Annotated in this window: 47 protein-coding genes and 1 other RNA gene (2 of these 48 cut by a window edge); 14 read left to right on the forward strand and 34 right to left on the reverse strand. The window is 56.3% G+C overall.

Annotation, left to right across the window (positions count from 1 at the left end):
* The 3 genes in view from KSY55_RS07015 to KSY55_RS07025 are tightly spaced (at most 29 nt apart) and all read right to left on the reverse strand, a layout consistent with a single transcriptional unit that may run on beyond the window.
* Nucleotides 1-1,015: the beginning of a DEAD/DEAH box helicase gene (locus tag KSY55_RS07015; protein ID WP_217749636.1), read on the reverse strand. 3,599 nt of this gene lie to the left of the window's left edge; the window shows 1,015 of its 4,614 coding nt (coding positions 1-1,015); it begins with the start codon at nt 1,013-1,015; its stop codon lies beyond the left edge, outside the window.
* Nucleotides 1,016-1,044: 29 nt separating this feature from the next.
* Complete coding sequence (locus KSY55_RS07020) at nt 1,045-1,260, reverse strand: helix-turn-helix transcriptional regulator (protein WP_004220392.1); 216 nt, start codon at nt 1,258-1,260, stop codon at nt 1,045-1,047.
* 1 nt (nt 1,261) lies between these two features.
* The gene (locus KSY55_RS07025; RefSeq protein WP_022245125.1) at nt 1,262-1,795 is read right to left on the reverse strand and encodes a DUF2975 domain-containing protein; all 534 of its coding nucleotides are present in this window, start codon (nt 1,793-1,795) and stop codon (nt 1,262-1,264) included.
* 306 nt (nt 1,796-2,101) lie between these two features.
* Between KSY55_RS07025 and KSY55_RS07030 the strand changes: the two genes are divergently transcribed.
* Nucleotides 2,102-3,439, forward strand: a complete 1,338-nt coding sequence (locus KSY55_RS07030; RefSeq protein ID WP_034881085.1) for a DUF4153 domain-containing protein — start codon at nt 2,102-2,104, stop codon at nt 3,437-3,439.
* On the opposite strand, the gene KSY55_RS07035 is transcribed toward KSY55_RS07030, so the two are convergent.
* From KSY55_RS07035 to KSY55_RS07050, 4 genes are all read right to left on the reverse strand, one after another.
* Complete coding sequence (locus KSY55_RS07035; RefSeq protein ID WP_034881083.1) at nt 3,424-4,629, reverse strand: sugar MFS transporter; 1,206 nt, start codon at nt 4,627-4,629, stop codon at nt 3,424-3,426. The two genes, KSY55_RS07030 and KSY55_RS07035, sit on opposite strands and share 16 nt — an antisense overlap.
* Nucleotides 4,630-4,835: 206 nt before the next feature.
* Nucleotides 4,836-7,136, reverse strand: coding sequence for a type IIA DNA topoisomerase subunit B (locus KSY55_RS07040; protein ID WP_055063607.1), 2,301 nt, complete (start codon nt 7,134-7,136; stop codon nt 4,836-4,838).
* Between the two features lie 115 nt (nt 7,137-7,251).
* Nucleotides 7,252-8,628 (reverse strand): RNA polymerase sigma factor, encoded by a 1,377-nt coding sequence (locus KSY55_RS07045; RefSeq protein ID WP_217749635.1) that lies wholly within the window; start codon nt 8,626-8,628, stop codon nt 7,252-7,254.
* A gap of 161 nt (nt 8,629-8,789) precedes the next feature.
* Entirely contained in the window at nt 8,790-9,446 is a 657-nt protein-coding gene (locus KSY55_RS07050) for a hypothetical protein (RefSeq protein ID WP_022245128.1), read from the reverse strand.
* 206 nt (nt 9,447-9,652) lie between these two features.
* On the opposite strand from KSY55_RS07050, the gene KSY55_RS07055 reads away from it, so the two are divergent.
* Both KSY55_RS07055 and KSY55_RS07060 read left to right on the forward strand, forming a co-directional pair.
* Nucleotides 9,653-10,747, forward strand: coding sequence for a polyprenyl synthetase family protein (locus KSY55_RS07055; RefSeq protein WP_217749634.1), 1,095 nt, complete (start codon nt 9,653-9,655; stop codon nt 10,745-10,747).
* Between the two features lie 141 nt (nt 10,748-10,888).
* Complete coding sequence (locus tag KSY55_RS07060) at nt 10,889-13,099, forward strand: Stk1 family PASTA domain-containing Ser/Thr kinase (RefSeq protein WP_022245130.1); 2,211 nt, start codon at nt 10,889-10,891, stop codon at nt 13,097-13,099.
* 94 nt (nt 13,100-13,193) lie between these two features.
* Here KSY55_RS07060 and KSY55_RS07065 read toward each other — a convergent pair whose 3' ends face one another.
* A complete protein-coding gene (locus KSY55_RS07065; protein ID WP_055063489.1) occupies nt 13,194-13,898 on the reverse strand; it encodes a 1-acyl-sn-glycerol-3-phosphate acyltransferase in 705 nt (234 codons plus the stop codon).
* 51 nt (nt 13,899-13,949) lie between these two features.
* Here KSY55_RS07065 and KSY55_RS07070 point away from each other — a divergent pair, with 51 nt between their 5' ends.
* Nucleotides 13,950-14,522, forward strand: a complete 573-nt coding sequence (locus KSY55_RS07070) for a GlsB/YeaQ/YmgE family stress response membrane protein (RefSeq protein ID WP_065439824.1) — start codon at nt 13,950-13,952, stop codon at nt 14,520-14,522.
* A gap of 149 nt (nt 14,523-14,671) precedes the next feature.
* Here the strand turns inward: KSY55_RS07070 and trpD are convergent, their stop codons facing one another.
* The 3 genes from trpD to raiA form a co-directional block, all read right to left on the reverse strand.
* Nucleotides 14,672-15,724: an anthranilate phosphoribosyltransferase gene (gene trpD / locus KSY55_RS07075; protein WP_004220435.1), complete on the reverse strand. Its 1,053-nt coding sequence runs from the start codon at nt 15,722-15,724 to the stop codon at nt 14,672-14,674.
* A 259-nt stretch (nt 15,725-15,983) separates the two neighbouring features.
* Nucleotides 15,984-18,860, reverse strand: coding sequence for a preprotein translocase subunit SecA (secA, locus tag KSY55_RS07080; protein WP_117501709.1), 2,877 nt, complete (start codon nt 18,858-18,860; stop codon nt 15,984-15,986).
* A gap of 212 nt (nt 18,861-19,072) precedes the next feature.
* Nucleotides 19,073-19,732 carry a ribosome-associated translation inhibitor RaiA gene (raiA, locus tag KSY55_RS07085; protein WP_004220442.1) on the reverse strand — a complete coding sequence of 220 codons (660 nt, stop codon included), beginning with the start codon at nt 19,730-19,732 and terminating at the stop codon, nt 19,073-19,075.
* Between the two features lie 177 nt (nt 19,733-19,909).
* On the opposite strand from raiA, the gene rnpB reads away from it, so the two are divergent.
* Nucleotides 19,910-20,272: RNase P RNA component class A (gene rnpB / locus KSY55_RS07090), an RNA gene on the forward strand.
* Nucleotides 20,273-20,345: 73 nt separating this feature from the next.
* Here rnpB and KSY55_RS07095 read toward each other — a convergent pair.
* From KSY55_RS07095 to miaB, 9 genes are all read right to left on the reverse strand, one after another.
* Nucleotides 20,346-21,026 (reverse strand): regulatory protein RecX, encoded by a 681-nt coding sequence (locus KSY55_RS07095; RefSeq protein WP_117754559.1) that lies wholly within the window; start codon nt 21,024-21,026, stop codon nt 20,346-20,348.
* A gap of 3 nt (nt 21,027-21,029) precedes the next feature.
* Nucleotides 21,030-22,214, reverse strand: coding sequence for a recombinase RecA (gene recA / locus KSY55_RS07100; RefSeq protein WP_004220446.1), 1,185 nt, complete (start codon nt 22,212-22,214; stop codon nt 21,030-21,032).
* 255 nt (nt 22,215-22,469) lie between these two features.
* A complete protein-coding gene (locus tag KSY55_RS07105; RefSeq protein ID WP_004220448.1) occupies nt 22,470-22,733 on the reverse strand; it encodes a DUF3046 domain-containing protein in 264 nt (87 codons plus the stop codon).
* Nucleotides 22,734-22,790: 57 nt separating this feature from the next.
* Nucleotides 22,791-23,303, reverse strand: coding sequence for a helix-turn-helix domain-containing protein (locus KSY55_RS07110; protein ID WP_004220462.1), 513 nt, complete (start codon nt 23,301-23,303; stop codon nt 22,791-22,793).
* Between the two features lie 60 nt (nt 23,304-23,363).
* Nucleotides 23,364-23,930 carry a CinA family protein gene (locus KSY55_RS07115; protein ID WP_022245136.1) on the reverse strand — a complete coding sequence of 189 codons (567 nt, stop codon included), beginning with the start codon at nt 23,928-23,930 and terminating at the stop codon, nt 23,364-23,366.
* 7 nt (nt 23,931-23,937) lie between these two features.
* Complete coding sequence (gene pgsA / locus KSY55_RS07120) at nt 23,938-24,618, reverse strand: CDP-diacylglycerol--glycerol-3-phosphate 3-phosphatidyltransferase (RefSeq protein ID WP_034881071.1); 681 nt, start codon at nt 24,616-24,618, stop codon at nt 23,938-23,940.
* Between the two features lie 67 nt (nt 24,619-24,685).
* Nucleotides 24,686-27,484 carry a DNA translocase FtsK gene (locus KSY55_RS07125; protein WP_065435173.1) on the reverse strand — a complete coding sequence of 933 codons (2,799 nt, stop codon included), beginning with the start codon at nt 27,482-27,484 and terminating at the stop codon, nt 24,686-24,688.
* Between the two features lie 197 nt (nt 27,485-27,681).
* Nucleotides 27,682-28,665 carry a tRNA (adenosine(37)-N6)-dimethylallyltransferase MiaA gene (gene miaA, locus KSY55_RS07130; protein ID WP_217749649.1) on the reverse strand — a complete coding sequence of 328 codons (984 nt, stop codon included), beginning with the start codon at nt 28,663-28,665 and terminating at the stop codon, nt 27,682-27,684.
* 46 nt (nt 28,666-28,711) lie between these two features.
* Complete coding sequence (gene miaB / locus KSY55_RS07135) at nt 28,712-30,166, reverse strand: tRNA (N6-isopentenyl adenosine(37)-C2)-methylthiotransferase MiaB (protein ID WP_055063491.1); 1,455 nt, start codon at nt 30,164-30,166, stop codon at nt 28,712-28,714.
* A 144-nt stretch (nt 30,167-30,310) separates the two neighbouring features.
* Here miaB and KSY55_RS07140 point away from each other — a divergent pair, with 144 nt between their 5' ends.
* Nucleotides 30,311-31,039 carry a GTP pyrophosphokinase family protein gene (locus tag KSY55_RS07140; RefSeq protein ID WP_033524063.1) on the forward strand — a complete coding sequence of 243 codons (729 nt, stop codon included), beginning with the start codon at nt 30,311-30,313 and terminating at the stop codon, nt 31,037-31,039.
* Here KSY55_RS07140 and KSY55_RS07145 read toward each other — a convergent pair.
* The 3 genes from KSY55_RS07145 to KSY55_RS07155 all read right to left on the reverse strand — a co-directional run bounded on the left by KSY55_RS07145 (nt 31,026) and on the right by KSY55_RS07155 (nt 33,995).
* Nucleotides 31,026-32,021: a DMT family transporter gene (locus KSY55_RS07145; protein ID WP_055063492.1), complete on the reverse strand. Its 996-nt coding sequence runs from the start codon at nt 32,019-32,021 to the stop codon at nt 31,026-31,028. The genes KSY55_RS07140 and KSY55_RS07145 overlap by 14 nt on opposite strands.
* A gap of 217 nt (nt 32,022-32,238) precedes the next feature.
* On the reverse strand, nt 32,239-33,072 hold the full coding sequence (locus KSY55_RS07150; RefSeq protein ID WP_004220475.1) for a Bax inhibitor-1/YccA family protein: 834 nt from the start codon (nt 33,070-33,072) through the stop codon (nt 32,239-32,241).
* A gap of 155 nt (nt 33,073-33,227) precedes the next feature.
* Nucleotides 33,228-33,995 (reverse strand): DUF5067 domain-containing protein, encoded by a 768-nt coding sequence (locus KSY55_RS07155; protein ID WP_065435171.1) that lies wholly within the window; start codon nt 33,993-33,995, stop codon nt 33,228-33,230.
* Nucleotides 33,996-34,226: 231 nt separating this feature from the next.
* On the opposite strand from KSY55_RS07155, the gene KSY55_RS07160 reads away from it, so the two are divergent.
* From KSY55_RS07160 to KSY55_RS07170, 3 genes are read left to right on the forward strand one after another with little or no spacing between them, the layout of a single operon-like run.
* Nucleotides 34,227-35,567 carry a sensor histidine kinase gene (locus KSY55_RS07160; RefSeq protein ID WP_033524064.1) on the forward strand — a complete coding sequence of 447 codons (1,341 nt, stop codon included), beginning with the start codon at nt 34,227-34,229 and terminating at the stop codon, nt 35,565-35,567.
* Nucleotides 35,555-36,256 (forward strand): response regulator transcription factor, encoded by a 702-nt coding sequence (locus KSY55_RS07165; protein WP_004220482.1) that lies wholly within the window; start codon nt 35,555-35,557, stop codon nt 36,254-36,256. The genes KSY55_RS07160 and KSY55_RS07165 overlap by 13 nt, the downstream gene beginning before the upstream one ends.
* 51 nt (nt 36,257-36,307) lie before the next feature.
* Nucleotides 36,308-38,419 (forward strand): DUF262 domain-containing protein, encoded by a 2,112-nt coding sequence (locus KSY55_RS07170; protein WP_022245139.1) that lies wholly within the window; start codon nt 36,308-36,310, stop codon nt 38,417-38,419.
* Between the two features lie 44 nt (nt 38,420-38,463).
* On the opposite strand, the gene KSY55_RS07175 is transcribed toward KSY55_RS07170, so the two are convergent.
* Entirely contained in the window at nt 38,464-39,123 is a 660-nt protein-coding gene (locus KSY55_RS07175; RefSeq protein WP_033524130.1) for a response regulator transcription factor, read from the reverse strand.
* Nucleotides 39,123-40,472 carry a sensor histidine kinase gene (locus KSY55_RS07180; protein ID WP_065447275.1) on the reverse strand — a complete coding sequence of 450 codons (1,350 nt, stop codon included), beginning with the start codon at nt 40,470-40,472 and terminating at the stop codon, nt 39,123-39,125. Before KSY55_RS07180 ends, KSY55_RS07175 begins: the two co-directional genes overlap by 1 nt.
* A gap of 233 nt (nt 40,473-40,705) precedes the next feature.
* Between KSY55_RS07180 and KSY55_RS07185 the strand changes: the two genes are divergently transcribed.
* From KSY55_RS07185 to KSY55_RS07195, 3 genes are read left to right on the forward strand one after another with little or no spacing between them, the layout of a single operon-like run.
* On the forward strand, nt 40,706-41,704 hold the full coding sequence (locus KSY55_RS07185) for an ABC transporter ATP-binding protein (protein ID WP_004220489.1): 999 nt from the start codon (nt 40,706-40,708) through the stop codon (nt 41,702-41,704).
* Nucleotides 41,705-41,733: 29 nt separating this feature from the next.
* Nucleotides 41,734-42,993 (forward strand): ABC transporter permease, encoded by a 1,260-nt coding sequence (locus KSY55_RS07190; protein ID WP_117750082.1) that lies wholly within the window; start codon nt 41,734-41,736, stop codon nt 42,991-42,993.
* The gene (locus KSY55_RS07195) at nt 42,980-44,266 is read left to right on the forward strand and encodes an ABC transporter permease (protein WP_065435161.1); all 1,287 of its coding nucleotides are present in this window, start codon (nt 42,980-42,982) and stop codon (nt 44,264-44,266) included. The genes KSY55_RS07190 and KSY55_RS07195 overlap by 14 nt, the downstream gene beginning before the upstream one ends.
* Nucleotides 44,267-44,318: 52 nt before the next feature.
* On the opposite strand, the gene KSY55_RS07200 is transcribed toward KSY55_RS07195, so the two are convergent.
* Nucleotides 44,319-45,368, reverse strand: coding sequence for an AraC family transcriptional regulator (locus KSY55_RS07200; RefSeq protein WP_226555654.1), 1,050 nt, complete (start codon nt 45,366-45,368; stop codon nt 44,319-44,321).
* 156 nt (nt 45,369-45,524) lie between these two features.
* On the opposite strand from KSY55_RS07200, the gene KSY55_RS07205 reads away from it, so the two are divergent.
* Complete coding sequence (locus KSY55_RS07205) at nt 45,525-46,172, forward strand: sugar O-acetyltransferase (RefSeq protein WP_034881062.1); 648 nt, start codon at nt 45,525-45,527, stop codon at nt 46,170-46,172.
* Nucleotides 46,173-46,289: 117 nt separating this feature from the next.
* A complete protein-coding gene (locus tag KSY55_RS07210; RefSeq protein WP_217749633.1) occupies nt 46,290-47,669 on the forward strand; it encodes an MATE family efflux transporter in 1,380 nt (459 codons plus the stop codon).
* 88 nt (nt 47,670-47,757) lie between these two features.
* Here KSY55_RS07210 and acnA read toward each other — a convergent pair whose 3' ends face one another.
* The 8 genes from acnA to KSY55_RS07250 form a co-directional block, all read right to left on the reverse strand.
* Nucleotides 47,758-50,460: an aconitate hydratase AcnA gene (gene acnA, locus KSY55_RS07215; protein ID WP_065437441.1), complete on the reverse strand. Its 2,703-nt coding sequence runs from the start codon at nt 50,458-50,460 to the stop codon at nt 47,758-47,760.
* Nucleotides 50,461-50,529: 69 nt separating this feature from the next.
* The gene (locus tag KSY55_RS07220) at nt 50,530-53,016 is read right to left on the reverse strand and encodes an HAD-IC family P-type ATPase (protein ID WP_033524066.1); all 2,487 of its coding nucleotides are present in this window, start codon (nt 53,014-53,016) and stop codon (nt 50,530-50,532) included.
* Between the two features lie 136 nt (nt 53,017-53,152).
* Complete coding sequence (locus KSY55_RS07225; RefSeq protein WP_226558525.1) at nt 53,153-53,701, reverse strand: sugar ABC transporter substrate-binding protein; 549 nt, start codon at nt 53,699-53,701, stop codon at nt 53,153-53,155.
* Nucleotides 53,702-53,736: 35 nt separating this feature from the next.
* Nucleotides 53,737-55,002, reverse strand: a complete 1,266-nt coding sequence (locus KSY55_RS07230; protein ID WP_118765449.1) for a class I SAM-dependent RNA methyltransferase — start codon at nt 55,000-55,002, stop codon at nt 53,737-53,739.
* Entirely contained in the window at nt 55,002-55,748 is a 747-nt protein-coding gene (locus KSY55_RS07235; RefSeq protein WP_004220512.1) for a DUF3159 domain-containing protein, read from the reverse strand. Before KSY55_RS07235 ends, KSY55_RS07230 begins: the two co-directional genes overlap by 1 nt.
* A 26-nt stretch (nt 55,749-55,774) precedes the next feature.
* Nucleotides 55,775-56,605: a DUF3710 domain-containing protein gene (locus KSY55_RS07240; RefSeq protein WP_022245426.1), complete on the reverse strand. Its 831-nt coding sequence runs from the start codon at nt 56,603-56,605 to the stop codon at nt 55,775-55,777.
* A gap of 117 nt (nt 56,606-56,722) precedes the next feature.
* Nucleotides 56,723-57,583 carry an exodeoxyribonuclease III gene (locus KSY55_RS07245; protein WP_004220515.1) on the reverse strand — a complete coding sequence of 287 codons (861 nt, stop codon included), beginning with the start codon at nt 57,581-57,583 and terminating at the stop codon, nt 56,723-56,725.
* 80 nt (nt 57,584-57,663) lie between these two features.
* Nucleotides 57,664-57,671: the final stretch of an ABC transporter ATP-binding protein gene (locus tag KSY55_RS07250; protein WP_004220518.1), read on the reverse strand. The gene runs 2,002 nt beyond the window's last position; only the last 8 of its 2,010 coding nucleotides appear in the window; its start codon lies beyond the right edge, outside the window — the gene reads right to left on this strand; it ends in the stop codon at nt 57,664-57,666.

Genomic DNA, 57,671 nt, shown 5'->3' on the forward strand with positions numbered 1-57,671 from the left:
CCAAGTCACGGTGCTCACTCAGATCAGTTGCCACCGTGCCCTGTTTCGACTCCGCATACATGTCGTTGAGCCGTGCGGTGAGCTTCTCCGCCAGTCCACGCGAGTTGACAAATATCAATGTGGTTCGGTGCCGCAACACCTCGTCGAGAATGGACCGTTCAATGACCGGCCATACCGAACCGCCTGTAGCGCTGGTGTCGAGCATATTGCGCAATGGTTCCACGGCTTTTAAATCCATGGCCGGAACAGCGCCGGGGTTCACCACCGTTACCGGTTGCGAACCACCGAGAAACCGTGCTACTTCCTCAACGGGATTAACGGTTGCCGAAAGCCCTATGCGTTGCACTGGATGCCCAATCAACTTATCAAGGCGTTCGAGGCTGACAGCGAGGTGCGCGCCGCGTTTTGTACCTGCGACCGCATGAATCTCGTCGACGATCACCGTCTCCACGCTCGTCAATATGCTGTTCGCCTTGGAGGTGAGCAGCAGGAATAGTGATTCCGGCGTGGTGACGAGAATATCCGGCGGATGGCTGACGATTCTTCGACGTTGTTCAGGTGTGGAGTCGCCGCTGCGCATGGCCACTTCGACATCGGGGATGGGCAGCTCCATCGCCTCATACTGCTGGGAAATTCCCTGCAATGGCAGTTCAAGGTTCTTCGCCACATCAGCGCCAAGCGCCTTCAGAGGCGAAATGTATAGCACTTTGACGCCACGCTTCGTTTTCTTGCGGGAGCCTTTCCCTGCAGCTTTTTGTTCCGCATGGCTCTTGGCTGCCGCGATTTCGCCATGAACATCCACTCCTGCGGAACGCGTCCCGCCCGCCATAAGCCGGTCAAGAGCCGAAAGGAACGCACAAAGGGTTTTACCCGACCCTGTGGGCGCCACAACGAGCACGTTCTCGCCGGAATGGATGGCCGGCCACACCTGCTGCTGGACTTCAGTGGGCCGACTGAACGCATGTTTGAACCATGCCTTGGTCGGCTCTGAAAACAGGTTCAAACATTCGTACATACGTTCGATGATCGCATTACCGCAAGACGTTATTCATCTTCGTCGGCAACCCATTCGAGCACATCTCCCGGTTGACAACATAACGTCTCGCATATGGTATCAAGCGTGGAAAACCGTATCGCCTTGGCCCGCCCGTTCTTCAACACCGAAACATTGACCGGCGTTATGCCTATAGCCTCCGCCAGCTCATTGACGCTCATCTTCCTTTTGGCGAGCATCACATCAAGGTTCACACGAATGGCCATATCAGATCACCGCCGCCAGTTCATCACGCTGTTCGATGGCCTGCATCAACAGCGAGCGCATCACCACCATCAACAGTTCGAACGCCGCGATCAGTAGAAGCGCCGCCACTCCGACCGCCAGCACGACGTATGGAAACATTTGCCCGTCAACCCCCATCGCAGCCATCAGAAAGCGTGAAGGCGACAACCAGATTTGACCGACCATCACGGCGAGCACCAGCATGCCTTCAATCCCCGCATATACGAGAATGTGATTCACCCAACGCATGGCCTTGCCGGAAAAGACATCACGTTTTTCAACCAAGGTCAGCAATCTCCACAGCGGCACCAACGCGAACTCGAAGCAAGCGACAATCAGCACTGCGGCAACCGCATACAGCCAATGCATCGAGTCAGCGTCGGCATACTTGGAAGCAACGCCAGCGGATGCCGCAATCGCACTGAACTGCAGTCCGAGGCAGCATATTGCAATTATCACAATCAGCACACGCAATACGCCAATCACCATGGAACGTTTCGCTGCGGAATTCGGCATGATATCCGTCTCCTTCAATCCAATAAACCTGAATATCGATAATAATCTATCGATATTCGATATGCAAATCTTGTGAAAGTATGTTAATCGATATTTTTCTATCGTTTTTCGATATGTACGATGACGTCCAACATATCTCAGAAAGGAATCATTATCATGCCGGAACCAGCCAACACTTCCCCATCGCAGACTTCGCAATCCCAACAATCATCGCCATTACCAGAAGCACAAGAAACCCAAGAAACACCAAAAACACAAGGGAGCCAGCCAACACATGAACCATCCGCGCATCAGGAGGAACAACCTTTGGCGAAACCCAAAATCACGCGGGAAGAAATAGCGCAACGCCCCCTCAACAAACGCGCGGTCATCACCATTGGCGCTGCATTTCTCATCACTTTCGCATTCGACCGTCTGATCTGCAGCATACCTCCGACATGGCTTATCGGATATGAACTGCCGGTTTTCTGGATCATCTGTGCTCTTACCGTAACCGCGCTGCACTGGAAAACCGCACGAAAACAAGTTCTTGTTTGGCTTGTTTTGGGAAGCATCGTCGCCATTGGCGTGTGGAATACACTCGCTCAGTCGACCTGGTGCTATTCGAGAAATGACGAGTACGCGCTCACCACGCAATTCGTTCAACCGGCGTTGCTTATGCTGCACTGTCAGCTGGTCAACGGGCGTTATGATGTTCGCCGTCCACTTCAGGTTGCCTGGAATTGGCTTACCGGCTGGTTGCAGCAGCCGTTTATTCACATTCGCGATTTTGCGGAACCGTTTTCCGTCATATTCGCAAGATTTGCAGTCGCGTCGAAGCAACGTTCGAAAGTGCGCGAAATCGGCATTGCGCTACTGATTTCCACTCCATTGCTTCTGACGATCGTACCATTGCTCATCGGAGCCGATCAAATAGTTCAATATGAAGTGCTGAACGTTTTCAGTGATTTCAACCCGATGACGATCACTCTGCACATCATGTTCATCGTGTTGCCGTGGCCTTTGCTGTTCTCACTGCTTATTGGACTCGACGATGAACCCACTTCCACGCCTCCGGAGCAACGATTCTCCCTCAGCTCGGTAACTGCGTTCGTGGTATTGGCCGTGACTTTGACTGTGTACATGCTGTTTTGCATCGTACAGATCCGGTTCCTGTTCGCAGGATTGTTCACCGATGGTTCGATCGCACTGCCAGACGGATTGACCTATAGCGAATACGCACGCGGCGGATTCTTTCAACTGCTGGCAGTCACGGCCATTAATGTGACGCTATTTGGTTTGGCGATCGCACTCGCGCCACGTACGCGCATGCTCAACGCGGCACTGGTAGCATTGCTGGCGTTAACCGCCGTCATTCTAGCTTCGGCGGCGCTTCGGTTAGGACTGTACATCAACGCATACGGTTTGACTTGGCTGCGGTACCTTTCGGCGTCATTTATCGCCCTGCTTGCGATCGCGATTCTGCTATGCCTTATTCGCCTGAAAATACGACAACTGCCATTGGCTGCAACCATGACCGCACTGCTTATCGTATGGTACGTGGCGCTCGGCTTCAGCAACCCGAACCATATATGCGAAATCTACAATGCGGCTCATGGTATCGCAATGGCAATGGCGACAACACCGTATCAGTCGATGGTCTGACCAGCGCACTTTTTACGCAGGCTCTCGTGCATGATCACCATCAGCACCAGGAAAGCCAACATGTACAGAGGGAACCACAGCACACTGATATGCTGTGCGATCAAGCCGAATACCGGCGGCATGCACATCGAGCCGACGTATGCGCATGCCATTTGCATGCCGACGATCGCCTGCGATTTGTCTTCGCCGAAATATGCCGGCGTGGAATGAATGACGCACGGGTAGATCGGTGCGCAGCCAAGACCGACAATCATCAGTCCCATAATGGTGCCGATATTGCGAGGCAGCGGCAGCAACATGATGACGATACCGGTCAGCACCAGCGCCTGCCCCAGGCGAATCATGGCCGGATCATTAAACTTCATGGTCAGGAAACCACTCGCCAAGCGACCCACGGTGATGCCGATGCAGAACAGGCTGGCCCACATAGCCGCCGTGGTCTTATCGATGCCCTTGCCAAGCGCCATGTAGCTACTAGCCCACAGCATGGCCGTCTGCTCCAATGCGCAATAGCAGAAGAACATCACCAGGATTTCTTTGGCGCCACGAATGGCGAGCACACCTCGCACACCAAGCGGTTTGCGAGTTTCATCATTGGCCGTTCCGTCGGATTCGCCGGAAACTTCGCCCGTCTTTACCTCGGAACGCTTCTTCCACAGTGGCAGACTGAAAATAAGAATGGCGGTGAGCACAACCTGCAGTATGGAGATATAACGGTAGCCCCACGACCATCCTTGGCCGGCGCCCAAGGCGAATCCCATGATGTATGGGCCAGTCAACGCGCCAATGCCCCACATGGCGTGAAGCCAGCTCATGTGACGGCTCTCGTAGTGGATCGCCACATAGTTGTTGAGGGCCGCGTCAACGCCGCCCGCACCCAAGCCGTACGGAATGGCAAGCAGAATCAGCACCCAATAGTTAGGAGCAACGGAAAAGCCGAACAATGCCAACGCCGTCAACGCCACGGAAACCGCAGTGACCTTGCCCGCACCAAAACGCAAGGTCATACGATCGGAAAGCAACGCGGAAACAATGGTGCCAGCGGAAATCGTCATGGAAATGCCGCCAGCCCACGAAATGGGAGCACCCAAATCGACACTCATCGTCGGCCATGCGGCACCCAGTACCGCATCCGGCAGGCCAAGGCTGATGAACGCCACATAAATCACCGCAAGCAAAAGATTAACCACGCCCTACTCCTTCTTGATCGGTAGCCGCAGAAGACAATATCCGCCATTATTGTAAGCACATATAGCTACCAATCGGTAACTACTTGATTGCACTATCTACCGTAGAATCTTCAACCTTTACCACACGGAATCGCATACCATCTTCACTAAAAAATACCCTCCGAAACGTCTTGACGTAGCGGAAGGCGAGCTGACGACAACCTCGATCAGGTATCGATCTTCGAACGGTCGAAATCGTCGGCATTCTCAACGATGAACGCTTTACGCGGCGGCACGTCATCGCCCATCAGCAGACTGAAAATCTGACTGGCCTGTTCGGCGTCTTCCATACGGATACGACGCAGCATACGTGTGCGTGGATCCATAGTGGTGTCGGCCAGCTGGTCGGCGTCCATTTCACCCAGACCCTTATAGCGCTGAATGTCCTCGTTATAGCTGATGTGCTTCTTATCAAGATCAGCCAATTTGCCGGCCAGCTCATCGTCGGAATACGTGTAGATATACTCCCCCTTGTGAGCTCCGGTCAAGGCGATGCGGTGCAGCGGAGGCACGGCCGCATACACGTGACCGTACTCGATGAGCGGCCGCATGTAACGGTAGAACAAGGTGAGCAGCAGAATGCGGATGTGCGCGCCATCGACATCTGCATCGGTCATCATAATGACCTTGTTGTAACGTGCTTGCTCGATGTCGAAGCTCGCTCCGGAGCCAGCGCCGACCACCTGAATGATCGCCGCGCATTCCTTGTTCGACAGCATCTGCGACAACGACGCCTTCTGCACGTTGAGAATTTTACCTCGAATCGGCAGCAACGCCTGGAAACCGGAATTACGCGCGGCTTTGGCGGTGCCAAGTGCGGAATCGCCCTCCACGATGAACAGTTCGGCCACATCGTCATTGCCTGGCTGGCAATCAGACAGTTTCGGTGGCATGGATGCCGATTCGAGCGCGTTCTTGCGTCGCGTCACCTCTTTGGTCTTACGTGCTTGGATGCGGGCGTGCATTTCGCCGACGATCTTTTCAAGCACGCGGCCGGACTGTTCCTTATAGCCACGTTTGGAGCCGGTGATCATCTCGCCGAACTGCCTGTCGGTCATTTTGCTGACGATCGGCTTGACCTGCGCGGTGCCGAGCACATCCTTGGTCTGACCTTGGAACTGTGGTTCGGCGATACGCACAGTGACGACGGCAACCAGACCTGCCAGAATATCGTCACGTTCGACTTTCATGTTGGAATCTTTGAGATTCACTTTGAGCTTACGTGCATTGTCTTCGATGGCTTTGCGAATCTGCTTGGTCAGGCCCAACAGATAGCCATCCACATGGGTTCCACCGCCCGGGGTTTCCACCACATTGACGAAGCTGCGCATGGTGGTGTCGTATCCGTTGGTCCACCGCATGGCGATATCGACGGCACAATTTCTCGTAACCTTCTGCGCGTGCAGTTCACCGCCATCGCCTACGGCTTGGGTTTCCTCAACATAGGTGTCTTCGCCAGTGATACGCCAAATAGCGGAAACCGCTTCGCCTTTGGACAGGTAATCCACGAAATCCTTCACACCGCCGGTATGGCAGAATTCCTCGATACGGGAGTGGGTATACTTCGATCCCTGAGGTTGTGCCGCAACATCGGCTTCCTCGATCTGCTCCGCAGCTTCCTCGTGCCCGGCAGCGTCATGTTCAGATTCATCGCTTTCGGCAATTTCCTGCGGTTCATCACCTGCAGCATTTGCAATATCGTCGACTTCCAGCATTTCGTCGACTGATTCATCGCCGGTTTCCGGAATATTCTCATCGATAACAGTGATTTTCAAACCCGGCACCAGGAAGCTGGTCTGCCTGACGCGATCAATCAGCTGCTCGTAGCTGAATTCCGCGGTGTCGTTGAAAATCTCCGGATCAGCCCAATAACGAATGCGAGTTCCCGTGGTCTTCGGACTGACCTTGCCAATGATTTCAAGCTCAGTCGGACGGTTTTTACGCGTGCGTTTGAATGGCGCATCCGGAGATGGGTGCTCCGGATCAGCATCGGTATACACACCAGGATGACCCTGATGGAATGACATATGATGCGTCTTGCCGTCACGATCCACTTCCACGTCAAGACGGGAGCTCAACGCGTTCACCACTGACGAGCCCACGCCATGCAAACCGCCCGAGGCTCCGTACGAAGAGTTACCGAATTTCGCGCCGGCATGCAATTTGGTCAACACCACTTCCACACCGGTAAGTTTGGTTTTCGGCTCGATGTCAACAGGGATACCGCGGCCGTTATCGGCCACTTCCACGGAACCGTCGCTGTGCAACGTCACAACGATATGATTGCAGACTCCCGCAAGAGCCTCATCGACGGAATTATCGATGATCTCCCACAGGCAGTGCATCAGACCTTGGCTATCGGTGGTGCCGATATACATGCCCGGGCGCTTGCGCACCGCGTCAAGACCTTCAAGCACGGTAAGACTACCTGCGCCGTAATTGTCCTTGTCTTTCGCCATTTTCCTCATTCTGACTTGCAGTTTTGCTTCGGTTTTCATCCATAAGAACGTCTTGTAGACGTAAGAAGTCGAGAAATTCGATATTCTTACCGAATTTCTCGACTTCATTCACCTCTTGTTTCAATCACTGATCAAGGAAGTCACGCAGCGTCTGCGAGCGAGACGGGTGACGCAACTTCGACATGGTCTTCGACTCGATCTGGCGAATACGCTCACGGGTAACGCCATACACGCGGCCAATGTCGTCGAGCGTCTTGGGCTGGCCATCTTCCAAGCCATAACGCATCTTGATCACGCCAGCCTCACGCGGAGACAACGTTTCAAGCACCTGCCTGAACTGCTCCTGCAACAGCGAGAAGGCAACCGCGTCGGACGGCGCGATGGCGTCGGTGTCTTCGATCAGATCGCCGAACTCGGAATCGCCATCCTCACCCAACGGCGTATGCAAGGAAATCGGCTCACGGCCGTACTTCTGCACTTCCTGCACCTTCTCGACAGGCATGTCGAGCTCGCGTGCAAGCTCATCCGGCGTGGGTTCGCGGCCAAGATCCTGCAGCATCTGACGCTGCACACGAGACAGCTTGTTGATCACTTCGACCATGTGCACCGGCACGCGAATGGTACGCGCCTGGTCAGCCATGGCTCGGGTGATGGCCTGACGAATCCACCACGTGGCATAGGTGGAGAACTTAAAGCCCTTCTTCCAGTCGAACTTCTCGACGGCGCGAATCAAACCGAGGTTGCCTTCCTGAATCAAATCCAAGAACAGCATGCCACGGCCGGTGTAACGCTTAGCCAACGAAACCACAAGTCGCAGATTGGCTTCCAGCAGGTGGTCCTTGGCACGCCTGCCATCGTTCGCAGCCCACTTGAGCTCACGCTTGCGTTTGAAGTCCATCTGGTCGGATTCGGTGTCCAGCAGGTGCTGGGCATACAGACCGGCTTCGATACGCTCGGACAGATCGACTTCCTGTTCCGCATTCAGCAGGCTCACACGACCGATCTGCTTCAGGTAATCCTTGACCGGATCAGCAGTCGCACCCGCCGCAATCACACGACGCTTCGGATTGCCGGATGGGGTCAGATTCTCATCATCATCGTCATCACGCACCACGAAAGCGCCCTTTTCCTTAGGCTCTTCCGGCTTTTTGCGTTCTTCCTCATCCTCGTCGTCATCATCTTCAGGTTCGGATTCCTCGTCGTCGTCGAGGTCATCCTCGTCATCCGAATCGACGTCATCGAGATCGGCGTCGAAATCGTCAAGATCGGCGTCGTCTACCTGAGCGTCCTCATCGTCAAGTGCATCATCCTCGAGCGGCTCCTCCTTCTTGGCAGGGGCGCTCTTCTTCGCGGTAGTCTTGCGAGGGGTCTTCGTTGCGGTGTTTTTCTTCGCCGCACTCTTCTTCGTGGAGGCCTTGCGCGTGGCGGCTTTCTTCGTGGAGGTGGTCTTTTCGGTCAGATCAGCCTGTTCCATGCTTGCCGTCGTTTCCTTGGTGGCCAAACTTATCCTCCTATTGATCCTGCCTCGAAGCGTATACCATATGGACCCACTTCTGGCAAGGGCAAATCGTCAACTATGTGAGTAAACCATCTTGCAAGGACGATTATTCCCGCATAATGAGGCCTTCACGCGCAAGTCACGCCACTTTACGGCGTGTTGCCTTATGTTTCCGACGTCCAGGCAGGACCAATACGTCGTTCAACCGCCGAGCATACAATCGCCGCCAGCGAACATTGATCATCTATCGCGAGCGCGCTGATGGCTGATGCCATGGCTCCTTCCTGGCCCATCCACCACATGATGTAGCTGATCACGGCGAACGGCTGCGCCCGATATGTCTTCGGAATCATATCGATAATGTCGAACAGCATGTTGATCGCCTGATCGCAACGTTTCATATCGGGTCTGGCTAGGGGATCACGGAATGAATCGCTGAGCAGCTGTTCCAGACGCTGCGCATTACGAGACAGCTTGGGTCTTTCGGCGAAACTCATGAGAAAGTCTCGGTCGGCGTATCGTTCGTCAACGATGGCGGAAATGAGAAATACGTCACGAATGGACAGCATCCGATTGATGCCCACCGTAGTCCGCATGATCATATTCCGGTCAAGACCGCATTCGGCATGGAATTCGCCTTCCGAATGGGAAACGCTCTCGTCCGATGCCTGCGCAAGCGCGTCCATCCATATGAAAAGCGGTTCACGAATGAACGAACGCACTGTTTCGCCCACGCCGTCGGATCTGCAATCCCTTTCGAATCGGCTGATGGCTTCTTCCATTTCAGTCCCGGTGATGCGTCCGGTTTTGTTGGTTGTCATTATTCTGCCCTCCTTGGCATGGTCTATCGGCTTCCTCGCTCGCCGCTTATATGGCACTATGCCCGATGAGCCGATGCGATGCCGCTTTTTTCGAGGCCTGTGGTCGGAGGATGGCTTCTTCGGCGTTTCGCAAAATGATTTCGGTACCGCAACTATTGCAATCATTGAGATTTGGTCTTGTCGAATGCCTGTGGATAACTGTTGGTATGACTAGCTCCTCCGATTTGGAACAGATTGAATCACGCATTGTTTCGTTGGTGAAGGATTTCGCATTCCTTCATGCGGACGATTCGGTTGCCTCCTCTTGCAGGCCTATTGCCGACATGGTCGCCAAGCAGGCGGTCACGTCAAGTGAGGGTGGCAAGCGGCTTCGCGCCTTGCTGACGTTGGATTCGTTCCGCGCATTCGCTTCGGAGGATGTGCGAGAACGTGATTTCGACGCGCTTCTCGATTTAGCGTGCGCGGTGGAAGTGTTCCAGACCGGTGCGCTGGTGCATGATGACATCATCGATGATTCCGATCTGCGCCGTGGCAAGCCGTCTGCGCATCGCGCATTCTCCACTGGTACGCATAGCGAGGCCATCGGCCATGGCTTGGGCATCATGCTCGGCGACATGTTGGCCACGGCAAGCGTGGACATCGCGGACAAGGCAGCTCCCAAGCTCACTCATGGTTCCGATGTGGTCGCGGCATTGCTCAACATGCACCGCGAGGTCGAAGTCGGTCAAGTACTCGATTTGGCCGTAGAGCTCAATCCGTTGGACGATCCAGACGAACTGGTGGAAGCTTCATTGAACGTATTCCGCTGGAAAACCGCCAGCTACACCACCATTGCCCCACTGGAATTCGGCATGCTTGCCGCGGGTATAGGCAAAGACGATGCGAGGAAGCAGGCATTGGCAGTCGGCTTGCCTCTTGGATTGGCCTTCCAGCTTGCAGACGATCTTCTGGATGTTGTCGGTTCGAGCAGCAATACGGGCAAGCCCGTTGGAGGAGATATCCGCGAAGGCAAGCGCACGGTGCTTCTAGCCGACGCCATCAACGCGGCGAACGACACGCAGCGGCGAGAGCTCATCGACTTGTGGGAGGCCGATTCGCGTTCCGAAACTCAAGTAAAACGCGCCATTGAACTATTTGAGCAAACAGGAGCCATCGAACGTTCCCGCGGTAGAATCGCGGATTTGTGGAATGAATCGAAAACAGCTATCGAAACATTGAGCCTTTCCGAATACCACAAGTCACTGCTCATCGAGGCCTGCTCACGTTTCGTGCCAAGTATTCACGTCCAAACACGCGCGTGACACGCGACCTGCGTGTTTTCCAACCAACATCCGGACAGGACGCGCGTTCGTTGCACAATCCGCAAACCTCTGCTTGTAGACTACAAGTGGGAACACGTTCGAACGTGAGTTGTTTTGAAGAAGGAACCGTAGCGATCAACCATGAGTGAAGCTCCACACGCCCCTGAAGGTCAGGTCATCGAGGGCCGGTATCGGGTCGTCAGCAGAATCGCCGATGGCGGCATGGCCACGGTGTACCAAGCGGTAGACGAACGTCTGGAGCGCACGGTCGCCATCAAAATCATGCATACCCAGCTGGCGCAGGGACCGCACCGGGACCAGTTCGTGGAACGATTCCATCGTGAAGCCCGTTCGGCCGCGGCCATTGCCAATCCGCATATCGTGCAGGTGTATGACACCGGCGAATTCGACGGTCTCGATTATCTCGTCATGGAGTATGTTCACGGCGTGAACCTGCGTTACGAAATGAACCAGCAGGGTACGTTCAGCGTTCGAGAGACGTTACGCATTATTGGCGAGACATTGGATGGCCTCGCTTCCGCACATCGTGCGGGCGTGGTGCATCGCGACATCAAGCCGGAAAACATTTTGCTTAACGACCGTGGCCATGTGCAGATCACCGATTTCGGCTTGGCTAAAACGGTATCGCAGGCCACACTCTCCTCCACCGGCATACTGCTGGGAACAGCAGCATATCTAGCACCGGAAATGATCGAGAAGAATCAAGCCACACCTCAGGGGGATTTGTATTCCGTGGGCATCATGGCTTGGGAGATGCTCGCCGGCAACGTGCCATTCACTTCAGATAATCCAGTAACACTGGTATTCAAGCATGTTCACGAGGATGTGCCAAGCATTGCCACCGCTTGCAAAGGCATCAATGAAGGCGTGGCCGCATTCCTTGCCCATCTCACGGCTCGCGCGGTCGAGGCTCGTCCAGCAGACGCATCCGTTGCGTTAACCGAGCTGCAGCGTCTGCAATCGACGCTTGCGGTCAGCGATTGGCAGTATCGTCTTCCCCCGGTAGACGTCAGCGCTTCCGACAGTGCTGCGCCCGCAAATAACGGTGCGCCAACCAATGTCGGCAATCCTGTTCCTCCCGCTCCCCCGGCACCGCCGACGCAGCAATTCGATGATCGCACACGCAAGCTGGACAGGGTCAAGACGAACGCAACAACCGTCATGCCGGTGCAGCAACAGAACATCGATCCAGAAGCGACGACACGTTTCTCGCTGCCGGCAGACGGCATCGTCAATAGCCTTGACAATGCCGTCGACAGCGCTGCATCGCAATCCCCCATCGCGCAAAGCGACGAATCCGGCAATACTCCAAACAGCAAATCCGCGAAAAAGCGTCGCACACCGCTCATCGTCGCAGGCGTGGTGGCGCTGCTGCTTGCATGTGGCGCCGGCGGTTGGGCATGGTGGTATTATCAGGGCCCCGGCAGCTATTGGACCATGCCCCAGCCGGATGGTATGACATGCGACGCGTCCGCAGCATGCCCCATCACCAATGTGAAGTGGAGCGACTACGAGAGTCTGCTCAAGATTTCCGATATCGAATATGAGGTGTCGGAAGAGTATAGCGATTCCGTGGAGGAAGGCAATATCATCTCCACCGACCCGGCGAATGTCGGCGATCGCGGCAGCAAGCGTCGTAGCCAGAAAGTCAAGGTCGTGGTCTCCAAGGGAGTCCGGCAGGCGACGGTTCCCGCCGATATTCTCGACGCGACCAGCGCATCCGGCAAGGATCCAATCAACGCACTGAAGAAGGCTGGATTCGATAATGTCGAGCAGACCGCGGCTTCTGATGACACGTATTCCATTGACGTGCCTCAAGGGGCGTTGCTGTCGTTAAGTGTGGATCCCGGCGCCACATTGCCGCATAATACGACGATCACCGTCACAGTGTCGCAGGGGCCAAAGCCAGTCACTATGCCCGATATCGTCGGCAAGACGAAGGACGAGGCACAGCAGGCGCTGGATGATCTTAGACTCACCACCAATTGGACGGAATCCTTCGACGACAAGATTCCACAGGGGCAGGTGATTTCCGCTTCCGTCAACAACGGTGATACGTTGCATTGGGGAGACAGCGTCGACGTGGTGGTTTCCAAAGGACCGGAAACCATAACCCTGCCGAATTATGTGGGGCAGAAAGCCTCTGACGCCAAAGCCGCATTGGAAAAACTCGGATTCACGGTCAAGGTAAGTTCGCAGCTCACGTTGGATTCCAATCAAGACAAGAAGGTCGCTTCGCAGGATCCGGTAGGTGGCACCGAAGTGCGTCTTCGCGACGAGAACGGCATACCAACCACCATCACATTGAAGATGTATTCCTCACTGTTCTAAAAGTGCATTACCTGCTTTGCCAAACATCATGGTATAGGCATAAGGAAAGCCCCGGCTCGTGTAGTGTCGTGCCGGGGCTTTTCTCTTTGGTTTCTCAGCTGTTCGCCTGTTCGGCGGCTTTCTGAGCCTTAAGCTGTTCCTTGACTTTCTGAGCGTATTCGTTCACGTATTCCTGACCGCTCATCTTCTGAATTTCCATGGTCACGCGATCAGTCAGCGTGCGCAAATCGTCGTGCGTGATCTGGTCGGCGGGCTTCTTCTCCACGGCAATCGGTTCGCCGTAGACCACTGTGGTCTTGCCCTTACCAGGAATAATCTGACCGGGCTTCTGCAACTCGCGAGATCCGATAATGGCGGACGGAACGATTGGGCATCCGGTTTCAAAAGCAAGTCGCGCAGCTCCGGTATGACCTTTATAGAGGCGACCGTCAGGGCTACGCGTGCCCTCAATATGAATGCCGAACAGGTGGCCGTCTTCGAGGATTTCACGCGCGTGGTTCAATGCGCCAAGCGATTTCGACCCACCGGAACGATCCACGGGGAACACGCCAACCGAAGTGAACCACCACTTCTTGAACTTGCCTTTGATGCCCTTGCCTTCGAAATACTCGGCTTTGCCCATGAAATGAATCATGCGCGGACAAGTCAGCGGCAACAGCGCGTCATCGATGACGGCAAGATGATTGGCTGCGATAATGGCACCGCCTTCGCGCGGAATGTTTTCAAGTCCCTTGGCAGTCGGTCCCATGCGGTGGATGGCGATCGGTCCCAGGCCTTTGACGAAAAACCAGTAGAGCATTTTTCACGATCCTCCTAGCGGATGGCCATCCGCTTGATTACAGTTATCAGTATGACTGACCTCAACAATAGCAATGCCGATGAAGAACGCCCAAATGCCGCGCCGAATGGTGGCGAAGGGGCTTCTTCAAATGCGGACGATTTGGATGCCGCATGGGCTGAATTCGCAAGTTCGCATGCCGACGATTTACAGGCCGTGGAGCATTCTCGTAACGCGAAACGTTTTGAAAAGCATGCGCAGCGCCGTGAGAAGGAGGCGTTGCTTTCGATTCAGGATTTGGATCAGGGCACGTTCACTGATGACACTCCGCAAGGTCGTGGACCGCGCGATTTCACTGGTTCCAGCTGGTTGGACACCGATAGTGTAATGGATCGTTACGGTGATGATTTCACTCCTCCGAATCCCTCCATCGGTCATGTCAAGATATCGAAGTTGGTGTTTTGGGTGCTTTTGATCGCTGGTGTCGCCGGTATCATCGCATCTGCGTTCATGCCTGCTTTGGCTGGGATTTTGGGATCGATTTTCGGTGTGTGCGCGTTGATTGGCGCTGCTGGATTGATCGTACAGCACAAGGGACATACACAAACCCGCCGCGATGTTTTCGATGATGGAGCTCGCGTATAGCAACATATGGAGAAGACTGCATCAGCTACGTCTTTTGTGCTCTTCTCTGTGATATTTGTCGCTGCGATACGTATAAGGCGTGTCTCGTCGTTGAGTGTTTTGACGAGACACGCCTTATACGTTCTTATGATCTGCCATTTCGCCGAATATCAAGCTTTCTTGGACTGGGCGGCGGTGATCCACTGGTCAAGCAGTGCCGAGGCCTTGCCTGAATCAACGGTTTCTTCGGCAATGGCATAGGCCGCTTTGAATCGTTCAGTCAGGCTGGCATCAGCTGGCACCTGATGGCCGTCCGCAACAATCGCGGATGCCGCGTTGAGCAGGGCGGTAGTGCGGAAAGGAACGTCCTTGCCTGCAAGGAAGTCACGGAACAGCTGAGCGTTGAGCTCCGGCTCTCCACCCTTTAAGTCAGCCACCGTCACCTTGTCGAGACCAAGCTCCACAGTCGGATCGAATTCACTCTCAGTGACTTTGCCGTTGCTGAACTCCCAGATGGACACCGGACCAGTCGGAGCCATTTCGTCAAGTCCCTCGCTTGACGTGTACACCATGCCGGTCTGTCCATTAGCCGCATATACCGCAGCCATGATCGGGCTCATTGCGCGATTGGCACAGCCCACCGCCATGTGCTTCGGCGAGGCCGGATTGGTCAGAGGTCCAAGAACGTTGAATACGCATGGCATGCCGAGCGCCGCACGGACAGGTCCCACGAAGCGCATTGCCGGATGGAATGTGCGTGCGAAAGCGAATGCGATGCCGCATTCGTTGCCGACCTCAGCAACCTGTTCCGGTTCCAGATCGAGCGGCAGTCCCAGCGCCTCGAAGCAATCGGCAGTGCCGCACTTGGAAGAGGCTGCACGATTGCCGTGCTTCACGACTTTCGCTCCGGCTGCGGCAGCCACCACCGCGCCCATGGAAGACAGATTCACCGTCGCGGCGCCGTCTCCACCGGTACCGACGATATCGGTGGTCTCACCGTCGATATCAAGTTTGATGGCATGGGAGACCATGGCCTTGGCCGCTCCACGCACCTCATCCGGAGTCAAGCCAAGCTGCTGCTGGGTTGCCAGAACCGCACCGACGGCCGCCGGATTAGCGTTGCCGTTCATGAGGTCATCGACGAACCACTCGGATTCCTCGGCACTCAGATGGTCCCCTCCGACCAGCTTGGTGAGGATCGACTTCCATGTGATTTCAGCCATGATGCCCTCCTTGACGCTTCAGCATGTCACGTTGTTGATACGATATCGCCGCCATTGTAACCGTTCTACATTTCATGGTTTTTCAACGTCCATATCACGAACAGGTAATTGCAGAAAAGCGCTCATCATAAACAACACAGACATTTTCAATATCTATCTTCCGCATATCGGGCAACGAGCATGAAACAAAAAGGCGGTCTGCGAAAAATCCGCAAACCGCCTTCATTATGCGCGAATCATCAGAGCATCACACGATATGTCACTGTTCGTTCTGTCCGTGGCACATCTTGTACTTACGACCGGAACCGCACGGGCACTGGGCGTTCTTGCCAGTTCCCGGGAAGGTGCGGCCATCCGCCCACGGAGAGCGCAATTCCTCGCTCTTCGGGCGCTTATTGGCAGGAACCTTGCCCTCAGCATGGCTGATCGGCTGCATGCCTACGATGCCAGGCTCATTCTTCTGTTCTTCGGCCAGTTCGTCGATGACGGTCTTCTCGGCCTCATCGTCGGTTTCCGGCTCGGCAGGAGCGGTTTCACCGGTCGGCTGCGCTTCGCTATCCAGGCCCATCACCGCTTCGGCTGCGTTCACGGCCTCTTCCTCATCGGATTCGGTTTCGGCGTCTTCGGTGGTGGCGACACGATCGATGTCAACGTGGAACAGCAGCTGGATGGTCTCCTCCTTGATTGCTTCAATCATGGAGTTGTACATCTGATAGCCTTCGCGCTGGTATTCGACCAGCGGATCGCGCTGACCCATACCACGCAGACCGATGCCGTCCTTGAGATAATCCATCTCATACAGGTGTTCGCGCCACTTGCGGTCAAGAACCGCGAGCACGACACGACGTTCCAGCTGACGCAGACCCTCTTCACCAAGCTTGGCTTCGAAGTCGGCATACTGGTCCTTTGCGTCGGAAACGATAAGCTCCTGCAGGGCTACGATGGCCTTGTCTCCCTTGAGCTTGGAGACAGCGTCCTTGGCGGCTTCCGGATCGACGGCAATCGGGTACACGGCGTTCAGAGCCTTGAACAGGCCTTCCCAATCCCAATCCTTCGGCTTGTCAGAACCCTTGTTGGCGCCCTTGATGTAGCTCAATACCGTATCGTCGATGAACTTGAGGATATCCTCGTGGATGTCTTCGCCCTTGAGCACAGCCTGACGCTCGGCGTAGATGACGGTGCGCTGCTTGTTCATCACGTCATCGTACTTGAGCACGTTCTTACGGATTTCGAAGTTGCGGGATTCCACGGCCTTCTGTGCGGTGCGCACGCCCTTGGAAACGCTCTTCGCTTCGATCGGCTCGCCTTCCGGCATGCCCTTGGCCATAACGCGGGCCACGAGCTGGGTGTTGAACAGACGCATCAGATCGTCTTCGAGCGACAGGTAGAAACGGGACTCGCCCGGATCGCCCTGACGTCCGGAACGGCCGCGCAGCTGGTTGTCGATACGACGGGATTCGTGACGCTCGGTACCAAGCACGTACAGGCCGCCGAGTTCAACGACCTCTTCATGCTCGTCCTTGACCTGCTCCTTGATTTCGGCCAAGGTGCCCGGCCAACGCTTCTCGTACTCGTCCGGAGTGTCATCCGGAGAATAGCCTTCGGACTTGAGCTTCGCATCGGCAAGGAACTCGACGTTGCCGCCGAGCATGATATCGGTACCACGGCCTGCCATGTTGGTAGCCACGGTGACGGCGCCCTTACGGCCCGCGACGGCCACGACGGCGGCTTCCTTGTCATGCTGCTTCGCGTTCAGCACCTGGTGGGGAATGTTGGCAACGTCAAGCAGGGACGACACGATTTCGGAGGATTCCACGGAAGCGGTACCCAGCAGCACCGGCTGGCCCTTCTTGTGGCGCTTGGCAACATCGCGCACGATGGCGGCAAGCTTCTCCTTCTTGGTACGGAAGATCAAATCGTCCTTGTCTTCGCGAATCATCGGCTTGTTGGTCGGAATCGGGAGCACGCCCAGCTTATAGGTGCCCATGAACTCCGCGGCCTCGGTTTCTGCGGTACCGGTCATGCCCGACAGCTTGTCGTACATGCGGAAGTAGTTCTGCAGGGTGATGGTGGCGAAGGTCTGGTTCTCAGCCTTGACTTCCACGTTTTCCTTGGCTTCGATTGCCTGGTGCAGACCTTCGTTGTAACGACGACCCGGCAGGATACGGCCGGTGTGTTCGTCGACGATGAGCACTTCACCGCCAGTCACCACGTAGTCGCGGTCGCGCAGGAACAGTTCCTTGGCCTTGATGGCGTTGTTCAGGTAGCCGATCAGTGCGGTGTTGTTCGGCTCGTACAGGTTGTCGATGCCGAGATAATCCTCGATCTTGTTGATGCCTGGATCGAGAATGCCGACGACCTTCTTTTTCTCGTCGACCTCATAGTCCTCGTCACGGGTGAGCTTGAGCACCAGACGTGCGAACTGACGGTACCAACGGGTCACGTCGCCTTCGGCCGGACCGGAGATGATCAACGGGGTACGGGCCTCGTCGATGAGGATGGAGTCGACCTCATCGACGATGGCGAAGTGGTGGCCGCGCTGCACCAGATCGGACTTTTCCCACGCCATGTTGTCACGCAGGTAGTCGAAGCCGAACTCGTTGTTGGTGCCGTAGGTGATGTCGGCGTTGTACTGCTTGCGGCGCTCCGGCGGTTTCTGGTTGGTGATGATGCAGCCGGTGCTCATGCCGAGGAAGCGGTAGACACGACCCATCAGCTCGGCCTGGTAGCTTGCCAGGTAGTCGTTGACGGTGACGACGTGCACGCCCTGGCCGTCGAGTGCGTTCAAGTATGCCGGCAGGGTCGCCACAAGGGTCTTGCCTTCACCGGTCTTCATTTCGGCGATGTTGCCCCAGTGCAGCGCCGCGCCACCCATGAGCTGCACGTCGAAGTGGCGCAGGCCCAAGGTGCGCTTGGATGCCTCGCGCACGGTGGCGAAGGCTTCCGGCATGAGCTTGTCGAGGGATTCGCCATTGTCGAGACGCTGCTTGAACTTGGCGGTCTGGCCCTTGAGCTCTTCGTCGTTGAGCGCTGCAATCTCATCTTCCAGCGCGTTGGTCGCCTGTGCTACGTGCTCAAGCTTCTTGATCTGTCGGCCTTCGCCCATTCGCAGGGCTTTGTCAACGATATCTACCACAATCACTCCCTTTGTGTATGCGAGTTATCTCATCTGAGATTAGTCGCTGTTTAACGATTTCCGAAAAACACCGTCCATTTTACGTAACTTTCAGCTTGTTGTGGCCTTCTTCCATTCGACACACCACCTTCAGACATGAAAAAGAGGCCCGCACATACACTGCGCGAGCCCCGTTCGGTCAGATTATCTCCCTATCCAACCTGTTGCATGTCTTACTTCGCCACATTCTCCGGGGTGTCGATCTCGAAGACGCCATAGCTCCAGCCGTGACGATGGTAGACGACGGACGGACGACCGGTCTCCTTGTTCACGAACAGGAAGAAGTCATGTCCAATCAGCTCCATCTCATACAGCGCCTCATCGATGGTCATCGGCTCCGCGATATGCAGCTTGCGACGGATGACAATCGGGGTGTCGCCTACTTGGACTTCGACGGACTCTCCCGGACCCAGCTCAGCGGCGACGGCTTCGGCCGGGCTGTTATTCGGCACTTCGACCGGCTCCTCAACTTCTGGAGTCGGCTCGACGACACCAAGATCGACCGGGACCGGATCGCTGTAGCCACGACGATGATCCTTGCGACGATCACGAGTGCGACGCAGACGGAGGGTCAGCTTGTCGAGCGCCATGTCCAGAGCGCTGAACTCGTCGGCGCTGGAAGCCTCGGCGCGCACCACGGTACGACCTGCGATGACGGTGATTTCAACGCGCTTGGCGGTGTCGGCCTGACGCGGATTGCCCTCGTGCGACAACACAATCTGAACACGCTGCGCATCCGGGGCGATAGCGGTCACACGATTCATCTTGCTTTCGACAACGTCACGGAACCTTTGCTTAATCTGCGTATGACGTCCGGTAACGACGATTTCCATGTGGACCTCCCTAGACTCAAGCGGTGTTACCCGCTATATACGGACCAAACAGCTGCTTCGCTGTTCGGTAGTCAACATTGTAGCCGCAACATTGTGATTTCACTGAAAAGTTGACGCAAGAAAAATAAAGTTTTTTTGATTTTCCTTTCGTCCGTTTTCTTGCTATCATAGTGCATTTGAGACCTCTTGATGGCCGCGACCGATCCGTCGGTTGAGGAACTTCCGGGCTCCATAGAGCACGATGGCGGATAACGTCCGCCCAGGGCGACCTGAGAGATAGCGCAGCAGAGAACAGACCGCTTATCGGTTTCGACCGGTAGGTAAGGGTGAAACGGCGGTGTAAGAGACCACCGGGCCACTGGTAACAGTCGGCCGCATGGCAAGCCTCATCGGGAGCAAGGCCAAGCAGAAGGCGTTTGAGGGCTGCTCGCCCGAAGCCTTCGGGTAGGCTGCTAGAGCCTGACGGCAACGTCAGGTCGAGATGGATGGCCATCCGTGTCTGAGGCACGACAGAACCCGGGGTATAAGAGGTCTCACTCCCTTATCACACCGACCGATTCCCGTGGCGAAACAGTGTTTGAAAACCGCATAACCACTATGCGAATCAGTCGTTTCAGACGAACAATTCCTGTGCGATTTTCCGCAGAACTTCAGGATTATGGCCTTTCCGCCCACCAGCACTCCAGAACCGTCTTTTACGCACCTCGACATCCAATCCAGCAGTTTTTCTTGCTGTCCGACGTCCCAGCTCCCATGCAGCCTCGGCGAACACGCCTTGGGATTCGGCCTCATCGCACACACGTTGCGCGAGCTGGCGGTCCACACCTTTGCGTTTGAGCTCCATGACCGCTCCCCTATACCCCATCAGTCGTGATGTGCAGTACCGCACCGCGGACTGGGCGTACGCCTCGTCGTCGATGAGACGGACCCGAATCAGTCTGACGATCACATCGTCCACCACCTCGGAGGCATACCCCTTGCCGATGAGTCGCTCCCGTATCGCGCCTGACGGACGCGGCGCCGCATCAAGCAGCCGAAGGGCCGCCTCCCTGCATGCATCCAAATCATTCGGATCGTCAGGAATCCGCGACACGCCGACTGCGACACGCCCTGCGTGTCGTGCGTGTCGCGCACGCCTCGGCGTGTCATTGCCGCCAATGGACGGAGTTCGGTCGTAATCGAATTCGGTTCGACCGGCCTGCGGCCGACCACCGCAGGGAAGGGCAAGGCCCCCAGCCTCGGATGATACCGGCTGGAGGCCCTGCTGTTCAAGAAATCGCTCAGCGCTGATCATACGTCACGCCTTGCCGGCTGACTTGGAAGCCTTTGCCGCGCCTTTGGCTGCTTCCGGCTTGCCAGCATCCGCTTTCGCCTTCTCCTCGCTTGTGGCATTAGACGCAGAAGCCTCATTACCATCTTCGGCAAATTGGTCGGTGGGCTCAATGAGACCAAACTCGGCCTTCACCTTATTCTCGATCTCTTCGGTAAGCTCCGGATTGTCTTTCAAGAATTGGCGCACGTTCTCACGGCCTTGACCCAGTTGGTCGCCACCATAGGTGAACCATGATCCGGACTTCTTCACGACATTGACCTGCAACGCCATGTCAAGTACGGAACCTTCCTTGGAAATGCCCTCGCCGTACAACACGTCGAATTCAGCGGTCTTGAACGGCGGAGCCATCTTGTTCTTGACGACCTTGACCTTGGTGCGATTGCCTACAGCCTCATCACCATTCTTGATGGTCTGGATACGTCGAATATCCATGCGGACGGACGAGTAGAACTTCAACGCCTTGCCGCCGGTGGTCGTTTCCGGATTGCCGAAGAACACACCGATCTTCTCTCGAAGCTGGTTGATGAAAATGGCGGTGGTGCCCGCCTGAGCCAAAGCGCCAGTCATCTTACGCAATGCCTGGCTCATCAGTCTTGCCTGCAAACCGACATGACTGTCGCCCATTTCACCTTCGATTTCGGCCTTCGGCACCAGTGCAGCCACTGAATCGATGACGATCACGTCAAGCGCACCAGAACGAATCAGCATATCCGCGATTTCCAGCGCCTGCTCGCCGTTATCAGGTTGGGAAACAATCAACGAATCAGTATCGACGCCGAGCTTGCGCGCATAGACCGGGTCAAGCGCATGTTCCGCATCGATGAACGCGGCGACGCCACCGTTTTTCTGGGCATTGGCCACCACATGCAACGCCAGTGTGGTCTTGCCGGAGGATTCCGGACCATAAATCTCCACGATACGGCCCTTCGGCAGGCCGCCGATACCCAATGCCATATCCAATGCCAGCGATCCAGTAGGAATCACCTCGACATCCTGCTCGGGACGATCGCCCAATCGCATGGCCGATCCCTTGCCGAAACTCTTCTCGACCTGCGCGAGCGCCGTATCAAGCGCGGCCTGACGACGCGGGTCGATGCCGTTCGCGGACTTGTTCTGTGCGGCTCCCTTTGCCGCGCTCGTCTGTGCCATGACTACTCCTTTTGCTGACTATGACGAATGGTGGCTTCACCGTAAGGCCACGGCATTCGTTCCCGCAAATCTAACGGCCGTTGTGGTCGGAGGATATGCGATCTAACGAGTCATAACCAACATTTCTTGGAAAATCAACGTTTTCACGCGATCTGAAGAATTTGGAAACAGCCCGTCTAGGTTGTTGTCTGTGGATAACTATATCCCAACATGCGAACATCTGTTCGAAGAGGCGTGTTGTGTTCGGAAAACGTCTCAGCGCACCGGCATAGGAGGCGCGTTATGGTCCTTGCCCCAACGCTGGGAATCGGGAATGCCCATCTGGTCGCATAACACATTCCAGACCACTCGCGGCTCCTCACCTGCGCCAAGCGCGTCCACCGCCGTCATGCCGCCAAGACGATCAAGCACCTGGTCATGCGCCAGCGCTCGACCATAGCTACGACCAAGCACCTCTTCAAGTAACTGCCAAAATTCACGTTCCTGCACGTGCCCCAGTGTACACAGACTTGAATCCATGTACAGGCACGAAAAACGCCCGGCGAACAATCGCCGGGCGTCAACCTTACATTCGAATCAGGCAGCCACAGAATCGAGATAGTCAGCCACCATGCGAAGCATCTGGGCTGTGGACAGCCCTAAGGACTGCGCGATGGACGACAGCAGTTCGGAACTGGCCTCCTTCTGGCCGCGCTCCACTTCGGAAAGGTACCCCAAAGACACCCCGGCCTTTTCGCTGACCTCGCGAAGCGTCTTATGATCTCGCGTGCGCAGGTCGCGCAGCACATGGCCTATGGCTTCACGCAGCGAAACCTCCTTAGCCTCATCGGGCTGTTCCTGAGCGTGCGGCACAGCATGCGTGCGTACCCGATCGGAGTCCTCTTCCTGCCACATTCGCGTCAATGCGGCCTGACGCTCATCCTTGGCCTTTTTCGCAGCGCGCGCACGAAGCACCTGCTGCTGCGCGAACATCACAGCGCGCCGCTGAGCCGGCGTAAGCTCCCTGACACGAGCTCCGGCAGCCTGCGCAGTCGCAGGAGCCATAGCCTTGAGTTCCCTCTGCTCTTTGGTGAGTGTCATCATTTCCATTCATCAGCCCCTTTTTCGTGCGTACGTCTGTCCACTATGGTCAACACTCATCTTTGTGGATTATTCCTGTGAATCCGCTGAAAGCTCCCTCAGCTTTTGCAGAATACAATGCACGACGCCGCGTCGCACGCTCTCCCTATCTCCCTGCAGGCGAAGCTCAAAAGCCTCCGTTCGCCGAGAGCGAACACCTCCGAACCCCTCCGGCAGGGAACAACCGACATATGCAAGACCTGCCGGTTTATTTCCATCAGGTCCAGGCCCCGCCACTCCCGTGGTCGACAATCCAATAACGCAGTCGCCATCCCCCTGCTGCCGATACAGCCTCGCCGTTCCGGCAGCCATCTGGCGGGCCACTTCAGGATGGACAGCCCCCTCGCTGCGCAGCAGTTCCGCATCTACGCCAAGAATCGAGGCCTTGGCACGAATGTCATACGTCACCGCGGAACCGAGAAAAACCTTCGACGCTCCCGGCACGCGCACGAAAGCGTCGGCCAACAGGCCTCCCGTCAACGATTCGGCGGCTGCGATCTTGAAATGGTTGGTTTCGCAATATGCAAGAACGGCCGCAGCCAATTCATCGCATTGCGATTGGTTGGCGGCAGCCGTCTGGTCCATAGATTCAGTCATGAATGCCTTACTTGGTTTCTTTTCCGGACTTGCCCGCGGACTTCTTACGGCCGCCGAACGTATTGACCAGATACTCGCCACCGGAATACAGGCAGAGAATCAGCGCAAGATAAATCAGCGCATACGTGATGGTGTAGTAGACGGTCATCCACATCGGGGTGTCGTTGACCCCTTCCGGCGCCAAGCTCCACATAGGCAGCATGAGCATGGCCAAACCAATGCACTGGCAGAGCGTCTTGTATTTGCCTGCCTGGGATGCGGCGATGACCTTGCCGCCCGTGTCGATCACAAAGAAGCGCATGACGGTGATGCCGATCTCACGAATCAGGAACAGGGCGGTCACGACCCATCCCAGCACCGGATTGCCAAATTCGTTGAAGATGGCGGCAACGATCAGTGTGCCGCAGGTGAGCAGCTTGTCGGCGATCGGGTCCATCAGCTTGCCAAGTTCAGTGACTTGGTTGTATTTGCGGGCCATCCAACCGTCAAGCTTATCGGTGCATGCCGCGATGATGAAGATGACAGCGGCAACCCAACGCATGGTGACGTTGTCCACGCCCCACGCGCCGGCTTTGGCGTACAGCGCCAAAAACACGATGACCAAAATGATACGAGAGAAGGTGACAAGGTTCGGCGGCGCGTTCCAGCCGTCAAGCAACGATGATTTGCGTTCTTCTTGCTTTTCCATACCGTTCACGTTACCCTGACACTTCTACTTGCTTACCAATTTGCGTTTCATACGGAGCGTTCCCCAGTCACATCGCCGCTTCGGAATCCGCCGCCGAAGAGACTCCCGAACTCAGCGACGAGATCTCACCCTTGATGAAGGCGAGCACCTGCGGCAAGTCCTGGGGCTGCACCAACACCTCGCGCGCCTTGGACCCTTCGGACGGCCCCACGACGCCACGTGACTCCAGCAGATCCATAAGGCGGCCAGCCTTGGCGAATCCGACACGCAGTTTGCGCTGTAACATGGACGTGGAACCGAACTGCGAGGTGACGACCAGTTCCGCCGCCTGCAGAAGCACATCCATATCGCCGCCGATGTCTTCGTCCGGCTCAATGGCCTTCTTGTCGGCTTCCTTGGCCATTTCTTCGATATCCTCACGGTAATGTGGCTTGCGCTGGGTGCGTACGAATTCCACGGCACGTCGGATCTCCGACTCGTCGACCCATGCGCCCTGCACACGCAACGGTTTGGCCTGTCCCATCGGCAGGAACAGCGCATCGCCCTGTCCAATCAGAGTTTCCGCGCCAGTGGAGTCGAGAATGACTCGAGAATCAGTGGCCGACGAGGTCGCGAACGCCAAACGCGAAGGAATGTTCGCCTTGATCAGGCCGGTGACCACATCGACCGATGGACGCTGGGTGGCGAGCACCAGATGCACGCCTGCAGCTCGTGCCAGCTGCGTGATGCGTTGGATGGAGCTTTCCACATCATTCTTGGCCACCATCATCAGATCGGCCATCTCGTCGACGACCACCAGAATGTACGGATATGGAGCGACCTTGCGCTTCGATCCGGCAGGGGCATGCACCTTGCCGGCGCGCACGGCAGCATTGAAGTCCTTGATATGGCGGAATCCGAAGAATTCAAGATCGCTGTAACGAGCATCCATCTCCTTGACCACCCATTCGAGCGCCTGCGCAGCCTTCTTCGGATCGGTGATGATCGGCGTGAGCAGATGTGGAATACCCGCGTATGCCGATAGTTCCACTCGCTTCGGATCGACCATGATCATGCGCACCTGATCCGGCGTCGCCCTCATGATCACGGATGTCAGCATGGAGTTGATGAAGCTGGACTTACCGGAACCGGTGGCGCCTGCCACCAGAAGATGCGGCATCTTGGTGAGGTCCGCCGTTACAAAATGGCCTTCCACATCCTTGCCCACGCCTGTGAGCATCGGGTTCGGATCATTCCTTGCCTTGTCCGAGCGAAGCACGTCGCCAAGCACCACGGTTTCACGGTCGGTGTTCGGTATTTCGATGCCGATGGCGGACTTGCCTTCGATCACCGACAGGATGCGCACGTCGGAACTGGCCACCGCGTAGGCGATGTTCTTCTGCAGATTGGTGACCTTCTCCACTTTCACACCCGGACCAAGCTCCACCTCATACATGGTCACGGATGGGCCTCGCAGAAAGCCGATGACTTTAGCGTCGACATTGAACTGCTGGAATGTGACCGTAAGCGCGCGAATCACACGATCGTTCTCCGGAGTGTGCACGGCATGCGGCGCGCCTTGCTTCAGCATGCCGAGATCAGGCAGATGATAGGGGCCCTCCGGAATCTCACCGGACTCGTCGGAAACGCCCTCTCCGTTCGATCCGGCATCCAGATCGTTCACGACCTCATTGGTCGCCGCATCGACCATGACCTGCGACCCGTTGGACGTGCCGTCCTCGTCGATGACGGCCCACGGGTCCCCTACAGCCACGCCAACGGATTTGATCTCGTCGGACGCCGCCTGGCCGGCAACCGTCGGAATGGTTTCCGGGATCTGCGGCATGGTGCCGCTCGCCAAACCGATTGGGTCAGAGGAAAGGGAACGCACCACAGGCGTCTGCGGCATGGCGACGGTTCCACCGAAATCCTGAGCGGAATGTTCGTCGGATGAAATGCTGCGCGGCCGCGAGACGCTCTGGTATGGTTCGTCAAGCATGGTTTCCGCCGTTTCGCCATGCCGTTCGGCAGCATTACGAAACGCCTCATCACCGTCGTAATGATCGAGTCCGTCCTGAGCGCCCTGCTTCTTGGATTTCGATGATATCCATTGCTTTATGAGGGAGAACGGCATCGGCTTCTTCTTTTCAGCCGCCACATCGTCGGCTCCATTATGCGCCGGCACGCCTTCTGCGAACGACAGCGTGGTATCTCCTATACGCACTTCGTTCGGGAATTGCTCGGTCTCGTCATCAACCTTTTTATTTGCACCGAATCCAAAACGGACCTTCAATGCACGTACTTTGTCGGGAATCTCTTGAACCCCTGTATTGGTAATCAGCAACAACGAGAACAAAATGACGACCACGAAAATAACGATGGCGAACGCCTTGGAAAGCCCCCATGCCAACGGGCAGCCAAGCACATAGCCGAGCAGACCTCCCGCATTCTGCAGCAACGCCATGTCGAAACCTTGGGCGTCGGACGCGAGCGCCGCGTCGAGTATGGAGCAGACGGACCACAGAATCATGGACCACCCCGCCACCATACGCACATTGCCGCTTTTGCGCTTGGTCTCATATATGAGGCTGAATGCCACCAGCGCCAAAAAGACCGGCAGGATGACGCTCATCAGACCAAACAGGCCGGAAGCCAAGGCGTGGAGCATCCGGCCGAACACGCCCTGCACCCGGAACCATTCCGAAGCGCAGAACATTACCGCGAGAATCACCAGAATAAAACATGCGATATCACGTCCGTACTTGGTCAAGACACCCATCACAGGCGACGGCTCGACCGCGTCCATGACCTTGGTCTCGCCGGAACGTGCCTTGCCCGTGGACCCTTTGCCGCCGGATTTCGTATTGGAAGATGCTGTTCGTGCCATAACGGTCATGATTTTACCCATGGGATGCGCCATGACATGGCACTTCCTCGAATCGCACACATTTTCTAACTTAAGTGAACACGCAATTTCACTGATTGGATTCCGCCAAGATCGTCACCGTCAAGTTGGGTGCCAAGCCGGAGAAGACCGTGGATAAGGTGGAAAGCTTCGACGAATACGGCAGCGGGAGTTTCATTTCAGGCGAGGTCTCCGAGATGATGCTGGGTGTAGGCGTCCGCCTGCGCGTCTATGGCGTCATAGGCACCTGCATCGGCATGTTCGATGATGGCCATCGCATTGTCTAGCAGCGCCGGATTGAGCGCTTGGAGCCAGTGGATGCGCGGGTCACGACCGAACCATCCCATCTGCTTGCGTGCCAGACGCTTCGTTTTCTGCGCAATGTCCATGAACGTGTCGTTCAGGTCACGCAACCCGTCCAAATAGTCGACGACCTGCTGGTAACCGAGCGCTTTGGCTGCGGTGATGCCCAGCTTGGGACGGATACGTTCCACTTCTTCGATGAATCCGCCTTCGAGCATCTGCTTGGTGCGAATATCGATACGACGGTCCAGTTCCTCACGCGGCAGATCGAGACCGATTTGCACGGTGGGGATGACGTACCGGTAGTGCGGAAGGCTTGCCGAATAGGGTCGTCCCGTCACTTCGATGACTTCCAGCGCACGGATGGTACGCCTTGGATTGTGCGGGTCCATGCGCGCCGCCGCTTCGGGATCCTTGGCTTTCAGCTCGTCGAACAGCGCGCCCGCACCTTCGGTTTTTTCCCGTTCCTCAAGCGCCATACGTACTTGCGGGTTGGTGCCGGGGAAGGAGATGTCGTCGATGGCGGCCCGTGCGTACAGGCCAGAGCCTCCGACGAGGATCGGACGCACTCCCCTGGCCTGTAGTTCGGCTATTTTCTCGCGGGCGAGCTCTTGGAACCTCGCCACGGACATGGCGTCGTCCGGTTCGATGATATCGATGAGATGATGCCTGACCTGCGCCTGCTCCTCAAGGCTTGCCTTGGCCGTGCCGATATCCATGCCCCGATACATCTGGTATGCGTCGGCGTTGATGATTTCCGCCTGTTCGCCTTTGCGCGCCAACGCTTTGGCGACGGCAATGCCCAACCCGGTTTTGCCGGATGCGGTTGGTCCGACAATGGATACGACCTTGCGCTGCATCGCAGGATCGGCGTCTCCTGTTTTGTCTGTTTTCTCAAAGGTCTGTTCAGTGTCGAACGGCATAGGTCTGCCCCGCCTTCGGATCGGGATCGGCGATGAGGTTGTGACGCCCAGCGTGGGTGATGGTGGCGGTCACGAAATCGCCTACCTGCGGCATCGGCTCGCCTTCGGGCACACCGACATGCACGAGCACGCCGGTTTTCTCGCGCCCGGTGACACGATGGGTCGCGGCGTCCTTCTTGCCAGATGCGCCGGTGACCATCACTTCGACGTCACGGCCTTCGAAGGTTTTGAGATTTTCTTCGGTGATGCGTTCCTGCAATGCCACGAGTCGTTCGAACCGGTCTTGGACCACGTCGTGCGGCACCTGCTCCATTTCGGCTGCCGGAGTGCCTGGGCGCGGCGAATAGATGAAGGTGAATGCGGACGCGAATCTCGCCTCTTCCACCACACGCAAGGTTTTCTGGAAGTCCTCTTCGGTTTCACCCGGGAAACCGACGATGATGTCGGTGGAGATCTGCGCATCCGGCATGGCCTCACGGATTTTACGCAGAATGTCAAGGAACTTCGCGGAACGATACGAACGGCGCATGGCGCGCAGGATTCGGTCGGATCCGGACTGCAGCGGGAAGTGCAGCTGGTGCATGACATTGGGCGTTTCGGCCATGGCTGCGATCACGTCGTCGGTGAAGGCGGCGGGATGCGGCGAAGTGAACCGCACGCGCTCCAATCCTTCGATCTCACCGCATGCGCGCAGTAGCTTGGAGAAGGCGAAACGGTCGCCGATGCCGTAACCGAACGAGTTCACGTTCTGGCCGAGTAGCGTGACTTCCTTGGCGCCTTCGTCCACGCACTGGCGGATTTCGGCAAGAATGTCTCCCGGGCGACGATCATGTTCCTTGCCTCGGGTGGTAGGCACGATGCAGAACGTGCAGGTGTTGTTGCATCCCACGGAGATGGCCACCCAGCTTGACACCTTCGACGCGCGGTCGGTGGGCAGCTGGCTTGGAAAGTAGTTGAGTTCCTCTTTGACCTTGACCTGCGCATGGCCTTCGATGCGCGCCTGGTCAAGCAGCTGAGGCAGGGAACCAATGTTCTTGGTACCGAACACGGCATCGACCCAAGGGGCCTTTTTTGCGATCTTCTCACGGTCGAGCTGTGCCATGCATCCGCCGACTGCGATCTGCAGGTTCGGACGCTGGCGCTTCAGTTCGGCCCACAGGCCGATGGTGCCGTACATGCGTTCCGCCGCGTTTTCTCGCACCGCGCATGTGTTCATGACGATGAGGTCCACGTCATGATCGAGGTATTGTTCTTCGGTGGCGGGCACATAGCCATCCGCTTCGAGCACACCCGCGATGCGTTCGGAATCGTGCACGTTCATCTGGCATCCGAGGGTGTGTACGTAGAACACGCCCTTGCCTCGCGTGGCGGTGTCTTCTGTGGCAGGTTCCGCAAGTTTCGAGGCGCGCTCCGCCTCGGTCATCATGTCTTCGTTCATAGCATTCCATGCTATCGGCAGGGATTCCCATCACGCGCCGTATGCACCTTAATGCAGCGTGGCATGCGGTGGAATTGGAGGGATGACGGCGCTTTCAGCGCTTTTTCAGTTTTTCCGCGCTCCTTTTGGGTACACTATGGAACCGTGATACTTGATAGACAGAGCCGCATCAATACCAGTGAACTGCAAGCACGGCTGAAGTCGGTGACTTTCGACGATGGTCCGTTGCCTTCCGATCAGATTACCGAGTTCATTGATCAAATGCAGGTGTATGAGGGCGCGATGTATGAGATCAGCACCAAACTGGAGATTCTCGATTCCGAGTTCCAGGTGCGTTTCTCCCATAATCCCATCCATCACATGGAACGCAGGTTGAAGTCCATCAATTCCATTCTCGGCAAGTTGAGGCGCAAGGATCTGCCGTTGACGGTGGAGTCGGTCAAGGACAATCTGTTTGACGTGGCAGGCATTCGCGTGATCTGCAATTATCGCGATGACGTGTATTCGGTGTCGAATTATCTGTCCGCGCAGAACGATATTCAGGTGTTGCGTGTGAAGGATTATATTAAGAATCCGAAGCAGAATGGATATCGTTCGCTGCATGTGATTTATGCGGTTCCCGTTTTTCTATCTTCCGGACCGCATTACACGCCTGTGGAGGTGCAGTTCCGCACCATCGCCATGGATTATTGGGCGAGTTTGGAGCATGCGCTGCGTTATAAGACGGATTTGCCTGACGCGAAGCTGTCGGAGCATTCGCAGACGTTGCTTGATTGCGCGAGAAGTCTGCAGAATGTCGAAGCGCAGATGCAGAACATTCATCGCGATATCAATGGCGCGCCGCAGGTTGGCGAGGCCCCTAAGGCCGGCTGACGTCTGCCGGTTTGCGTTTGGCCGCATGCAGGAGCTGGTCGATGGGCAGCTGGGCGAGTATGGTGCCCGCGAAAATGAGCGCGCAGCCGAGGTAGGCTCGAGTGGTCATGATTTCGCCCAGCAGAAGCGCCCCTCCGACTGCGGAGAAGAACGATTCGAGCGACATGATCACGGACGCTCTGGTCGGGGGCACAAGTTGTTGGCCTATGACCTGAAGCGTATAGGCTACGCCAGCGGAGCAGACGCCCGCGTAGACGATGGCGATCCAGCTTTGCGCGGCACCGGCCCAGTCGATGGATCCTTCGATGATAGAGCCAATCCAGCTGATGATCGCGGTGGTGGTGATCTGCCCGAATGAAAGCAGGATGGGGTCCATGTCTCGTCCAAAGGTGTCTATGACGAGGATGTGCCCGGCGAAGAGGACTGCGGTGAACAGCAGCACCATGTCCGCCAGGGTGATGGATCCGAATCCGTCGGTGACGCACAGCAGGTAGAAGCCGATAACGGAGATGGCGACGCTGATGATGACGCTGAGGTGCACTCGTCGACGCAATATGATGAAGGCCAGCAGTGGCGTCATGACGATGTATAGAGCGGTGATGAAGCCGGACCGTCCCGCCGATCCGGAGTAAAGGATGCCGTATTGTTGGACGGTGCTTGCGGTGAAAAGCACGATTCCGCAGATGATGCTGACCACGATGGGATTGCCGGCCCATTTCGGCATGGCGACGATTGCGCCGTTACCGAGGGTGATGGACGGTTTTCCCTGGGTTTCACGGCGTTTACGCTCTTGTTCCGCTATGGTGCTGCGGCGAAACCAAAGCAACGGTATCAGAGAAATGGATCCGAGGGTGAATCGGGTGGCTCCGAAGAACAGCGGTGTTGTGGAGTCCATGCCTTGCACTTGCGACACGAATGCGAATCCCCAAATGAGGGCCGCCAGTACGAGGCATGCCATGCCGCCAATCTCTTTTCTCTGCATGAGCACCCACCGTAAAGCATGTCTTTGACCAACGGATAAAGCCTGGCCACATTCTGGTCAGGCTTTATCCGTTACGTTGACCGAGGAGCAATGCCAATAATGTCCCATCAAAGGCTGAAAGCCAAATGACGCGTGCGTCCCCAAAACGCACCGAAGGAAGGCGCACGAAGGTACGCCGACTGAGGAGCAATGCCGGGGACGCTCCGTCATTTGGATTTCAGTCGCGATTGCCGAGGAGTTGGAGAATATACATGAACATGTTCACGAAATCCAAATACAGATTCAGTGCGCAAAGGATGGAAACCTTCTTGACCATTTCGGGGCCTTGGGCGGAATACTGTTCAAGCATGGCGCGGGTGGCTTGGGCGTCGTAGACGGTCATGCCGGCGAAGAGCAGAAGTCCGATGGCAGAGACGATCATGAGGGTGGTGTTGCCGGGGGCGAAGATCATGAGAATCACTTCGGCGATGATAAGCACGATGAGGCCGACGAAAAGGATGGGGCCGGCCTTGAGCATGTTGATCTTGGTGGTGCGTCCGAACATGGTGAGCGCGAAGAAGAAGCCGGCGCACAATGCGAGGGAAATGCCGATGGTGCCAAGATCGTAGGCCATGAAGATGGTGCTGAGGGTGAAGCCCATGAGCGCCGCATACACGTAGAACATGACGTATGCGGTGGAGACCTTCATTGTATGGATGCGCGCGCCAAGGTAGATGGCAAGCACGATTTCAATGACGGCGGGGGCGAAGATGCCGATGATGCCCGTGGTTTGGATGAGTGCCAGGTACGCGCCGCTCATTTGGGTGATGATGGCGACCACGGCAGTGACGATCAAACCAAGGGTCATGTGCGTGTATGCGCTGTTGACGGAACTGCGTTCGGCCTGCTCGTAGGAATAGGTGGCCTGCACGTTGACTGCGGCGGTACCGTTGGGCGCATAGGCGTACTGTGGCTGCGCATTGTACTGGTTGTACTGTTGGTTGTACTGGTATTGATTGTTGAAGCCGTTATTCTGGGCGTTGTTACCCTGGGGCTGCTGACCGAATGCCATAATCGCTCCTTTTTGCTCGATTGCGCATCACGATACGGCATTTTCCTGACGATTTCATGAATATTGGCTTAATCTCATGATTTCTTCAAAGCCCGCATAGGTTTCGCGTTCGACACGGGGAGTGTGCCGGACGCGAAAGACTGGGACATGCCATGTCAGATGGCGAACTTGTACGTCACTTTGGCGGTGTCGCTGAAATCGAGAAGGTTCGTCACGTCGACGGTGATTTCGGAATCGTCTTTAAGCACATATCCGAGGGTTACCGTGCCGGTTGCTCCTGGCTGCAGTTCAGACAGATAGGAGCCGGAATCGTAGCCTTCCGGATTGTCCAAGTACATGGCGGTGTCGAGTTCCTGACCGTTTTGGAACACTTTCGGATTAGCCAGCACGGCGAAGGAGTTGTTCTTATCGGTATTGTTGGTCCACTCGTAGGTGACGAGCACGGTCGGCTGATTGTTGTAGTCGTTGCCGGAACGCACTGCGGATACGATTTTGACGTGCATATCGGTGAGATCGCCTTCCATGTCTTGCTCGCCTTTCGCCTTGGTGTCGGTTTTGGTGGAATCATCGGTTTTGGCGTCCTTATCGGCGTCCGCCGACGAGGATTGCGACGTGCTTGTGCCCGTGATGTCGTCAAGCGCCTTGCTGGCGGCCGATTGCATGGCCAAGGTGATGACGATGGCCAACACCGACAGCACCGCCGCGACTATGGACAGGGCTTTGCCACGCTTTTTGCCTCGGAACGTGCCCACGATGGCCACGATCGCCAATACCGCGCCGACGAGTCCGAAGATCGCCGCGATGTTGTTGATGATTGGAATGAAGCTCAGCACCAAGCCGAGCGCGCCGAACACCACTCCCACGATGCCACATACCGTCGTGCCTTGCGGAGCCGGGGACGGCATGATCGGCGCGGGTCTCATACCGTTCGGCGCTGCCGGGCCGCCGTTGGGAATCGGAGCATTGTTGAACTCACTCATGATCTTTTTCTTTCTTCTCGAAGTGGTCGGAACACTTTCGAGCCTACGGGATCGGCTTCGTTCCCGGTATTGGACGAAAGTCCATTCCTGCCTGCACTTTGGGGCGCGCGGCTTGCGCCATCATGCCCGATAGCTCAATGGCATGTTTCCATGAGTATGCCGATAATGGGAGTCATGAGCGTGATCACAAACCCTTCCACCGCCGAAGTGCCAGTGCGCACCAGAATCTGGTGCACGGTGCCGATGGTGGTGTGCGCGAGTTTCGCCTGTCTGGCGCAGGTGTCTTTCGCATCCCAACAGTATGCGCAGGATAGTGCCCCCTACTTGTGGATGATCGCGTGCGTGCTCGTTGCGATCCCTTCGGGTTTGATTCTTCTGGCTCGCAACAGTTACCCGCAAGCCGTGTTCTGGACCGCATGCCTACTGGTGGTGGCGCTCCCCTACGATTCGCTGATCGCGCTTATGGCGTTGACTTCTCTGCTTGCGCGGAGACAGGGAACCAAAGTGACGCTTCGATCAGTGCTTGCCGCGGCGACAACGACGATCTGGTCCCAGGTGCGAGACGCTTTGCATCCTGCCGAGGCTTCGATCTGGCATGCGATCTTCTCCAAACCATATACCGGAGTTCGGTATGGCAATACCATGGTGATGCTTGTCGACGAAAGAACGATCATCGCGAGCGCCGTTGTGGTTGCCCTGATTGCGGTGGCGATCGCCACATTGGCCGGATTGCATATTCGCTCGCGCGCCCTTGCGCGCGTGGCCGAAGCGAAGGCTCAGTCGGCCAACGAGCAGGTGAGCAGGTTGCGGACCACGCTTGACAATCAGCAGCTTGCCGATGCGATAGCCGCGGAAGCGCATGATACGTTGGCTCATTCGCTGTCGTTGCTTGCATTGAATGCGAGCGCTTTGCAGGCCGAGTCTAGGAAATTGAAGGCTGAGGCCGAGCAGTTGGGCAATGCCAATGTGGCTGGTATGGCTGGAAAGATCGCCGGCACTACCGAGGATATTCGCAGGCAGGCCTCCGGCGCGTTGGATGAGGCGCATAGTGTGATTGACATGCTTCGTCATCCGGAGGATGCTCGCCTGCAGTTGGCTGCGAATGATGCCGAAGCGTCGTTGACCCGTGACTCATTGCTGCAGTTGATTGGCGACGCCCGTGCCGCGAATATGCGGATTGATACGTGGATCGACGTTCAACAGCTGGGGCAGTTAGATGAGTCCATCGGCGTGATTGCGTATCACGTGGTACAGGAGGGATTGACCAATGTGCGCAGGCATGCGCCTGGCGCTCCGGTGTCGTTGCAGGTCGATGCGAACCCCCCGCAAGGGGTGCATGTGCACGTCAGCAATCCGACGATGCCGCAATCCCCCTCGCATATGGCAGACACCAGGAAGGGGGCCGGTCTTCCTGGTTTGGCCAAACGCATACAGCAGGCTGGCGGAACATGCCAATACGGTTTTGACCAACATAACGTCTTCCACCTTGATGTACGACTACCATGGGTTGGGTGAGCACCGAACGCAACCATGACGAGCAGCCGATCACCGTCGGCGTGATTGATGATGATCCGATGATCTGCCAGATGATGCGTCTGATTTTGGAGGATTATTCCTCCGGACGCATCAGCGTTGCCTTCGCCTGCACCAACGCAGCAGACGCCATCGAACATGCGTCGCACAATCCTCCTGATGTCGTGCTGGCTGATATCGCCATGCCCGGCATGGATGGCATTGAAGCCACTCGTCAGCTCCGCATGCTTCCCGATCCTCCGCATGTGCTTATTCTGACGTCGCTGAGTCCAAACAACACGGTGGAACGCGCCATCGAAGCGGGCGCGGAAGGATTCGTATCGAAAACGGACGCTCCGGAAGATATCATCCGCCGTGTGGCCGACGTGTGCGAAGGGGAGCCACAGTTCAATCCGGCAAGTCAACGGCAGCTCATCGGCGATTTGCATCAGCACCAGCCTCAGTCGCGGCGCGATGAGGCCCGTGCCATGCTCGACGCCTTGCCGGAACGCGAACGCGAAGCGGTGATTCTCGCGGCCGAGGGCTTCACCAATGCGGAAATCAGCGAGAAAATGTTCATTTCAGAACGCACGGTCAAAGCGCATATTTCATCCGCCGCAGATAAACTCTGCATGGGCCGCGTGCAGATGGCCCGTTTGGTAGAACGAGCCGACCTGCCGCCACGACTATGACATCATACACTCGTACACTTGAACACAGAGCAACGCAATGAGGGGAACGCCATGTCAATCAGTGCAACGGAAAAGCCTTTAGGCAAAATCTTCACTTCGGATTACCGGTTCGTAATCCCATCATTCCAACGCGCATATACTTGGCAAACGGAAAACATCGCGCAACTGGTCACCGATCTGCAGGACGCATGCCACGACCCAGACACGCCGTATTTCCTTGGATCGCTGATCCTCGTCCATGATGGACAAACCAAATACCAAGTCATCGATGGACAGCAACGCCTCATCTCACTTTCCATCATCATTTCCGTGCTCCGCGATCTGGAAGACGACCCCGAACTCGTGGAAAGCCTCAACGACCTCATCGTCGAGCCAGGAGACAAACTACGCGGCATCAAAGCCGAACCACGTCTCAAACTCCGCGAACGCGACACCAACTTCTTCCGCATGTACGTGCAGGAAGGCGATCTGGAGGGACTGTTCGATCTGCGCGACAACGATATCGAATCGCACGCGCAACGCAACATCGCCATCAACACCAGACAAGTGTTCGACGAACTCGCGAAAATGCCCACACAAGACCGCCGCGCATTCGCATCATACCTCGTCAACGAAGTCACCCTCGTCATCGTAACCACCGACGATCTCGCCGGCGCACACCGTATTTTCGACGTCATGAACATGCGCGGAGTTCCCCTCACCGCATCCGACGTGTTCAAAGCAAGAACCATCGCCGAAATCTCCCCCGCCGCACGCAACGCCTACGCTTCACGCTGGGACGACATCATGGATCCACTCGGCGACGACGCACAGACGCTCGAAGAATTCTTCAGCGACATCCATCTCATCATCTCGCACAAAGCCGTCTGCACACAACTACTTGAGGAATTCCGCAAGGACGTGCTCAAACCATTCGTCAAAAAGCAGAACGTCATCTCCTTCATCGACGACCTGCTCGCACCCTACGCCAACGCCTGGCGCATCATCGAACACCCGACCGACGCCAACCTGCCAGACGATATCATTGGCCAACTCGTATCCCTCAACGACTACCAAACCACCGACTGGAAACCAGTAGCCATGTGGGCGCTCGTCAACTCCATACGCAACCTCGGCAATCCCGACACACGCATATTCTCCACGCCGGGCACACACACTGCCGCAGCCTCGCGCACGTCGAACAAAAACCTCGAGGAACCTCAACTCCACGACCTTGAACGACTTCACGACGTACTCGCGGCCCTAGAACGCGTAACCGGCGTGGACAGTCTCAACAGGCAAACCCCGCTCAACCGACGCACACGCGCAGCCAGCACCATTCGCGACCTCGATAAAAACCACACCATCCAACAAATCCGAGGATTACTCATCACCGACGAAGACCGCCGCAACGCGCTCGCGCATCTGCGTGGCGACCTGCAGACCAGTCCCGCCATGAAGAAACTGCTTCTGGTTCGGGCCAACGAGCAGCGGGCCGGGCATCGTATCACCCGACCACGCAGCCTCAACGCGCTGCCGATCATGCCGGAACAGGTCGCCTCCGACTCATCGTTTGCATCATGGTCTGAGGCGACACGCGACCATTGGGTCAACCGCATCGGCAATCTTGCGCTCAGTCAGGCTAATGACAAGCAGATCGCGGGATTGGCATCCTATACGGACCGTCGTGACCGTATGCTGCTGTCGGCGAGTTCCAAACGCTTCCCGCTCACCGCCGAGCTTGCCGACATTGCGGACTGTACGCCACAAACCTTGCAATACCGCCAGGATGAAACCATTCGTCTGATCGCCGATTATTGGAATATCCGTTACGATGCCGAGCGCAATGACCTATCCACGCTCAGTGAGGAGTCGTTGCGAGTCACGGACACGTCCACCTCCCCAACATCCAAACGCGTGTCCATCGCGCAGGTGCTCGCCGCTGGTCTGCTCATTCCCGGTGAGACGCTGGTATGGGACCGACCGCGCAAGGGCGAACGTTGGGTGGCTACCGTCACCGCCGAAGGCAAGCTTCGACTGGATGACGGCAGCGAGTACTCCACACCAACCGCAGCGGCCCGTGCCGTCGGTGGCGGTTCGGCGGGATTGACCGTGTGGAAGCGCACGTCGAACGGTCAGAAGCTTAGCGACGTGTGGAAGGCCTATCGCCTACGCAAGCGCTGAAAACGTTGTTCGTTTTGATGAGTTTGTCGTTTATCGACGGTTTCCTATTGGCATGCGAGCCATTCGACCGCAAGTTTCGTACGATTCGTAACGTTCGTTTTCGCGAGAATATCGCTGATACGATTGCGAACCGTGCCTTCGCTTAAAAACAGTTTCGCAGCGATCTCACGATTGTCGTACCCCTCGGCGACCAGTTGCATCACGTCCCGCTCGCGCTCAGTGAGATTCGCGAAACGACCGGAAAAACGATTTTCCCCGTTATCGCCAGCTTGCGAAACGTGACGCTGCGTCTGACTCGCTTTATTGACATGCAGTTTCCGCAACACCTGCGCTCCCATAACCACCTGTCCGGCCATCACCGACTGCACTGCGGGAATCACCGATGAGACATCCTGTTTGATCAGGTAGCCTTTGGTGCCGATTTCCAACGCCTCGGCGATGTACGATTCGTCCGCGAATGTGGTAAGTATCAGGATTTTCGCATTCGGATGGGCGTCGATGATCTTTCGCGACGCGGCAAGACCGTCCATAACCGGCATTTGCACGTCGATCAGCAGCACGTCCGGATTATCTTCTTCATACTGACCTACCGCGGTTTCGCCATCATAGGCCGTCCATGCAATATCGGCCGTGCCTGTCGCTTTGAGAATCGTGGACAGCGACGAGCATACGATTGGATCATCATCGACGATTGCGACTCGCATCATACGTTCTCCTTCGTTGTTGCGGACGCTGCCGCATCATCGTCCGTTTTGGGAATGGACACGAACACCCGCCACCCCTCATGATACGGGCCGCACACCGCGGTACCGCCGAGCGCCCGCGCACGCTCCTCGATATCCGCCAATCCAATGCCCGAAGCATCACGCATCGTCGCCGTACGCGCGGCATCATGGAACTGACGAAAACGAGCGGAAGACTCCCCCATCATACCGTTGATGTTTCCTTGGGAGCCATCGTTCCACAGGGCGCCATCATCCTGTATGCGCAGCTGCCATAACGCAGGAAAATCACGCAAGGTGATATCGACATTGCGCGCCATGCTATGGCGAATCGTATTGTTCAACGCCTCGCGAATCGTCGTGGCGAAACAGCGTGACACCGCGGCCGGAGCCGCATCGATGCCGTTGCTCAAGGTGACGTTCACTGTACTGGAATCGTCCAAACCATGCGCGGATGCCTCAATCTGCGCCACGAAATCCGTGCCTTCGTCTTTCAGATCATGCACCGCGCCCCGCACCAATGTCATCGCCTCGCCCACCGTGTCGTGAATCTGCGCGAACCCTTGAGCCGCCTGCTCCTGACCAGAAACCTGAGCCACCACTTGGGCCGCTTCGGACTGCATGATGGCCCGGGTAAGCATATGGCCGACATTGTCATGAATCTCGCGCGCTATGCGTGTACGCTCCGCGAGCGTGGCCACACGAACCGACGCGGCGCGATCTTCCTCGCTTTCCGCCAATTGCGAGCGCAGCCGGCGGATCTGGTCACGTTTGGAATCCTGAAGCCGCCTGTTCTGCCGGGTGAGCGTGACATTGCGCGCGCACAACAGGCCAACCATGAATCCCAACACTACATGCAATGCCAGCAGTACGGCGATGAGTGCAGCTCCCATATCATCCGCATGCGCGCCTGCATTACGGCAACGGACCAAGGTCGCCACTACGGGAATGATCCACACCCATCGTGCGATGACCGTCGTGATTTGCATCGCATCGTATTGCGGCATGTTCGGCAATTGCGAACGCAAGCCGGCATGGTTCCGTCCCGCACGGTGTTGTTCGACGTTCTGTGATACGGCGGGCAGCATGGCCGCGTTGTATGCGGCGACCGGCATCATCGCGCACCATGATGGCGTGAAGCATGCGCCGCAATCCAACATCAACAGTATGGCGATGGTCCATGCCGACGAGCGCGCGTATTCCCCCACCGCGGCACAGCATATGGCCAGCAACGCGCCGCATACCAGTTCAGCCGATACGTCTCCGACGATATACAGGTTTGCGATCAGCCCGAACGTGAGGAATATGGCCTGAAGCAATAATCGCCGCATGCCTTCCTCCATCGTCGCCGCTTCTTGTGGTTATGTCTTACCAGCGTAGTGTACGTTGCCACCGTTGCGGGCCATCTTTGCCACGAAGGTGACATTTGTCATCTTCCATATGGCTGTGTTGCGCCAGGTTTATGACCTCAGACACCATGTCGTCGCCGTTTGGTCGGAGACAATGGAATCACTATCGTAAACGGCGGTTATCGCTGTTGGAACATGTGAGGTAAGGAGAGCCGATGAGCGAGCGTATGGAAAGGCAAACAGGTGAGAGCTCCAGCAGCGCGGTCAAGGTGTCGAAGCTGGTCAAACGGTATGGGGATATGCTGGCGCTTGACTATTTCGATCTTGACGTGCATCAAGGTGAGATTTTCGGTTTGCTTGGACCGAACGGTTCCGGCAAGACCACGGCGATTAACTGCATTCTCGCATTGTTGACGTTCGATGAGGGCACGGTACGTGTGTTTGACGAACCGATTGGCCCGACCAGTTATGCGCTGAAACGCCGCATCGGCATCGTACCGCAGAATGTGGCTGTGTTCAATGAATTGACGGTTGAGGAGAATATCGATTATTTCTGCTCGCTGTATGTGCCTGACAGGGCACGCCGTCATGCGCTGGTTGAGGATGCGCTGGATTTTGTGGGCTTGCGCGATTACCGCAGGTTCCGTCCGTCGAAATTGTCGGGAGGTTTGCTTCGTCGATTGAACATCGCATGCGGTGTGGCGCATAAGCCGGATCTGATTTTCTTCGATGAGCCGACCGTCGCCGTCGATCCGCAAAGCCGCAATGCGATTCTGGAGGGCATTCAGCGTCTTAACCACGAAGGCGCGACGGTGATTTACACGAGCCATTACATGGAGGAGGTCGAGCAGATCTGCGACCGCATTCTCATCATGGATCATGGCAGGCATTTGGCCTTGGGCACCGCCGACGAGTTGAAGGCGATGATCGACACCGGCGAACGCATCAGTGTGGAAACCGACGATCTGGGTGGCTTGCATCATGAGGCGGGAACGCAGCAAGCATTGGAACAGTTACGTGCGCTGCCATGTGTGATGAGCGCCGATTATGACGGTCATGAGTTGACGGTACGTTGCCGTAGGGGCGATCACAATCTTCTTGACGTGTTGACGTTGCTGAAATCCAATGGCACGAATATCGGGCATCTTTCCTCCCGGCAACCGACGCTGAACGATGTGTTCCTTGAACTGACCGGCACGGCGTTGCGTGACTGACGGAATCATGGTTCGAAAGGTTTGACATTATGTTGCAGACATTGCTGGTCAATCTGAAATTGCATTTCAGGGAGAAAGCGCAGCTGTTCTGGCTGTTTGCCTTTCCCATCATTCTGGCGACCATGTTCAATGGCATGTTCGGCAATATCGCGGAAAGTTACGCATTGCACACGGTTGACGTCGTCGTGGTCAATAACGACGATTGGCGCGCCTCTCCGGGCGCGCAGATGCTGGTCGACGGCATTTCGTCCGATACTGGCGCGACCGGTGCCGATGGCGATCATGCGAAGGTCGATGATGACGGTGACGCCATGCCGAAACTCATCACCGTCACGGAAGCCGCATCTATGGAAGCCGCGGATCGAGCGCTGCTTGACGCCAAGGCGCAGGGCAGACTGTCCGTCGACGGTAGTGGGAAACTGCAGCTGGCCATTTCCCAAGCCACGCAAACATCCGCCACGGATGTGATGGCGTCGAGCAGTGGTCTGGATATTTCCCTGACGGTGTTGGGCAATATCGTGGACTTGTACAATCACAACACCGCCGTGGTGATCAATGCCGCGCAGCACAATCCGTCCGCGTTGTTGGATGACGCGTTCACCGGCAGCATCGGCTCGTCGAGTGGGTTCACGAAGGAAGTGCAGCTGACGAATTTCAAGCCAAGCGGCACCGCACGCTACTATTACGCGTTGCTCGGCATGGCCGCGATGATGGCCATGAGTTTCGCGGTGAACGCGGTATCGTTGGCCCAGGCAAACCTGTCGGCACTTGGCATTCGCCGTTCCGTCGCTCCCCTGCCGAAACTGCAACAGCTGCTGGCAGGTTTTCTTTCCAGTTGGATCTGCTCGTTCCTAAGTCTGACCGTGGCCATGCTGTACATTCGTTTCGGCTGCCAGATTTCTCTCGGCGGTCGTGAATGGGCCGGCTTGGGCGCGTGCTTGATGGCGTCATTCGCCACAAGCGCGTTCGGCACGTTGATCGGCGCAATACAGGGTGTTTCCACGAGTGCCAAGCAGGGATTGTGCACGGCCTTGGCATGCACGCTGTCGCTGTTTTCCGGTTTGTATGGCTCGTTCGCCATGGATTTAAGCGATCAGATAGCGCAGCATGCGCCCCTGTTGAGCATGTTGAATCCGGCGCAACAGATTACGAATCTGTTCTACGACATTCTGTATTACGACAGTTTCCGCCCGTTCTTTGCCACGGTGGGCGTATTGGCTGCGATGAGCTTGGTCTGTCTTGGTATGGCGACCGTTCTGTTGAGGAGGCAACGCTATGAACACTTGTAAAGCAGCACTGCGCATTCTCAAAGCGCGCAAATTGTATGTGATTATCTACTTGGTGCTGATCGGCACGATGATGTTTTCCATCAGCTGGCAGATCATGCGTGGCTCCACAGCTGCCAGAGCGACGACGTATGAGCCGGAATCCGCCCGTATTGCGGTAATCGACCGTGATGACGACGCCGAGCATGTGGCTCAATCGTTGCGTTCCTACCTCGCTTTGGACGGTGAGATGGTCACCATTGATGACGATTCCATATCGTTGCAGCAGGCTGTCGCATCGAATTATGTTGATTTGATTGCGATTGTGCCACAAGGTTTCGCCGAGCGTTATCTGCAGTATGCGGATAACGCCACGGCTACGCAACCGACCATAGATACCGTCGTCAGTTATGCTTCCGGAGCCGGATCGCTCGCACAGCTGAAAGTCAACGAGTTTCTTTCGCTGACGCGTACCGCCTATCTCGGCATGCCGCAGGCACAGCGCACGCTCGACGCCGCCATGGCAACGACGTTGGATGCTGCCACCGCCGATATGAAACAGTCGCATATCGCCGTGGTGTCCTCGGACTCTGAAGACGACGGCACCACACCGGGCTCATCGGCATTCGCGGGCACGCTCAAAACCGGCTTGTATCCACTGTTGCTGGTCATGCCGGTATGCACGTTCCTCGTGGTCAGCACATTCAACGACAACGAAATCCGCCGCAGGCTCTACTCGTCCCCCGCGCGTCTGGTGTCGTTGGAAGCGCAGCAAATGCTGACATGCGGGACGTTCGGTCTGCTGGTATGTGCTGCGTATACCGCGGTGACATTCCTGTTGATGGCGCTGGCCGGAGTGTCCTTTACCGGCCTGAATGCCGTGAACGTAGGCTTGTCGTTCGTGTCGCTGATGGTCTACACGCTTATGGCGATCGCTTGCGGATTCCTGTTGGGGTCATCCGGTTTCAATGAAATGGCAACGAACGGTTTCGTCAATGTGTTCGCTCTGCTGGTCATGTTCACTTCCGGTATGGCGTTCCCCGTGGATATGATGCCAGATCCCATGATCATCATCGGAAAACTGCTGCCTGGATGGTGGCTCTGCTCATCGATAGACCACGTATTCGGACTGGGTACGGCCTCCTCGAGCGGCGTGGACTACGGCGCGTGGGCGTCATCAACCGGATTGGTGGCAATGTTCGCGGTAGCGTTCATCTGTCTGGGCTTGGCCTTGGGACGCATTCGGCGAGCCCGCCCGACGTTGGCCTCCCCCGCCACAACGCAGTTGGCCAAGTAGTCGACGCCAACACTGTGGCAGCCGCATGACGATCGCATACGACGTCCACGGTCTACTTGAGCATATTCCTCCGGTAGGCTGTGGGCGTCGTATGCATGTACTGCTTGAACGTGCGCGTGAAGAATGTCGATGATGAGAAACCAAGTTTTTTGGCGATGTCGGAAACCGGCATCGATGTGGTGTCCAGCATTTCCGCTCCAGCTCTCATACGCACGTCATTGACGAATTCAATCGGCGTCTGATCGACCATCTCATGGAAGATCTGCGCGCATTTCGTACGGCCGACGGACCCTGCTGAAGCAATCTCCTCCAGGGTGATCTGTCGAACGTAATTGTGCTGCACGTAATCAATCATCTTGCTCAAAATAGCAATCTTCGGATTCTTCCTGTCGTATTTGGAAGAACCATTCTTGCCATGTTCGCCCGCTATGGCCGTCAGTTCACGCACCATCGTATAAAAACAGCTGAGCACGGTCAACGATGCCGTATCATCCTTTAATTTCATATTGTCAACGGTGGCGGGATGCATGGTCTGGGCAGCCGGCATCTGACCGAATTTCGCATCATGCAGCCGCATCATGCATTCCAGCAACGCGGATCCATGCTCATCTTCAGGATCACACACCATGTACGGGAGCCGTTCGTCCGCCATCAACGGAGCCACAAAGCGTTCATAAACCATGTTCGGCATGCACATGCATGAAGGGTTCAGCAGAGTGCAGGAAAATTCGCAATCGGTGCCGTCCTCGGTGAAACCGTAATGCAATTGGCGCGAATTCACGAAAATGCCTTGGCCTTCTTCGAGACGAATGCTTTCGCCGTTCACGAAATACCACATGTGTCCACGGATGATGTGGGTGAATTCGAAGTCGATATGCCAATGGCATTCCGCGCGCATGTTCGGATACTGATGCAGCAGCGAATGTTCGGTGAATGAGAAGAACATCGGCGCATCATATTGCACCATTTCCGCGCCGTTGGGCTTGCGTCCCCAGTTGGTGACCGGCATGAACTCATATGGAAGACGACCGTCTTGCGCAAGTTCAGGCTGTTCCGTTTGTTCGTTTTGTCCGACCTGCACGTCACGAACGTCTAATCCCATCTGTCCCATGCAATACCCCATCAGTGGATACGGTAAATAATACGAAAATCAAGAACGATAATACAACGAAATACAGTGTCAACGAATAATGATGCCGTTGAATGGAACATGATATGTCACGTCAATCGATTGACGTAATACAGCAGAGGAGGCAGCATGGTGGAACCCACCAATCATCCGGCACGCGACGAATGGGAGCGTATGCTCTCCGGCGAACTGTATGTGGCCGATAGTCCGCAACAGCAGGAAGCGAATATGCGCAAGCGTCGCTTGGTGCAGGCCATCAACACGTCCGAATATGACGCGTTCAAAGAACGTGACGAACTGTTTCACGAACTGTTCGGCGCATTTGGAGAGGGTGGATTCGTGGAACCCCCATTCAACTGCGATTATGGATGCAACACGTTCATCGGCAAGAATTTCTATGCCAACATGGATTGCATTTTCCTTGACGTGGCACGCATCACCATCGGCGACCGCGTGTTCTTCGGCCCCCGAGTGGGCCTGTACACGCCGTATCATCCGATCGATGCGACGGTGCGTTCCTCCGGCCCTGAAGGCGCTCGTCCGATCACCATTGGCAACGATGTCTGGTTCGGCGGCAATGTGGTGGTCGGCCCTGGCGTCACCATCGGCGATGATGTGGTGATCGGTGCCGGATCAGTGGTGGTCAAGGACATTCCTTCGCATTCGGTGGCAGTCGGCAATCCATGCCATGTGATCCGTGAGATCACCGACGCCGACCGCGAATATTGGGAAGGCAAGGCAGCGGAATATCACGCTTGGAAGGATTCGATTCAGTAAATCGTTAGTTCACGCACCGCAATTTCACTCGGGTGCGGGCATTGGCTATCATCGCCCGCACCCCATCAATGTATTTCTCGTACATTTCCTACACGCACCAACCATCCTCACATCATCATGCAATCTTCCATCACTTGGCGCGAGTTTCTTCGACAGACGTTGACGCTCGCCCTGCCCATCACGTTTCAACAACTGATGCTGGCGCTGTCATCGTGCGCCGACACTCTTATGCTGACGAACGTCGGTCAAAACGAGCTGTCGGCAGTGTCTCTTGCCACGCAGTTCCAGTTCATTTTCAGTTTGTGTCTTGCCGCGCTCACGCTTGGCATGAGCATTCTGGTGGCCCAGTATTGGGGTGCGGGCAACACGAATGCCGTCGAACGTGTCTTGGCGTTCATCATGCTGTATGCCGGCGGATTGTCGCTGGTGTTTTTCGCATTGACGCTACTCATTCCGGAAACGTTGATGTCGATTATGACGAACGATGCGACGCTGATTGCCATCGGCTCACAGTATTTGCGGGTTTCGTCGGTTTCGTACCTGTTCATCGGTTTGTCGCAAATGTATTTGTGTCTGATGAAGAATGTGGGTGCGGCGGTCACCGGAATGACGGTAAGCACGGTTGGCGTGATCGTGCATGTTGCGCTGAACGCGGTGCTGATCTATGGTTGGTTCGGTTTACCCGCATTGGGTATTTTCGGCGCGGCGATTTCCACGGTGATTTCCCGAGCCATCGAACTGGTGTGGTCTGTGCTTGTAGCCAGCCGCAATGGCCGCCCACGTTTGCGGTTGTCGATGATGTTGCATCCGGATGTGGCGTTGCAGAAGGATTTTTGGAAGTATAGTCTGCCCGTGCTTGGCAATGAGCTGGTTTGGGGCTGCGGTTTCACCATGTACACCGTGATTATGGGTCATCTTGGTACGGATGCGGTGGCGGCCAATTCCATTGCGAATATCGTCAAGGATCTGTTGGTCTGTTTGAGTCTTGGCCTTGGCAATGCGGGCGGCATTCTTGTCGGTAATCTGCTTGGCCGCAATGCTTTCGATCAGGCGAAGGTTATGGGCGACAGGCTCTGTGTACTGGTGGCGGCAGTTGGCGTTGGAACCGGCCTGTTGATTATCGCGGCACGTCCTTTGGCGTTGCAGTGGGCGGGATTGACGCCGCAGGCCACGCGTTATCTGTCGGTTATGCTGTTTATCTGCGCCTATTATGCGGCATGCGGGTGCATGGCCAATCTGACTATCGCCGGTATTTTCCCTGCCGGAGGCGATTCCCGGTTCGGACTTGTCTGCGATGCGAGCGTTATGTGGCTTGTCGTCGTACCGGTCGGTCTGTTGGCGGCTTTCGTGTGGAAGTTGCCGGTATTGGCGGTCTATGCTTTGCTGAATACCGACGAATGCATCAAGATGATTCCTGCTTTGCTGCATTATCGAAAGTATCGTTGGGTCAACAATGTGACGAGACAGACCGATTCCGACGTAGTATCAAACGCATGAAAAACCGGTATCAACAAAGCCCGTGTCATACTGCATTGCACAGTGCGACACGGGCTTTGTCACTTGCCGATCTCAATCATGTGATTATTTATTTCATGAGATTGCGCAGCACATACTGGAGGATGCCCCCGTTGCGGTAGTAGTCGGCCTCGCCTGGGGTGTCGATGCGTACGACCGCGTCGAATTCGGTTGTGGAACCGTCGCTATGGGTGGCGGTGACACGCACGGTCTTCGGGGTGATGCCATTGTTGAATTCTTCAACGCCGGCAATATCGTACGTTTCGGTGCCATCAAGGCCGAGGCTCTCATAGGAGTCGCCTGCGGGGAACTGCAACGGCAGCACACCCATGCCGATCAGGTTCGAACGGTGGATACGTTCGAAGCTTTCGGTGATAACGGCTTTGACGCCCAGCATAACGGTTCCCTTGGCAGCCCAATCACGTGAGGAGCCAGTGCCATATTCCTTACCGGCAAGTACCACCAGAGGCACATCGTGTTCGATGTAGTCTCGGGACGCCTCGAAAATGGTGGTCGGCTTCTGGTCGAGGAAATCGTAGGTGAAACCGCCCGGAGTGACCTCTTCTCCTACGGACGCAAGCAACTGGTTGCGCAGTCGGATATTGCCGAACGTGCCACGTACCATGACCTCATGGTTGCCTCGACGGGAACCATAGGAGTTGAAGTTCTTCGGTTCGACGCCACGGTCGGTCAGGTACTTGCCAGCAGGACTGGAAGCCTTGAACGCGCCGGCTGGAGAAATATGGTCGGTGGTCACGGAATCACCGAGCAGTGCGAGCACGCGGGCGCCATGAATGTCTTCGACGGGATCCGGTGTGGCCTTCATGCCATCGAAGAACGTCTGCTTACGCACGTAGGTGGAATCCTCATTCCATGCGAACAGTTCGCCTTCTGGAACGTCAAGTCCTTTCCAACGACGGTCGCCTTCGAATACGGAAGCGTAATCCTTCAGGAACATCTCACGGCTGACGGTACCGTCCACCACGGCGGCAACCTCGCCATTGGTGGGCCAGATATCCTTCAGATACACATCATTGCCGTCCGGATCCTTGCCAAGCGGCTGAGTTTCAAAATCGAAATCCATGGTGCCAGCGAGCGCATAGGCGATGACGAGCGGCGGAGATGCCAGGTAGTTCATCTTGACGTCCGGGCTGATGCGGCCTTCGAAGTTGCGGTTGCCCGACAGCACTGAGGTGACGGTCAGATCGTTGGCGTTGATGGCTTCGGAGATTTCCGGCAGCAGCGGACCGGAGTTGCCGATGCAGGTGGCGCAGCCGAAACCGACCAGCTGGTAACCGAGCGCGTCGAGATCGTCCTGCAAGCCAGCCGCCTTAAGATAGTCGGCCACAACCTGGGAGCCCGGTGCGAGCGAGGTCTTGACCCACGGCTTGGGCTTCAAACCCTTGGCATGCGCGTTGCGTGCAATCAAACCGGCTGCGATCATCACGGACGGATTGGATGTGTTTGTGCACGAGGTGATGGATGCGATCGCCACATCACCGTTGGTGATGTCGAAGTCACCGCGGAAGTCGGTGGAAACGGCAACCGGCTCCTGCACGGTCTTGTCCGTTTCGTACGCGGGCAAGGTTTCGACGAATTTCGCTTTGGATTCAGACAGTTTGATGCGATCCTGCGGGCGCTTCGGGCCAGCGATCGACGGCACGACAGTACCGAGGTCGAGTTCCAGGTATTCGGAATACTGCGGTTCGACGTAGTTTGGATCGGTGGTGTCGCCCCACAGCTTGTTCGCCTTGGCATACGCTTCGACCAATGCGATCTGTTCTTCGGAACGGCCGGTCAAGCGCAGATAGTCGAGAGTGACGCCGTCGATTGGGAAAATGCCGCAGGTGGAGCCGAATTCCGGACCCATGTTGCCGATGGTGGCACGGTTGGCCAGCGGCACCGAGGCGATGCCATCACCGTAGAATTCCACGAATTTGCCGACCACACCATGCTGGCGAAGCATATCGGTGATGGTCAGCACCACGTCGGTGGCGGTGACGCCTTCAGGAATGGAACCGGTAAGCTTGAAACCGACAACACGCGGCACCAGCATGGAGATCGGCTGTCCAAGCATGGCCGCTTCGGCTTCAATGCCGCCAACGCCCCAACCGAGCACGCCCAAGCCATTGACGGTGGTGGTGTGCGAGTCGGTGCCCACGCAGGAATCAAGATAGGCAAGAGTCTTGCCACCGTTTTCTTCGACCTTGGTCATGATGACCTTGGCGAGATATTCGATATTGACCTGGTGGATGATGCCCGTTCCCGGCGGTACCACGCGGAAGTTCTTGAATGCCTGCTGACCCCAACGCAGGAACTGGTAACGTTCGCCGTTGCGCTGGTATTCGATGTCCATGTTCTGTTCGACCGCGTCGGCGATGCCGTACTTGTCGATCTGTACGGAATGGTCGATGACCATGTCGGACTGCACCTGCGGGTTGATGACCTCAGGATCTCCCCCAAGATCCTTGACCGCATCACGCATGGTGGCAAGATCCACAATGCAGGGCACGCCGGTGAAATCCTGCATGACCACGCGGGACGGGGTGAACTGGATCTCATGACTCGGCTGTGCAGCCGGATCCCAATCCAACAGTGCCTTGACATGATCATCCGTGATGTTGGCGCCATCGATGTTACGTACCAGGTTCTCGACGAGAACCTTCAACGAATACGGCAGATGATCGATGCCCGGCAGATCTGCGATGCGGTAATATTCATAATCCTTGCCGTCCACCTTCAGGGTGTCGAGCTGGTCGTCGCGCACAGACATGCTACCTCCGAGCTTTTTGGCTGTATAACACAGCTGATTATTCGTCGCCTACGATACAGCCAAGTTAATTCAGCTCTGGCGTGTCTTCTTAAAGTATGGGACAATACTCGGAATTTTCGGCACCAAACGCAAACACACCAAGAACACGAGTGCCGAAAGCACCATTGCCACCGCCGTCGCAGCCAGCATCTGCCCGGTCGGCACCACCAGCGCGAAGAAATTCGCCACCGGTTTTACGAGCATGCCCCCGAATCCAATTGCGGCAAAGGCCAATACCAATATGCCACGCCACGAATGCAACGGCTTTGCCACCCGCGCAAGCACGAACACTCCCATCATGAGCAGAATAATCGCGTTGACGCCACGCAGCATCGCCAACTGCGCACCCGAATCCTGCACATTCCACTTCATGAATATCGGCAGCAGCCACGACGTGGACAAAATCGACAATCCGACCGCCACACCGCAGGGCACAGCAAAATGCAGCACGCGTTTCAGGAATCCTGGAATATAACGACGCGTGTTCGGAGCCAACGCAAGAATGAATGCCGGCATGCCAATCGTCAATCCGCCCACATATGTGATGTGGCGAGGCAGATACGGGAATGGTATCTGCGTCAGCACCACACCCAACGAAATCAGTGCGGAATACACGGTTTTCACGAGGAATAGGCTTGCCACACGTTCCATATTGGCCATGACCTGACGCCCTCGCGCCACCACATCGGGCAGATGTGAGAACTTCGAATCGACAAGCACCACCTGTGCCACGGCCTTGGTGGCGGGCGCAGCATTGCCCATCGCAATACCCAGATCGGCCTCTTTGATGGCGAGCGCGTCGTTCACGCCGTCGCCGGTCATCGCCACCACATGCTCACCTGCATGCAATGCCTCCACGATCGCCTTTTTCTGATCGGGCAGCACACGCCCAAGCACATCCACGTTTTCCAGTACTTGCGCCAGCTCCGTAATGTCAGCGGGCAGCTCACGCGCGTCCATGAATCGTGGTTCATGTTCGCCGGTCAGATGCACTTTTCTTGCGATCGCGCCGACGGTTACGGGATTGTCACCAGAGATGATGCGGCAACGCACGCCTTGTTCACGGAACCATGCAAGCGTTTCTTCGGCGTCGGCGCGAATATGTTCGGAACAGCACACCAACGCGACAGGGCACGATGCCGGATTGAGTTTTGGATCGGTTTCGTAATCGTCGGGCGCTGCACCGTAGATTCGCGCGACCAGCAGCACACGGTTGCCGTCATTGGCGAGATCATTGACTTGTTTGAGTATGTCGGCATGGTCACCGTTGATTTGGGAAAGAATGACTTCCGGCGCACCCATCGTCCACACTGCATTGCCGTCATAGATCGAACTCCACTTGCGCGCCGACGAGAACGGTACTCGTGCCTCGACAGTGCCGTCCGCAAATCCCTGTTCCCGTAGTCCAGACAGAATCGCTTGCCCTGTACCGTTGGGCTGTCCTTCGTTCGATAGGTCGAATAGAGCCTGTCTGACGTCATGCTCGTTCACGGTGCCTCGCATGTCGTCGGGGCCACGAACACCCAGCAATTCCAACGAATCGAGTCGGATGGTGCCGTCGGTGACAGTACCGGTTTTGTCAAGGTTCAGGCAATCCACACGAGCGAGAGTCTCCACGGATTCCAGCTCCTGCACCAGCGTGTTCTTACGTGCCAAACGAATGGCTGCGAGCGCGAAATTCAGCGAGGTGAGCAGCACCAGGCCTTCAGGGATCATACCGACCACACCGGCCACTGCGGAAATGACCGCGGAACGCCATTCGCCGGTCGAAATGGCCACATTCCAGCCGCCAACAGTGCGTACCTGCGACCAGATGAGCAGTACGCAGAGCGGCACCACCAGGAAGGTCATGAATTTCAGAATCGTGTTGATGCCCTTGTTTAGGTCGGATACGGTTTTCCTGTAAACCTTCGCCCGTGCGGTAAGTTTGGCCGCGTAACTGTGCTCTCCTACGGCGGTGACTTTCACCAACGCCATGCCGGAGATGGCGGTGGATCCAGAGAAAATATCGCAGCCTTCGCCCTTGCGTACGGTCCGTGATTCGCCGGTAAGCATGGATTCGTCCAGCTCCAGTCCCCAAGTGTGCACGATCTGCGCGTCCGCGGGCACCTGTTCGCCGGAACGGATCCACATGAAATCACCGAGCACGATATCGTTGTGCGGTATTTCAACGTCTTTGCCGTCGCGGTGCACAAGATAGTCGGAAGCCACCAGAATCGACAGTTTGTCAAGAGTACGCTTGGCTTTCAATTCGGTGCAGATGCCTATGCCGGTATTGATGATGATGATCATGCCGAACACCGCGTCTCTCCACGATCCAGTGATCAATACCATAACCATGGCCGCAAAGATGATGCCGTTGAACAAGGTGAACACGTTGGCTCGCACGATATCGATAAGCGAACGTGAGGTCGATGCCTTGACCACATTGTCCAATCCGCTTTCCCTGAGGGCGATCACTTCGCCTTGTGTCAGCCCCGTCTCTTCGATGAGGGGCATTGTTCGACTTTCGCTCATGATTGCCAGCCTACCGTCACACTCCCGTTTTCCGGTCAACTTCTTGTGAAACACAGGTAAAAATCAGGGAATTTTCAGGGTATTTCATCAAAAGACGAACTTCTGGTCATTCATACCGACATGGTGCAAAACCATATCAGTGGGTAATCGTGGTTACCAGCATTTCCCGGTCGTGAGGATCATTATTGGCCACGGCCACAGCAGCATCGTCGAGCGGTATCGCGTCGGTCATACGATCGTTGACCGTCATGGTAGCCGCATACAGTTTGTTGTCTTTCGGCACGGCGATAGGATTGAGAAGCACCACTGGAACGCCCGCTGTTCTTGCGGTTTCCAAAGCATCATTCCAGTTTTCGGCATTGGCTTCGTTCGCGTCGATTCCTGCGATGATAATGAGGTCGGCCTTGCGTTGCGCCATGTCACGCACGCCTTGCTGCGCGGTGGATTGCGCGTCCACAGTGCCCGAGACGGTAATGTACACCGGCTTGAGTTTACCGGCTTCCATGGCATCCATTGCCATGGAATCGGCGGTGACATCATCCGATCCAATCATGGCGATGGACAGGCTGTCACGATCCTCCATGGAGTGCGCCACCGCAGTATTGGGAGATTGCGTATCCCCCACCGCGGCATTCGACGGCACGCAACCAGATAGCGCCGCGCAAGACAACGCAATCGCAGTCATTCCAGAAAACGCACGACTTGCGAATAACGGCATGCTCACTGTTCGTGCTTTCTGAACAGCGCCACAGTCTCCACATGATGGGTCATGGGATAAATGTCGAACGCGCGGATATCCGCCAATTCGTAGCCAAGTAACACGAGCGTGGCGGTATCTCTGGCAAGGCTTGCCGGATCGCATGCGATATAGACCACACTTTTCGCTTCGGCTTCGGCAATCTGCCTGCACACCTTTGCGCGGGCGCCGGCACGGGGCGGATCAAGCACCACCACATCTGGCTTGGCGAGATCATTGCGCACGTTGGCAAGTGTTTTCGCCACGTCGCCCACACGCGCATCGACATTACCCAGATGAATGTGCCTCAAATTACGTTGCGCGTTCCTTACCGCAGTTTTGCCGCCTTCGACGCTCAACATGCGAGTGCGCTCCGCCGTCAGCGTGGCCAACGGCAGCGTGAACAGACCCGAACCGGAATACAAATCCCACAGACATGCGGATTTGGCACCGTCAAGCTCGCCGCGTACCAAATCGATCACATGGTTGGTCAAAGCGATCGGCGCATGCCTATGCATCTGCCAGAAACCGCCTGCATCCACGTTGTATTCGAATTCACGGCCGGCGACAATCACCTTTTCCGTAAGCTCACGGCTTCCAGCAACCACCTCGCCGTTCACAAGCACGGCGTAATTGTCTGAAATCGGCGCATTATCGCGAGGTTCCGGAACGGATAGACGAATCTGGGAACCCGGTTCGAAGCTCCCTTCCCACACATGCTCACGTTCGGCCACTTCCAGCAACGTACGGCTGGCCAACGGCATGGTATCAATCGGAACGCGCACATGCGTGCCTCGACGGTGCATCGACGGACGCCCATCAGCATCAGCAATCATCTCGATGCGAGTACGCCAATGCAAACCTCGCTCCGCATCGTCTTCCGACATACGCTCAATGGGCACTTCCACGTCGACGTGGCCGAGTCTTGCCATCTGTTCGGCCACCGACGTGACTTTCCATTTCAGTTGCCCTGCAAGCGACACATGCACCAAGTCAGCGCCGCCGACGCCACCGCCCATGGCAAGGGGTCCAGCTAACGACCATATTGGATCAGTACGGTCTTCGCTCGCTTCGAGTACTTCCACCACTTCGCCTGTCCAGAAGCGATCCTCACGATCATGCGGCTCGTCCAATGCGACACGGACCAGTTCGCCCGGCAATGCGAATCGCACGAACACAACACGTCCGTCAATATGACCGACGCAACGACCCTGGTCGGCGTACCGTTCAACGCGGATGGTCGATTCCATCAGTGCTCTTCCCTCATTTCGGTAGTTTGTGCTGCCTCAGCATCGTCTTCAGAAACTTCCTGCATCATCTTATGTCGGTGCATTGGCGTCGCCACGATCAGATACGAGACCCAAATCGCGAGCGCCCAGAACGGAATGCCCATCAGCAGACGCGCTGTTCCCAGCCAGCCGACGTGATTGCCGAGATAGAGCGGCACCTGCACGATCAGACGCAGCGCGAACACTCCAACCCACATTGCGGTGATGATGGTATAGGCGCGATTGAGCGCCTTGTCACCTCGCCAATCGGCAAGCCAGGCACGAAAATGTTCAGTCGGTAACGTTCGGATGAACTCGATGACCAATCCTAAGCCAGGCACCCGGACCAGCAGTGAAATCGTCAGCAAAACAACGTAAAAGGCGTTGGTGAGGAATCCGAACATGTAATAGTTACGTGCCTCGTGACTGTTCCATGCCCAGATCAGGCAGATACCTACTGCCAGCAAGCCTGATACCGCTCCCATGACGGACTGTCGTTGGCACAGGCGCACGATCACCTGCAGCACGGCCAACGCAGCGGACACGCCGATGGTCAGTTGCAAATTGGACGTGATGACGAACAGTGCCACGAACACGACGCCCGGCAGCATCGATTCGATAACGCCTCTCGGACCGCCGATGGCGTCGATCACGGAAAAATCGTCAGTATTACCGGCGTCGGCAAGCGCACCAAGACCAGTTCGTTTTTTCGCTTCGGTTTCAGCCATACGTATTAGCTATCGGTTCAAGCGGCTCAACGCACTTCGGAGAACATCGGTCCACGAGACAGCGTGGTCTTGACCTCAACCTGCTGGTCGGAGTCGAATGGACCCTTCGGTTTGCCGGGAATCTCAGTCTTCTGCTCAGCCTCTTCCGCAGCTGCCTTCGCAGCCTTGCGTTCGGCCGGAGCGACCGGCGGATGCATGGGAATAAGGTCGCGTGGCGCCAACGGATCATCGCCTCGTTCCACCACAATATCAGCGAAGAACTGGTTCAATGCCTTTGCTTCCTCACCCTCAGGATCGGTGGCAGCCTTGCCTGAGAAGATGCCGCGCAACATCCAACGCGGACCGTCGACGCCTACGATGCGGGTAAGCACCTTGCGTCCACCCTTGACGGTAACCGGCAATGCCAGTTCGGTGCCGAATACGCCTTCGACTTCCTTCGCGTCCTTGTTGGCTTCAATCAGGTCGGCACGAACGTCATCCCACAATCCGAGCGTCTTCGGTGCCGCGAATGCCTCAATCTCCACACTGGAGGAACCGTAGGTGATGGTGGTGCCAAGAACCTGCTGGGTGGCACGGTTGGCCTTCACTCGCAATTCAATGCCCTTCAGGAACGGCAGATAATATGATCCCATATCGAGGTACTCGTCGTAGTCGGGAACGTTCTCATCTTCCACATCCCACGGACCATGCTCGTCACCGCGGCCCTCGTATTCAGCGGAAGGCTCCGGAAGCGCCACAACTTCCTGAGCTTCGTCAACATTTTCAGCTGCGTCGACAGCCTCTTCGTTTTCTCCGGCGGCCGCTTCAAGAGCTTCCTTGCTCTGATGCTTCTTCTTACCGAATCCAAACAATCCCATGATGTTCCTCATTTCATAACAGTTGCAACCGTGAATAGCCTAGCACCTATGCTTAATATGGGCTGGGAATCGGGGTGTGATATTCCAATTCCCAGTCTGTTCACGATAAAAAGTGGCTTAAATGTCATACATAATGCTGAGCGGCGCATGATCGGACCAGCGCAGGTCGTAGGTCGGAGCCTTATCGATCACGAATCCGCAGGCCGTTTCCGCCAGTTCCGGTGTTGCGAACTGATAGTCGATCCTCCAGCCGACATTGTTGTCGAATGCACGACCGCGCTGGCTCCACCATGTGTACGGTCCTTGGATGTCTCCGGCGAGATTACGCATCACATCCACAAACTCCAGTTCTCCCAACCATTTGTCGACATATGCGCGCTCCTCGGGGAGGAATCCGGCATGCGTTTCGTTGGCTTTGGCGTTTTTGATGTCGAGCGGCGTGTGCGCGATGTTGAAATCACCGCAGAGCACCGCTTGTTTTCCGCCGTGTGCTGCCTCGTCACGCAACTGTTCCATGCGTATCAGCATGGTGTCGAGGAAACGGTATTTCTGCTTCATTTTTTCCGGATCATCGGTATTTCCCGCATGCACATACACGCAAACCACGGTAATGACATAGCCTTGTGGAGTTTGCATGTCCGCTTCGATCCAACGGCCGGAATCGACGTCATCCTCAAGTCCCGGCAATCCATATCGTTTGTCGACAACCGGCAATGCCGACAACAGACCTACGCCGGCACGCCCCTTGATACGGCAAATCTCGTTCATACGATGCAGTTCGCTCTGATCGGAAATACGTCCCGCCGTTGAGTATTCGAAACCGAATTCGTCGAAAATAGGATCGATTTCGTTTTGCGGGGCACGCACCTCCTGCATACACCACACGTCAGGTGTGTTGCGTCCGGCCCACTCCTCGATGCCTTTGCGTTTTGCCGCTCGGATTCCGTTCACATTGGAAGTCGTGATAGTGATCGTCATAGCGTTCTAGCCTAGCTTGCATACAAGAAAAGCCCTCGGCACATGCCGAAGGCTTATCTTGATGATGTTATCGCATCAAATCAGTCAA

Origin of the sequence: Bifidobacterium sp. MSK.13.1 (genome assembly GCF_019131435.1) — a bacterium.
GTDB classification, from domain to species: Bacteria; Actinomycetota; Actinomycetes; order Actinomycetales; family Bifidobacteriaceae; genus Bifidobacterium; species Bifidobacterium pseudocatenulatum.

Bases quoted from the DNA above. Each gene is read 5' to 3' on its own strand.
- KSY55_RS07020 (WP_004220392.1), bottom strand. From the start codon at position 1,260: ATGGCCATTCGTGTGAACCTTGATGTGATGCTCGCCAAAAGGAAGATG.
- KSY55_RS07025 (WP_022245125.1), bottom strand. From the start codon at position 1,795: ATGCCGAATTCCGCAGCGAAACGTTCCATGGTGATTGGCGTATTGCGT.
- KSY55_RS07040 (WP_055063607.1), bottom strand. From the start codon at position 7,136: ATGAGGAAAATGGCGAAAGACAAGGACAATTACGGCGCAGGTAGTCTT.
- KSY55_RS07050 (WP_022245128.1), bottom strand. From the start codon at position 9,446: ATGACAACCAACAAAACCGGACGCATCACCGGGACTGAAATGGAAGAA.
- KSY55_RS07055 (WP_217749634.1), top strand. From the start codon at position 9,653: ATGACTAGCTCCTCCGATTTGGAACAGATTGAATCACGCATTGTTTCG.
- KSY55_RS07060 (WP_022245130.1), top strand. From the start codon at position 10,889: ATGAGTGAAGCTCCACACGCCCCTGAAGGTCAGGTCATCGAGGGCCGG.
- KSY55_RS07065 (WP_055063489.1), bottom strand. From the start codon at position 13,898: ATGCTCTACTGGTTTTTCGTCAAAGGCCTGGGACCGATCGCCATCCAC.
- KSY55_RS07070 (WP_065439824.1), top strand. From the start codon at position 13,950: ATGACTGACCTCAACAATAGCAATGCCGATGAAGAACGCCCAAATGCC.
- trpD (WP_004220435.1), bottom strand. From the start codon at position 15,724: ATGGCTGAAATCACATGGAAGTCGATCCTCACCAAGCTGGTCGGAGGG.
- raiA (WP_004220442.1), bottom strand. From the start codon at position 19,732: ATGGAAATCGTCGTTACCGGACGTCATACGCAGATTAAGCAAAGGTTC.
- KSY55_RS07095 (WP_117754559.1), bottom strand. From the start codon at position 21,026: ATGATCAGCGCTGAGCGATTTCTTGAACAGCAGGGCCTCCAGCCGGTA.
- recA (WP_004220446.1), bottom strand. From the start codon at position 22,214: ATGGCACAGACGAGCGCGGCAAAGGGAGCCGCACAGAACAAGTCCGCG.
- KSY55_RS07105 (WP_004220448.1), bottom strand. From the start codon at position 22,733: ATGGATTCAAGTCTGTGTACACTGGGGCACGTGCAGGAACGTGAATTT.
- KSY55_RS07110 (WP_004220462.1), bottom strand. From the start codon at position 23,303: ATGGAAATGATGACACTCACCAAAGAGCAGAGGGAACTCAAGGCTATG.
- KSY55_RS07115 (WP_022245136.1), bottom strand. From the start codon at position 23,930: ATGACTGAATCTATGGACCAGACGGCTGCCGCCAACCAATCGCAATGC.
- pgsA (WP_034881071.1), bottom strand. From the start codon at position 24,618: ATGGAAAAGCAAGAAGAACGCAAATCATCGTTGCTTGACGGCTGGAAC.
- KSY55_RS07125 (WP_065435173.1), bottom strand. From the start codon at position 27,484: ATGGCACGAACAGCATCTTCCAATACGAAATCCGGCGGCAAAGGGTCC.
- miaA (WP_217749649.1), bottom strand. From the start codon at position 28,665: ATGCAGCGCAAGGTCGTATCCATTGTCGGACCAACCGCATCCGGCAAA.
- miaB (WP_055063491.1), bottom strand. From the start codon at position 30,166: ATGAACGAAGACATGATGACCGAGGCGGAGCGCGCCTCGAAACTTGCG.
- KSY55_RS07145 (WP_055063492.1), bottom strand. From the start codon at position 32,021: ATGCAGAGAAAAGAGATTGGCGGCATGGCATGCCTCGTACTGGCGGCC.
- KSY55_RS07150 (WP_004220475.1), bottom strand. From the start codon at position 33,072: ATGGCATTCGGTCAGCAGCCCCAGGGTAACAACGCCCAGAATAACGGC.
- KSY55_RS07155 (WP_065435171.1), bottom strand. From the start codon at position 33,995: ATGAGACCCGCGCCGATCATGCCGTCCCCGGCTCCGCAAGGCACGACG.
- KSY55_RS07160 (WP_033524064.1), top strand. From the start codon at position 34,227: ATGAGCGTGATCACAAACCCTTCCACCGCCGAAGTGCCAGTGCGCACC.
- KSY55_RS07165 (WP_004220482.1), top strand. From the start codon at position 35,555: ATGGGTTGGGTGAGCACCGAACGCAACCATGACGAGCAGCCGATCACC.
- KSY55_RS07170 (WP_022245139.1), top strand. From the start codon at position 36,308: ATGTCAATCAGTGCAACGGAAAAGCCTTTAGGCAAAATCTTCACTTCG.
- KSY55_RS07175 (WP_033524130.1), bottom strand. From the start codon at position 39,123: ATGCGAGTCGCAATCGTCGATGATGATCCAATCGTATGCTCGTCGCTG.
- KSY55_RS07180 (WP_065447275.1), bottom strand. From the start codon at position 40,472: ATGCGGCGATTATTGCTTCAGGCCATATTCCTCACGTTCGGGCTGATC.
- KSY55_RS07185 (WP_004220489.1), top strand. From the start codon at position 40,706: ATGAGCGAGCGTATGGAAAGGCAAACAGGTGAGAGCTCCAGCAGCGCG.
- KSY55_RS07190 (WP_117750082.1), top strand. From the start codon at position 41,734: ATGTTGCAGACATTGCTGGTCAATCTGAAATTGCATTTCAGGGAGAAA.
- KSY55_RS07195 (WP_065435161.1), top strand. From the start codon at position 42,980: ATGAACACTTGTAAAGCAGCACTGCGCATTCTCAAAGCGCGCAAATTG.
- KSY55_RS07200 (WP_226555654.1), bottom strand. From the start codon at position 45,368: ATGGGATTAGACGTTCGTGACGTGCAGGTCGGACAAAACGAACAAACG.
- KSY55_RS07205 (WP_034881062.1), top strand. From the start codon at position 45,525: ATGGTGGAACCCACCAATCATCCGGCACGCGACGAATGGGAGCGTATG.
- KSY55_RS07210 (WP_217749633.1), top strand. From the start codon at position 46,290: ATGCAATCTTCCATCACTTGGCGCGAGTTTCTTCGACAGACGTTGACG.
- acnA (WP_065437441.1), bottom strand. From the start codon at position 50,460: ATGTCTGTGCGCGACGACCAGCTCGACACCCTGAAGGTGGACGGCAAG.
- KSY55_RS07220 (WP_033524066.1), bottom strand. From the start codon at position 53,016: ATGAGCGAAAGTCGAACAATGCCCCTCATCGAAGAGACGGGGCTGACA.
- KSY55_RS07225 (WP_226558525.1), bottom strand. From the start codon at position 53,701: ATGACTGCGATTGCGTTGTCTTGCGCGGCGCTATCTGGTTGCGTGCCG.
- KSY55_RS07230 (WP_118765449.1), bottom strand. From the start codon at position 55,002: ATGGAATCGACCATCCGCGTTGAACGGTACGCCGACCAGGGTCGTTGC.
- KSY55_RS07235 (WP_004220512.1), bottom strand. From the start codon at position 55,748: ATGGCTGAAACCGAAGCGAAAAAACGAACTGGTCTTGGTGCGCTTGCC.
- KSY55_RS07240 (WP_022245426.1), bottom strand. From the start codon at position 56,605: ATGGGATTGTTTGGATTCGGTAAGAAGAAGCATCAGAGCAAGGAAGCT.
- KSY55_RS07245 (WP_004220515.1), bottom strand. From the start codon at position 57,583: ATGACGATCACTATCACGACTTCCAATGTGAACGGAATCCGAGCGGCA.